The sequence below is a fragment of the Rhizobium sp. P1_E1 genome (assembly GCF_056406015.1).
The window spans coordinates 110319-166640 of record NZ_JBFUAY010000002.1; the positions used below are offsets into that span (position 1 = coordinate 110319).

At 62.1% G+C, this 56322-nt stretch carries 53 protein-coding genes (2 of these 53 running past the window's edge); 31 read left to right on the forward strand and 22 right to left on the reverse strand.

Features of this window, described 5'->3' with window-relative positions:
- Together AC1D1Z_RS01990 and AC1D1Z_RS01995 are read left to right on the forward strand one after the other, a co-directional pair.
- On the forward strand, positions 1-243 hold the 3' portion of the coding sequence (locus AC1D1Z_RS01990; protein ID WP_446967579.1) for a hypothetical protein. The gene continues 150 nt to the left of window position 1, outside the view; only the last 243 of its 393 coding nucleotides appear in the window; its start codon lies off the left edge, out of view; its stop codon occupies positions 241-243.
- A gap of 66 nt (positions 244-309) precedes the next feature.
- A complete protein-coding gene (locus AC1D1Z_RS01995) occupies positions 310-480 on the forward strand; it encodes a hypothetical protein (protein WP_165403082.1) in 171 nt (56 codons plus the stop codon).
- A gap of 105 nt (positions 481-585) precedes the next feature.
- Here AC1D1Z_RS01995 and AC1D1Z_RS02000 read toward each other — a convergent pair whose 3' ends face one another.
- The 3 genes from AC1D1Z_RS02000 to AC1D1Z_RS02010 form a co-directional block, all read right to left on the reverse strand.
- Positions 586-1749 carry a Gfo/Idh/MocA family protein gene (locus tag AC1D1Z_RS02000; RefSeq protein WP_477849328.1) on the reverse strand — a complete coding sequence of 388 codons (1164 nt, stop codon included), beginning with the start codon at positions 1747-1749 and terminating at the stop codon, positions 586-588.
- Positions 1750-1856: 107 nt separating this feature from the next.
- On the reverse strand, positions 1857-2780 hold the full coding sequence (locus AC1D1Z_RS02005; RefSeq protein WP_247265948.1) for a TIM barrel protein: 924 nt from the start codon (positions 2778-2780) through the stop codon (positions 1857-1859).
- Positions 2781-2822: 42 nt separating this feature from the next.
- The gene (locus tag AC1D1Z_RS02010) at positions 2823-3737 is read right to left on the reverse strand and encodes a sugar phosphate isomerase/epimerase family protein (RefSeq protein WP_047619719.1); all 915 of its coding nucleotides are present in this window, start codon (positions 3735-3737) and stop codon (positions 2823-2825) included.
- Between the two features lie 204 nt (positions 3738-3941).
- Between AC1D1Z_RS02010 and AC1D1Z_RS02015 the strand changes: the two genes are divergently transcribed.
- Complete coding sequence (locus AC1D1Z_RS02015; protein WP_446983257.1) at positions 3942-4943, forward strand: LacI family DNA-binding transcriptional regulator; 1002 nt, start codon at positions 3942-3944, stop codon at positions 4941-4943.
- A 72-nt stretch (positions 4944-5015) separates the two neighbouring features.
- Here the strand turns inward: AC1D1Z_RS02015 and AC1D1Z_RS02020 are convergent, their stop codons facing one another.
- Entirely contained in the window at positions 5016-5921 is a 906-nt protein-coding gene (locus AC1D1Z_RS02020; protein WP_018241295.1) for a S1C family serine protease, read from the reverse strand.
- Between the two features lie 387 nt (positions 5922-6308).
- On the opposite strand from AC1D1Z_RS02020, the gene AC1D1Z_RS02025 reads away from it, so the two are divergent.
- Complete coding sequence (locus tag AC1D1Z_RS02025; RefSeq protein ID WP_112906757.1) at positions 6309-7712, forward strand: aminotransferase-like domain-containing protein; 1404 nt, start codon at positions 6309-6311, stop codon at positions 7710-7712.
- A gap of 322 nt (positions 7713-8034) precedes the next feature.
- Positions 8035-8403 (forward strand): DUF983 domain-containing protein, encoded by a 369-nt coding sequence (locus AC1D1Z_RS02030; protein WP_017990843.1) that lies wholly within the window; start codon positions 8035-8037, stop codon positions 8401-8403.
- 164 nt (positions 8404-8567) lie between these two features.
- On the opposite strand, the gene AC1D1Z_RS02035 is transcribed toward AC1D1Z_RS02030, so the two are convergent.
- Positions 8568-9467: a LysR family transcriptional regulator gene (locus tag AC1D1Z_RS02035; protein WP_446983258.1), complete on the reverse strand. Its 900-nt coding sequence runs from the start codon at positions 9465-9467 to the stop codon at positions 8568-8570.
- Between the two features lie 143 nt (positions 9468-9610).
- Here AC1D1Z_RS02035 and AC1D1Z_RS02040 point away from each other — a divergent pair, with 143 nt between their 5' ends.
- The 4 genes from AC1D1Z_RS02040 to AC1D1Z_RS02055 all read left to right on the forward strand — a co-directional run bounded on the left by AC1D1Z_RS02040 (position 9611) and on the right by AC1D1Z_RS02055 (position 12388).
- Positions 9611-10222: a glutathione S-transferase family protein gene (locus AC1D1Z_RS02040; RefSeq protein ID WP_446983259.1), complete on the forward strand. Its 612-nt coding sequence runs from the start codon at positions 9611-9613 to the stop codon at positions 10220-10222.
- Positions 10223-10282: 60 nt separating this feature from the next.
- Complete coding sequence (locus AC1D1Z_RS02045; protein WP_477849333.1) at positions 10283-11236, forward strand: flavin-nucleotide-binding protein; 954 nt, start codon at positions 10283-10285, stop codon at positions 11234-11236.
- A 107-nt stretch (positions 11237-11343) separates the two neighbouring features.
- Positions 11344-11805 carry a nuclear transport factor 2 family protein gene (locus AC1D1Z_RS02050; protein ID WP_018446209.1) on the forward strand — a complete coding sequence of 154 codons (462 nt, stop codon included), beginning with the start codon at positions 11344-11346 and terminating at the stop codon, positions 11803-11805.
- 22 nt (positions 11806-11827) lie between these two features.
- A complete protein-coding gene (locus AC1D1Z_RS02055) occupies positions 11828-12388 on the forward strand; it encodes a TetR/AcrR family transcriptional regulator (protein WP_018446208.1) in 561 nt (186 codons plus the stop codon).
- A 124-nt stretch (positions 12389-12512) separates the two neighbouring features.
- Here the strand turns inward: AC1D1Z_RS02055 and AC1D1Z_RS02060 are convergent, their stop codons facing one another.
- The gene (locus AC1D1Z_RS02060) at positions 12513-12644 is read right to left on the reverse strand and encodes a hypothetical protein (RefSeq protein WP_018241303.1); all 132 of its coding nucleotides are present in this window, start codon (positions 12642-12644) and stop codon (positions 12513-12515) included.
- A gap of 156 nt (positions 12645-12800) precedes the next feature.
- Here AC1D1Z_RS02060 and AC1D1Z_RS02065 point away from each other — a divergent pair, with 156 nt between their 5' ends.
- Together AC1D1Z_RS02065 and AC1D1Z_RS02070 are read left to right on the forward strand one after the other, a co-directional pair.
- A complete protein-coding gene (locus tag AC1D1Z_RS02065) occupies positions 12801-13487 on the forward strand; it encodes a hypothetical protein (protein ID WP_018241304.1) in 687 nt (228 codons plus the stop codon).
- A 20-nt stretch (positions 13488-13507) separates the two neighbouring features.
- The gene (locus AC1D1Z_RS02070; protein WP_003546748.1) at positions 13508-13813 is read left to right on the forward strand and encodes a Dabb family protein; all 306 of its coding nucleotides are present in this window, start codon (positions 13508-13510) and stop codon (positions 13811-13813) included.
- A gap of 282 nt (positions 13814-14095) precedes the next feature.
- On the opposite strand, the gene AC1D1Z_RS02075 is transcribed toward AC1D1Z_RS02070, so the two are convergent.
- Positions 14096-15319: an MFS transporter gene (locus AC1D1Z_RS02075; RefSeq protein ID WP_334542883.1), complete on the reverse strand. Its 1224-nt coding sequence runs from the start codon at positions 15317-15319 to the stop codon at positions 14096-14098.
- Between the two features lie 374 nt (positions 15320-15693).
- Here AC1D1Z_RS02075 and AC1D1Z_RS02080 point away from each other — a divergent pair, with 374 nt between their 5' ends.
- The 8 genes from AC1D1Z_RS02080 to AC1D1Z_RS02115 all read left to right on the forward strand — a co-directional run bounded on the left by AC1D1Z_RS02080 (position 15694) and on the right by AC1D1Z_RS02115 (position 22884).
- Complete coding sequence (locus tag AC1D1Z_RS02080) at positions 15694-15942, forward strand: hypothetical protein (protein WP_018241305.1); 249 nt, start codon at positions 15694-15696, stop codon at positions 15940-15942.
- Positions 15943-15997: 55 nt separating this feature from the next.
- On the forward strand, positions 15998-16669 hold the full coding sequence (locus tag AC1D1Z_RS02085; protein WP_018241306.1) for a response regulator transcription factor: 672 nt from the start codon (positions 15998-16000) through the stop codon (positions 16667-16669).
- Positions 16659-18062 (forward strand): sensor histidine kinase, encoded by a 1404-nt coding sequence (locus tag AC1D1Z_RS02090; RefSeq protein WP_003546769.1) that lies wholly within the window; start codon positions 16659-16661, stop codon positions 18060-18062. The genes AC1D1Z_RS02085 and AC1D1Z_RS02090 overlap by 11 nt, the downstream gene beginning before the upstream one ends.
- Positions 18063-18180: 118 nt before the next feature.
- Positions 18181-18603: a hypothetical protein gene (locus AC1D1Z_RS02095; RefSeq protein WP_477849340.1), complete on the forward strand. Its 423-nt coding sequence runs from the start codon at positions 18181-18183 to the stop codon at positions 18601-18603.
- Positions 18604-18786: 183 nt separating this feature from the next.
- The gene (ccmI, locus tag AC1D1Z_RS02100) at positions 18787-19944 is read left to right on the forward strand and encodes a c-type cytochrome biogenesis protein CcmI (RefSeq protein WP_446976824.1); all 1158 of its coding nucleotides are present in this window, start codon (positions 18787-18789) and stop codon (positions 19942-19944) included.
- Positions 19941-20438: a cytochrome c maturation protein CcmE gene (gene ccmE / locus AC1D1Z_RS02105; protein WP_477849342.1), complete on the forward strand. Its 498-nt coding sequence runs from the start codon at positions 19941-19943 to the stop codon at positions 20436-20438. The genes ccmI and ccmE overlap by 4 nt, the downstream gene beginning before the upstream one ends.
- Entirely contained in the window at positions 20435-22432 is a 1998-nt protein-coding gene (locus AC1D1Z_RS02110) for a heme lyase CcmF/NrfE family subunit (protein WP_446983260.1), read from the forward strand. Before ccmE ends, AC1D1Z_RS02110 begins: the two co-directional genes overlap by 4 nt.
- Positions 22429-22884: a cytochrome c-type biogenesis protein gene (locus AC1D1Z_RS02115; RefSeq protein ID WP_018241311.1), complete on the forward strand. Its 456-nt coding sequence runs from the start codon at positions 22429-22431 to the stop codon at positions 22882-22884. The genes AC1D1Z_RS02110 and AC1D1Z_RS02115 overlap by 4 nt, the downstream gene beginning before the upstream one ends.
- 90 nt (positions 22885-22974) lie before the next feature.
- On the opposite strand, the gene AC1D1Z_RS02120 is transcribed toward AC1D1Z_RS02115, so the two are convergent.
- Positions 22975-23394, reverse strand: a complete 420-nt coding sequence (locus AC1D1Z_RS02120; RefSeq protein WP_018241312.1) for a cupin domain-containing protein — start codon at positions 23392-23394, stop codon at positions 22975-22977.
- A gap of 58 nt (positions 23395-23452) precedes the next feature.
- On the opposite strand from AC1D1Z_RS02120, the gene AC1D1Z_RS02125 reads away from it, so the two are divergent.
- The 6 genes from AC1D1Z_RS02125 to AC1D1Z_RS02150 all read left to right on the forward strand — a co-directional run bounded on the left by AC1D1Z_RS02125 (position 23453) and on the right by AC1D1Z_RS02150 (position 31628).
- On the forward strand, positions 23453-23929 hold the full coding sequence (locus tag AC1D1Z_RS02125; RefSeq protein ID WP_205928166.1) for a MarR family winged helix-turn-helix transcriptional regulator: 477 nt from the start codon (positions 23453-23455) through the stop codon (positions 23927-23929).
- A gap of 338 nt (positions 23930-24267) precedes the next feature.
- Entirely contained in the window at positions 24268-25863 is a 1596-nt protein-coding gene (locus tag AC1D1Z_RS02130; protein ID WP_018241314.1) for a Do family serine endopeptidase, read from the forward strand.
- A gap of 66 nt (positions 25864-25929) precedes the next feature.
- The gene (locus AC1D1Z_RS02135) at positions 25930-26685 is read left to right on the forward strand and encodes a response regulator transcription factor (protein ID WP_018241315.1); all 756 of its coding nucleotides are present in this window, start codon (positions 25930-25932) and stop codon (positions 26683-26685) included.
- Positions 26682-28091, forward strand: a complete 1410-nt coding sequence (locus tag AC1D1Z_RS02140; RefSeq protein ID WP_028733903.1) for a sensor histidine kinase — start codon at positions 26682-26684, stop codon at positions 28089-28091. The genes AC1D1Z_RS02135 and AC1D1Z_RS02140 overlap by 4 nt, the downstream gene beginning before the upstream one ends.
- A gap of 133 nt (positions 28092-28224) precedes the next feature.
- Positions 28225-31182 carry a bifunctional [glutamine synthetase] adenylyltransferase/[glutamine synthetase]-adenylyl-L-tyrosine phosphorylase gene (locus tag AC1D1Z_RS02145; protein WP_018241317.1) on the forward strand — a complete coding sequence of 986 codons (2958 nt, stop codon included), beginning with the start codon at positions 28225-28227 and terminating at the stop codon, positions 31180-31182.
- Between the two features lie 98 nt (positions 31183-31280).
- The gene (locus AC1D1Z_RS02150; RefSeq protein ID WP_018241318.1) at positions 31281-31628 is read left to right on the forward strand and encodes a hypothetical protein; all 348 of its coding nucleotides are present in this window, start codon (positions 31281-31283) and stop codon (positions 31626-31628) included.
- Positions 31629-31648: 20 nt separating this feature from the next.
- On the opposite strand, the gene AC1D1Z_RS02155 is transcribed toward AC1D1Z_RS02150, so the two are convergent.
- From AC1D1Z_RS02155 to AC1D1Z_RS02170, 4 genes are all read right to left on the reverse strand, one after another.
- Entirely contained in the window at positions 31649-33958 is a 2310-nt protein-coding gene (locus AC1D1Z_RS02155; RefSeq protein ID WP_477849348.1) for a PAS domain-containing sensor histidine kinase, read from the reverse strand.
- Between the two features lie 192 nt (positions 33959-34150).
- The gene (pepN, locus tag AC1D1Z_RS02160) at positions 34151-36799 is read right to left on the reverse strand and encodes an aminopeptidase N (RefSeq protein WP_446983261.1); all 2649 of its coding nucleotides are present in this window, start codon (positions 36797-36799) and stop codon (positions 34151-34153) included.
- Positions 36800-36987: 188 nt separating this feature from the next.
- Positions 36988-38094 (reverse strand): methyl-accepting chemotaxis protein, encoded by a 1107-nt coding sequence (locus AC1D1Z_RS02165; protein ID WP_446983262.1) that lies wholly within the window; start codon positions 38092-38094, stop codon positions 36988-36990.
- 89 nt (positions 38095-38183) lie between these two features.
- Positions 38184-38441: a hypothetical protein gene (locus AC1D1Z_RS02170; protein WP_446983263.1), complete on the reverse strand. Its 258-nt coding sequence runs from the start codon at positions 38439-38441 to the stop codon at positions 38184-38186.
- Between AC1D1Z_RS02170 and AC1D1Z_RS02175 the strand changes: the two genes are divergently transcribed.
- The gene (locus AC1D1Z_RS02175; RefSeq protein ID WP_446967588.1) at positions 38440-39378 is read left to right on the forward strand and encodes a DMT family transporter; all 939 of its coding nucleotides are present in this window, start codon (positions 38440-38442) and stop codon (positions 39376-39378) included. The two genes, AC1D1Z_RS02170 and AC1D1Z_RS02175, sit on opposite strands and share 2 nt — an antisense overlap.
- Before the next feature lie 244 nt (positions 39379-39622).
- Positions 39623-40495, forward strand: a complete 873-nt coding sequence (locus AC1D1Z_RS02180) for a hypothetical protein (protein ID WP_446967589.1) — start codon at positions 39623-39625, stop codon at positions 40493-40495.
- 99 nt (positions 40496-40594) lie between these two features.
- On the opposite strand, the gene AC1D1Z_RS02185 is transcribed toward AC1D1Z_RS02180, so the two are convergent.
- From AC1D1Z_RS02185 to AC1D1Z_RS02210, 6 genes are all read right to left on the reverse strand, one after another.
- Positions 40595-40753, reverse strand: a complete 159-nt coding sequence (locus AC1D1Z_RS02185) for a hypothetical protein (protein WP_017990856.1) — start codon at positions 40751-40753, stop codon at positions 40595-40597.
- 98 nt (positions 40754-40851) lie between these two features.
- Positions 40852-41043 carry a hypothetical protein gene (locus AC1D1Z_RS02190; protein ID WP_446951593.1) on the reverse strand — a complete coding sequence of 64 codons (192 nt, stop codon included), beginning with the start codon at positions 41041-41043 and terminating at the stop codon, positions 40852-40854.
- A 131-nt stretch (positions 41044-41174) separates the two neighbouring features.
- A complete protein-coding gene (locus AC1D1Z_RS02195; RefSeq protein WP_446983264.1) occupies positions 41175-42077 on the reverse strand; it encodes a uracil-DNA glycosylase in 903 nt (300 codons plus the stop codon).
- A gap of 69 nt (positions 42078-42146) precedes the next feature.
- Complete coding sequence (locus AC1D1Z_RS02200; RefSeq protein WP_446951595.1) at positions 42147-43439, reverse strand: Hsp70 family protein; 1293 nt, start codon at positions 43437-43439, stop codon at positions 42147-42149.
- A gap of 220 nt (positions 43440-43659) precedes the next feature.
- A complete protein-coding gene (locus tag AC1D1Z_RS02205; RefSeq protein WP_477849354.1) occupies positions 43660-46776 on the reverse strand; it encodes an efflux RND transporter permease subunit in 3117 nt (1038 codons plus the stop codon).
- A complete protein-coding gene (locus tag AC1D1Z_RS02210) occupies positions 46773-48083 on the reverse strand; it encodes an efflux RND transporter periplasmic adaptor subunit (RefSeq protein ID WP_130716048.1) in 1311 nt (436 codons plus the stop codon). Before AC1D1Z_RS02210 ends, AC1D1Z_RS02205 begins: the two co-directional genes overlap by 4 nt.
- Before the next feature lie 306 nt (positions 48084-48389).
- Here AC1D1Z_RS02210 and AC1D1Z_RS02215 point away from each other — a divergent pair, with 306 nt between their 5' ends.
- The gene (locus tag AC1D1Z_RS02215) at positions 48390-49268 is read left to right on the forward strand and encodes a phosphotransferase family protein (protein WP_446945500.1); all 879 of its coding nucleotides are present in this window, start codon (positions 48390-48392) and stop codon (positions 49266-49268) included.
- 10 nt (positions 49269-49278) lie between these two features.
- Here the strand turns inward: AC1D1Z_RS02215 and AC1D1Z_RS02220 are convergent, their stop codons facing one another.
- On the reverse strand, positions 49279-50067 hold the full coding sequence (locus AC1D1Z_RS02220; RefSeq protein ID WP_446983266.1) for an SDR family oxidoreductase: 789 nt from the start codon (positions 50065-50067) through the stop codon (positions 49279-49281).
- 251 nt (positions 50068-50318) lie between these two features.
- Here AC1D1Z_RS02220 and AC1D1Z_RS02225 point away from each other — a divergent pair, with 251 nt between their 5' ends.
- Positions 50319-51983 (forward strand): electron transfer flavoprotein-ubiquinone oxidoreductase, encoded by a 1665-nt coding sequence (locus AC1D1Z_RS02225; RefSeq protein ID WP_446975609.1) that lies wholly within the window; start codon positions 50319-50321, stop codon positions 51981-51983.
- Positions 51984-52118: 135 nt separating this feature from the next.
- Entirely contained in the window at positions 52119-52733 is a 615-nt protein-coding gene (locus tag AC1D1Z_RS02230) for a L,D-transpeptidase (RefSeq protein WP_017990864.1), read from the forward strand.
- Between the two features lie 97 nt (positions 52734-52830).
- On the opposite strand, the gene AC1D1Z_RS02235 is transcribed toward AC1D1Z_RS02230, so the two are convergent.
- Positions 52831-53736 carry a DMT family transporter gene (locus AC1D1Z_RS02235; RefSeq protein ID WP_018516526.1) on the reverse strand — a complete coding sequence of 302 codons (906 nt, stop codon included), beginning with the start codon at positions 53734-53736 and terminating at the stop codon, positions 52831-52833.
- Positions 53737-53832: 96 nt separating this feature from the next.
- Between AC1D1Z_RS02235 and AC1D1Z_RS02240 the strand changes: the two genes are divergently transcribed.
- Entirely contained in the window at positions 53833-54354 is a 522-nt protein-coding gene (locus tag AC1D1Z_RS02240; RefSeq protein ID WP_026230818.1) for an Lrp/AsnC family transcriptional regulator, read from the forward strand.
- Positions 54355-54377: 23 nt separating this feature from the next.
- On the opposite strand, the gene mgtE is transcribed toward AC1D1Z_RS02240, so the two are convergent.
- Positions 54378-55751, reverse strand: a complete 1374-nt coding sequence (gene mgtE, locus AC1D1Z_RS02245; protein WP_446983267.1) for a magnesium transporter — start codon at positions 55749-55751, stop codon at positions 54378-54380.
- Positions 55752-56056: 305 nt separating this feature from the next.
- Positions 56057-56322, reverse strand: the 3' portion of a protein-coding gene (locus AC1D1Z_RS02250; protein ID WP_446981168.1) for a zinc-binding alcohol dehydrogenase family protein. Its footprint extends 748 nt past the window's final position; only the last 266 of its 1014 coding nucleotides appear in the window; the start codon falls outside the window, past its right edge — the gene reads right to left on this strand; the stop codon is at positions 56057-56059.

Consider the following 56322-nt stretch of genomic DNA (forward strand, 5'->3'; position numbering starts at 1 on the left):
ACGTCAAGCAAAGCGGCAGCCGCCGCCGGCGACGTTGCACGCGGAGAACTGGCGTCCGCCATTTGCGTCGAACGGTTCAATGCGGCGCCGGATGCGGGCGCTAAACTGATCGAGTTCAAAGCGATTACCGAAGGCTACAAGCAGCGTCAGTTCGTCGAGGCCGGCGGTTGGGCGACCATGCCTGGGCAGAGCTCACCCGACAGCCGAAGTGTTCAGGCCTGCGCCACCGCGCTTGCCATCTGACACCATTTTTCAGAGCGCTCCGATATGTGTGCGGAGCGCTTCCACTCTCAAAGCAGGAAATGACCAATGATCCGTTTTGTGAAAAAGAGCGACCCGCAGCCACCCGCAGACGACGCCGGCGACAACCGCTTCCAGAAAATCCGCGAGGCAGCTGCCGACGAGCATAAGAAAGCCGCCAACGACAGCACACGACGCCGCCCGCCGCAGGCAACGGAAGATGACGATCCGCTTATCTGAGAGGGTATGGAAAAGCGTCCTTGAACAGGTCTCCAGCGCAGCCGTGTAAGCCGGCATATGGCGCGATCTGAGGGCAGGGACGTACCCAGGGCGCTCCTTGAAGACCTAGCGATAATCCAGCCAGGTCCCGCCAGCGTCGGCAGAACGCACGCAGTTTTCCACCCAGCGTACCCCTTCCAGTCCGGCATCGACATCGGGAAAGACGAGGTCTTCGATCCCCGCAGGGGCGAGGCCGCGCTCTCTGTTGATGGCAAAGCCGAAGCGGCGATAAAGGTTCGCCCAGGCTTCGAAGAGACCTTCCGGGTGACCGCCGCCGATCCGGTCGTCGATCCTGGCCTCGGGATAGAGATAGTCCATGCCGCGCTCGAGAACGCGGGCCGGTTCGCCCTGGATCTCGTAGGAGAGCTGGTTCGGCCGCTCGTCCCACCATTCGATACTGGCCTTCGAGCCGACGATTCGGATCTTCTGGCCGTGCATGGAGCCGGCATTGACGGCGCTCGACCAGATGGTGGCGATCGCGCCATTATCATATTCCATCAGGGTCACCGCATTGTCTTCCAGCGGCGCGCGGCTTTTGACGAAGCTCTGGCGGGTGCAGAGCAGACGCCTGATCTTCAGGTGCGGCAGGATGACCTTGGCGATATAAAGCGGGTGGGTCCCGACATCGCCGAGGACATAGCTGGGACCTGCGAATTTCGGGTCGACGCGCCAGCGCGTCGAGGGGTTCTGCTCCTCCACCGCAGCGCTATGGAAGCCATGGGCGAATTGCAGGTTGACGATGCGGATCTCGCCGAGATCACCATTCCTGACCATGGCGCGTGCCTGCTCGATCATCTGGTGGCCGGCATAGCCGTAGGTCACGCCGACGATCCGGCCGCGCGCCCGGGAAAGCRTCTTAAGTTCTTCGGCCTCGGCGATTGTGAAGCAGAGCGGCTTTTCGCAGATCACATGCAGATCATGTTCGAGTGCCGCTTTGCAAATCGCGAAATGGGTGTTGTTGGGTGTCGCGATCGACACGGCCTCGATGCCGTCGGCGCGCCCGGCTTCGGCCGCAAACATAGTCGCATAGTCCCGGTAGCTCCTGGCTTCGTCGAGCCCCAGATCGAGGCCGAAGGCGCGGCCGCGTTCGGGATCGATATCGAAGGCACCCGCCATAAGGGTAAAGACGTCGTCGCGATGCGCTGCCGAGCGATGAATGTAGCCGATCTGGCTGCCTTTGCCGCCGCCGACCATACCCCAGCGGATCGGTTTTTGCCTGTTATTCGTCATAGTTTTTTCCCTAGCAATTCCAGCAAAAGTGCGCAGCGGTTTTGCGTCCGGAATTGCGCAAAACAGAGATGGAGCGTTTCCGTGTTTCGAAGAAAAACGGAAATGCTCTAGAACCCGACCGACCTGAGGTAATCGCGGCTTTGCTTCACATCTTCGAGGCTGCCGGCGACATTGAGCGGATCGCGCTCCTGCTCGACGGTGATGAAGCCGTGATAGCCGATCTCCTCGAGCGTCCGCTTGACGGCGGGATAATCGATGACCCCGCGGCCGATCGGGCACATGACGCCCTGTCCGCAGGCCTCGAAGAAGCGGATCCTTTCACCCAGCACACGGTCGAAGACGCCCTGGTCGATATCCTTGAAGTGGACGTAGTCCAGCCTGTCGGCATAGCGGCGAAGCATCTCGACCGGATCCATGCCGGCATAATAGCTATGGCCGGTGTCGAGGCAGAAGCCGGCGATCTCCTGCGGAATGTCACCTGCCACCCGCTCGATTTCATCGGCAAATTCGATATAGCCGCCCGCATGCGGGTGGATGACCGCGCGCACGCCGTATTTCCGCCGAGCGAGTTCGGCGATCGCCGTGATGTTGGCGACCATCCCGGCCCAGGCCTTGTCATCGAGACGCGGCGCACGATCGGAATGGCCGGCAGCATAGTCCCGTTCGTCGTGCCCCCAGTCCATGACCGTGAGATAGGGCGTCTTGAACCGCTGGCCCGCCACCTGTTCCGGCTGCGGCAGCCTGGTGATAACGGCGCAGATTTCGTCCGTCTGCCGCAGCAATGTCTCCCGATTTTCAGGAGAGACCAGATCGTCGAAGATCGTGCCGGCGACGATGAAGAGATTGCGCTCGGTGAGCGCCTTTGCGACGAGCGCATCATCGAGCGGCACGTAACCATAGGGCCCGAGTTCAAGGCCGCCATAGCCGGCTGCCGCCGCCTCGTCGAAGACGCGTTCCCAGGAGGGAAGGTTTGGATTGTTGACGTCATCAACGCCCCAGCAGCAGGGGGCTGTCGTAATCGTGATGGTCACGGTTTTATTCCTGATAGTGGGTGCCGGGGCGGATGTTGGCGATCAGCCAAGTTTCCCGGGCCAGTATTTGTCGACATATTTTTGAATTTCGGAGCGCATGAAGCGCCCGGAATCGTCGGCGCGCTCCTCCCAGCCGAAGACGCAGGCGGTGATGATGCCGTCGAACCCGACTGCGGCGAGCGAGGAGAAGAAGACATCCCAATTGATCTCGCCCTGGTACATATCCATGTGCTGATGGATGGTGACCTTCGCGCCCGGCGGATTGATGATGTAGCGCAGCCCGGATGACGCCTTGTGATTATAGGTATCGGCCACATGCACATGGGCGATCAGCGGGCCGGCATCGCGGATCATTCGCGCCATATCGTCACCGAAATAGAAGGTATGCGGCGCGCAGTAGAGGAATTTGACGTTCTTCGAGCCGATGGTCTTCAGCATGTCGATCGCCGGATGCAGCGTTTCGCACCAGTCTTCCGGATGCGGTTCCATGTTAAGCGTGACGCCCTCGCGCTCGAACACCGGAACGAGCTCTTCTATCGAGCGCCACCAGGCAGCCTCGCTGTGCTCGTGGGTATGCATGCCGCCGCAGCAGCTGGCGCGGTGGCTGCGATCCGGCGACGGGCCGCGGCCGAATTCCGAGTTCATCGTATCGCAGCCCATTTCGGCGGCGATCGCGATCGCTTCCTTCCAGTAGCGCACTGCGGCCTGCCGCTCGTCCTCATGCGGGCTCGCCCAGCGATACATCGGCAGGATCGAGGCGAGCTGGACGCCGTGATCCTTCAGGGCCGCCTTGAATTCCGCAATGCGTTCCTTGTGTGCCCGCGGGCGCACCCACCAGGGCAGAAAATCGTCGCGCGGTGAAAGCTCGATATGCTCATAGCCGAGCTCCGCTGCCTTGCGGCAGAGGTCGCGCAGGTTGAGGTGACGGTGCATATGCGGGTCGAGTGCGATCTTCATCTGGCTCCTCCGTCATCCCCGGCCGCTTCGCGCCGGCGGATGATCCTTGATCTCGTTTTGGACCGACCGGTGCTCCTCCCGGATTGCTGGCACGATACTGCTGCGGCGCCCCGATACTCCAATGCTTCCTTGATCAAATTTGATCATTGACCCCAGAGCATGCCGATGCTCTGCTGTGTCAGCTTTGGGAGTGAGTGAGACCTGATGAAGGTGACTTTGAAGGATGTCGCACGGCAAGCCGGCGTTGGTACCGCGACCGTCGAGCGCGTTCTCAACGACCGCGGCGGCGTGCGGCCGGAGACGGTGGAGAAGGTCTTCCTGGCGGCAAGGCGGCTTGAATACCGGCAAAGCCTGCCGGTCGCCCATCGCGGCCTGATCCGGATAGAGGTGATCCTGGTTCGCCCGGAGACCAGCTTCTATTCGCGTTTGAACCGGGCGTTCGAGCGCATCGCCGCCTCGCTCGACGACAGCATCACCGTTCACCGCACCTTCGTCCGCGAGAACGAACCGGCGCAATTCGCCCGCTACATCGCCAACCCGATGGCGCGCCGATCGGCACTGATCGTGGTTGCGCCTGACCATGCCGATGTCGTCACCAGCGTGCGGAAGGCGGCCGGTCTCGGCATCCCCGTCGTTCAGATCATGACCCGTCCGGCCCCCGAACTGCCCTATGTCGGCATCGACAATTATGCTGCCGGACGCACCGCGGCTCACTACATGTCGGGCATGCTGGCGCAGCGCCCCGGTTCGTTCGTCGCTCTCTGCCACAGCGGCGCCTATGAGAACCATAAGGAGCGGATCCGCGGCTTCTCTAGCTATCTCTCGGAGAAGGGTTCAAGCGAACATCGTTTCATCGAGGTCATGTTCGATCTCGATGATGAGCACAATGCCATGGAACTGCTGCAAGCGGCCCTCCGGCGGGAGCCCGGCATCATCGGCGTCTATAGTGCCGGCGGCGACAACAAGGGTGTTGCCAGGGTGCTCCAGGCAAACAAGGCTAGGCGGCCGTTCTGGGTCGGCCACGAATTGACGGAGCAGACGCAGCACTACCTGCGCCACGGCATCATGTCGATCGTGCTCGACCAGGCGCCGGAGGTCCAGGCGAGGCGTTCAATAGACCTTGCCCTGAACAGGCTCGGCCTCATCGAGGTGGAGGTCAGCTCCGACCCTGTGCGCTTCCTGACGATCACGTCGGAAAACCTCTGAGGCGGGATAAGGATGCCCGGACAATCCGCTCGACTGAGCGCTAGCGGCTTTCTCACGACGCTGGACGCAGCCTTACTGCAACTGCGGCTTTCTGAGAAAGCTGTTGCGGTCGGCGGATTTGATGCGCAGCCAGGCTTCCCGGCCGTTCCTGAGAATCCGCATGGGGATTTCGGCGCCGGCCGGGCCGCTGCTCCAGAGCTTGCGGTAGAAATCGGCCAAGCCATCGACCTCTTCGTCGCGGATCTCCGATATGATATCGCCCTGACGCAGGCCCGCCTGGGCGGCCGGACCGCCTTCGGCCACGCTCATGACCACCACGCCGCCATTGCTCTCGGCAGAGAAGGCGCCGAGCCAAGGCCGCGGCGGCTTGTTGACCTGGCCGCGGTTCAAGAGATCGTCAAGGATCGGCGGCAAAAGGTCTATCGGCACGACCATGTTGATATCGGCAACCTCGTCGCCATCGCTCATCTGCAGGCGAAGCGAACCGATGCCGAGAAGCTTGCCGTCCGAACCGATCAGCGCCGCACCGCCCCATGAGGGATGGGCCGGTGCCGTGAAAATCGCCTCGTCCAGCAGATATTCCCAATAGCCGGCGAATTCCTGCCGGGCGACGATATTTGCCTCGACGAATTCTCCGATGCCATCGGCAAGCACGACGGGATCGCCGGGCTTGGCTGTCGCCGCGTCGCCGAGATCCACCGCCGGGGCATTCAGGGCCCCGAGCGCCTGGACCAGGCCGAAGCCGCTTTCCTGATCATAGGCAAGCGCATGCGCGGGAACCACGCGCCCGTCATGGGTCGTCAGCCAGACCTCTTCGGCCTCGGTGATGAGATAACCGATGGTCAGCACCAGCCCGTTGTCGCGAATAACCACGCCGCTGCCTTCCCGGACAGTGCCCAGCGTCTCCGCCGTGAAGGCATCTTCCGGAATGGAGGAACGTACGGCCACGACTGACCGCAAAATCGGATCGATATTCATACTTTCATCCCGATGGGCGCCGGCGCGAAAGGCCGAAATCCGGCGCATTCCACCCTGAATAAGTAAGAAGATGGATGGGCGGAGGCAAGGCTGTGGCGGAGGGAATTTCCGCCACCGCATTTGATGATGCGCTGGAAACGTGGAAAGATCCAAGCGGCTATCGGTGCGGAGACCCGCCGATTCCGTAAGGGAATGCGCAACGCATTCAATCCGCGATCAAATCGGTTGGAATCTGCGATTTCCGTAAAATCTCACACAGCGCAACGCTGCGTCATTCCGTCGACCATCCTCTTCAAACTTGTGGGTATGATATTTTTTGATGACAGTGGCACTGTGCAACAATATACGGTCAATCCTATCAGGAATCAGACTGACACGGATCACGACATGAAAGACTGGCATCCCGATCTCAGCCGCAGCAGCAGCCCCCGTTATATGGCGATCGCCGATGTGATCGAAATGGATCTGCGCAGCGGGCACCTGGTGGTTGGGGACCGGCTGCCGCCGCAACGTGAACTCGCCAAGCGGCTGAATGTCGATTTCACGACGGTGGCGAGAGGTTATGTCGAGGCGCAGAAGCGCGGGCTTGTGGATTCGCATGTCGGCCGCGGCACCTTCGTCACCGGTGGTGCGGACAAGGAGCGCCAGGGCTTCGCACCCGACGCCGCGCCCGATCCCCGCCGCGCCTCCGTCGTCGATTTCTCGATGAACATGCCGCCGGAACCGGATGATCCGGAACTGATCGCCCGCATGCGCGAGGGCATGTCGGCAGTGGTGGCGAGCCTCATTCCGCTGCTGCGCTACCAGGGTTTCGGCGGCTCCAGCATGGACAAGGAGGCTGCAGCCTCCTGGCTCAGCCGTCGCGGGCTGGTGCCCTCGCAGGAGCGGATCTTCGTCACACCAGGCGCCCATCCGGCCCTGCTGGCGATCTTCGGCCTGCTGGCAAAACCGGGCGAGACCGTGCTTTCGGAAGTCATCACCTATCCCGGTATGCGCTCGATCGCCGCCCAGCTGCGGCTCAATCTGGCCGGCCTGCCGATGGACGAGGACGGTATCCTGCCGGACGCCTTTGCAGACGCCTGTGAAAGATTGAAACCGAAAGCGCTCTATCTCAATCCGACGCTGCAGAACCCGACGACGCTGACCATCCCGGCCCGGCGCCGCGAGGAGATCTGCGCCGTTGCCCGCAAATATCACGTGCCGATCGTCGAAGATGATGCCTACGGCTTTATTCCACAGCAAGGCCCGGCGCCGCTCGCCGCCATGGCGCCCGATCTGACCTGGCATATCGGCGGGCTGGCGAAATGCATCGGCGCGGGTCTGCGCCTTGCCTATGTCGTGGCGCCGGACAGCAAGGCTGTGTGGCCTTTCGTCAGCGCCATGCGCGCCAACAATGTCATGGCCTCGCCGCTGACCGTGGCGCTCGCCACCCGCTGGATCGAGGACGGCACCGCCGATACGATCCTGCGTTTCATCCGTGCTGAGGCGGCCGCCCGCCAGCAAATGGTTGCTGCCATCCTGCCGGCCGGCAGCTACCGCGCCGATCCGATCAGCTTCAACATCTGGCTGCCGCTTTCCAACGGCTGGACCCGCTCCACCTTCGGCAGCCATACTCGTTCTTCCGGCATCGGCGTCGTCGCAAGCGATGCCTTCACGGTCGAGGGCGTCGCACCCGAGGCCGTACGCGTCTGCCTTGGCGGACCGATCACCCGGGAGAAACTGCAGGGCGCACTGGAATTCATGGCCCATGCGCTGGAAGGCCCACCGGAAATGGCGGCGTCGTTCTTCTGACGCAGAATTCCGCCGCGGGCTGATTAGGCACTGACGAAATCCGGAAGCAGTCGGGAATCAGATCGGCCGCACCCAAGCTGTCCGGGGATGGCGAAGCATATCCGTCACGTTCACGTTTGATCCGTCCAGGCTGCCAAGCCTGGCTGCAGCCCCAAATGCTGCTTCAGAAATCTGCAGTCAGCTTTGCTGCCGGCCTGCGCTGGGAGTTCTGCGGCATTCTGGCGAATTGACTGGTAATTTCTTTCCAATGTACTTATATTGAAAGCATTCATTTTAGACATTGAGTGCATCAATGTCCGCGGCACAGGAAAGCGAGATCGTCATGGATACGGAATATCCCCCACTTCCTCCGATACAGACCGGCATCAGGGGGCGCTGCCCGCGCTGCGGCCAGGGTCATATGTTCAAGGGCTTCCTGACACTGCAGCCGGAATGCGAGGTCTGCGGCCTCGATTATTCCTTCGCCGATCCGGCCGACGGTCCGGCCTTCTTCGTCATCTGCTTCGCCTGCATACCAAGCGTGCTGCTCGGCGTCTGGCTGGAGGTGGCCTTTTCGGCGCCGATCTGGGTGCAGCTTCTGGTCACCGGCCCCTTCATGCTCGCCACCTGCATTCCGCCGCTGCGGCCGCTGAAGGGCTGGCTGGTCGCCAGCCAGTATTTCTACAAGGCGGAAGAGGGCAAGCTCGCCTAAAGCATGTCGCGCAAACCTGTGCAGCGGTCTTGCGATAACGACATGCGTAAAAACAAAGACCTAAAGCATGTCGCGCAAAAGTGTGCAGCGGTGTTGCGAAAACGACATGCGTCAAAACAAAGACCGAAAGCCTGAGGGGCGAATCTGAAAGATCGGGACGCGCTTTAGGGCCTGTTGAGCGTCGCGCGCAGGCGCGGCGTTGCGAAATCGAGCAGCGCCCGCAGCTTCAGCGGCACCAGTCCCTGCGCGGGATAGACGAGATGCACCGGCGCCGGCGGTGGTTCGAAATCGGCAAGCAGCGGCACCAGCAGGCCGGCGCTCTCTGCGCGTGCGGCCTGGTAGGAGAGCACGCGGGTGATGCCGAGGCCGGCAACAGCTGCGTCTACCGCCGCCTCGGCGGTGTTGACGGCAAGCCGCGAGCGGATCGGTACTGTGAGATCGCGTTTGCCCTCGGTGAATGTCCAGCTGAGCATCGAGGCCATGCCCTCGAAGGTGACGCAGTCATGCGCGGCGAGATCGCATGGATGCCGAGGGAGGGCGTGCCGCTTGAGATAATCGGGGCTGGCATAGACCGTGCGGCGGATGGCGCCGAGCCTTGAGGCGATCAGGTTGCTGTCCGGCAGGTTGCCGATCCTAAGCGCCACGTCGATATGATCCTCGACGAGGTTCGACAGTCGGTCGCCAAGCATCAGCCGCAGATTGATATCGGGATAGGCTTTCAAGAAATCCACCACGACAGGCAAGACATGCAGCCGACCAAAGACGATCGGCGCGGTCATCGTCAGTTCGCCCTTTGGGGCGCTATATTCGCCGGCCGCCGTCCGTTCTGCCTCTTCCACCCGATCGAGAATTTCCCGCGCGGCCTCGACATAGGAGCGGCCGGCCTCCGTCAGCGTGATCTTCCGGTTGCTCCGTTGCAGCAGCTGGGCGTTGAGGTGTGCTTCCAGTTCCGAAACCTTGCGGCTGACGGTTGCGAGCGGGGATCGCAGATGTCGTGAGGCGGCCGAGAGGCTGCCCTGTTCGACAACGGCAAGGAGCACGGTCATGGCGTCGAGGCGGTCCATTCTATCCTTCCATGAATTGGTAACATGCCTTCCAGATTAGCATTCTACTGCAGTCAGGTGGAAGGCAGTAAATTACGCCGCAGATGGTTCGAAGCGGCCATCGCCAACCGCGTCCCGTCGATCGAAAGACCAGAGGAACCATCATGAAACTCTACCATCACCCGCTCTCCGGTCATGCACACCGGGCTCATCTGTTCCTGTCGCTGCTTGGCGTGCCCTATGAACTGGTCGAGGTCGACCTGGCAGCCGGCGCTCACAAGGCGCCGGACTTTCTGAAGCTCAATCCCTTTGGCCAGGTGCCGGTCCTCGACGACAATGGGGTCGTCATCGCCGATTCCTCCGCCATCCTCGTCTATCTCGCGCGCAAATACGGCCGCACCGACTGGCTGCCGGAAGAAGCGGTGGCAGCGGCCCGGATACAGAAGTGGCTCTCGGTTGCTGCGGGCGAGATCGCCTACGGACCCTGTGCTGCGCGCCTGGTTACCGTCTTCGGCGCCGATTTTCGCAACGACGAGGTGATCGCCCGGGCGCACCGCATTCTCGCACTGGTCGAGGCGGAACTGGACGCTCGCCGCTTTCTGCTCGGCGACAATGCGACGATCGCCGATATTGCACTCTACAGCTACATCGCCAATGCGCCGGAGGGCAATGTCGACACCTCGGCCTATCAGGCGGTGCGCGCCTGGCTTGCGCGTATCGAGGCGCTGCCGGGCTTCGTCGGTTTTCGCAGGACGAAGATCGGCCTTGCCGCATGAGAAGCCGCCGGGACGGACTACCGTCCCGCTTTCCCCAACGATACCTGCAAGGAGATCGAGATGCTGGAGCAGAGAGAACAGGACGCGCCGTCACCCTGGCATGAGGGCGAACTCGCCATCCAGCGCAGCGTCGGTGTCGTCGAACGCATGGACGGGYCGGGACGGAATTTCGTCCGCAAGGCCATGCCGGAACAGCACCGCGCCTTTTTTCCGATGCTGCCTTTCGTCGTGCTCGGCGCCGTCGATGCCAAGGGTGATGTCTGGGCAACGATAAGGGCTGAGCGACCGGGCTTCATGGCCTCGCCTGAGCCGGAGATCCTTGAGGTCGGCCTGCCGCGCGACCCGGCCGATCCTGCCGATGCCGGCATGGAGGATGGCGACGCGATCGCCATGCTTGGCATCCAGCTCGAGACCCGGCGGCGTAACCGCCTGAACGGCGTGATCCGCAGGACGGACGCTAAAGGTTTTGACGTTCGCGTCGGCCAGAGCTTCGGCAATTGCCCGCAATATATCCAGCCTCGCTCTGCCGCCTTTGTCCGCGATCCCGATATGCCGACGGCGACGCAGCCGCTTCATTCCGGTCAACTCGACGATCGGGCGCTGGGGATGGTCGAGGGCGCCGATACGTTTTTCGTCGCTTCCTATGTCGACCGCGCCAATGGCGAGCGGCAGGTGGACGTGTCCCATCGCGGCGGCAATGCCGGCTTCGTGCGTGTCGGCGCCGACGGCGTGCTGACCATTCCCGATTTTGCCGGCAATCGGTTCTTCAACACGCTTGGCAATATCCTCGTCAATTCGAAGGCAGGGTTGGTCTTCGTCGATTTCGAAACCGGCGATATGCTGCAGATGACGGGAAATGCCGAAGTGCTGCTGGATTCCCCCGATATCGCCACCTTTCAGGGAGCAGAACGGCTATGGCGTTTCACGCCGGAAAAGATCGTGCTTCGCCCGGATGCTCTGCCGCTGCGGTGGCGGAAGGAGAGCGTGGATCTGCTGCGCCGTTCCCGCGGGTGAGGGTGCCCCTTGGCTGCCTCTCGATCCCGGGCGAACATCGCTTCGAAGCGGCTTGCCAATAATTGTACCAATCAGTACAGTGATAACTGTTCAGTACAGGAGTGATCATGTCCAGCCTTGTCCCGCCCTTCACCCTTGAAACCGCCACCCAGAAAGTCCGCCTTGCCGAGGATGGCTGGAACAGCCGCGATCCCGAGCGCGTCTCGCTCGTCTATACGCCGGACAGCCGCTGGCGGAATCGCGCCGAATTCATCACCGGCCGCGCCGAAATCGTCGTTTTCCTCACCCGCAAATGGGCCAAGGAGCTGGATTACCGGTTGATCAAGGAGATCTGGGCCTTCACCGACAATCGCATCGCCGTGCGCTTCGCCTATGAATGGCATGATGACAGCGGCAACTGGTTCCGCTCCTATGGCAACGAGAACTGGGAGTTCGACGCCGCCGGCTTGATGCAGCGCCGCTTCGCCTGCATCAACGACCTGCCGATCCGGGAATCGGAGCGCAAGTACCACTGGCCGCTCGGCCGGCGGCCGGACGACCATCCCGGTCTGACCGAACTCGGTCTCTGATCAAGCCAAGGGAAGTTCGCGGGTGAAAACCGTCTACGAACGCGCCGACATCGTCCCGCTGCTCGCCGAAATCTTCCGCGAGCTCGGCTATGAAGGCACGTCGCTCAGCCGCATCACCGAACGCACCGGCATCGGCAAGGGCAGCCTCTACCACTTCTTTCCCGGCGGTAAGGAGGAGATGGCAAGATCGGTGCTCGCCGATGTCGATGCATGGTTCGAACATGCGATCTATCAGCCGTTGAGAAATGGAGATGCCCGTGAGGCGATCGCGGCGATGTGGACGAATATAAACGACTACTTCCGCTCCGGTCGCCGCATCTGCCTGGTCGGTGCCTTTGCGCTTGACGAGACCCGCGAGCGGTTTTCGGCAGCGATCGGCGACTATTTCAGCCGCTGGATCGAAGCCTTGCGTTCGGCGCTGATGCGGGCAGGCTGTACTGAGGAGCAGGCGCAAATGCTCGCCGAGGAGAGCGTCTCCGGTATTCAGGGAGCGCTGGTGCTGTCGCGTGCGCTGGACGATAAGATGGTTTTCACCCGATCGTTGGACACGCTGGCAAAACGGCTCGATGCTGTGATGCGATGAGGGGGCAAACCGCTGGGACGTCTACTGCCCTGTGAAAATTCACCCGGCCACGATCGACTGGCCGGGGCATTGATCGGGCGCTGGGCGGCGCTCGAGCTTACATTGGTACCGCTTTGCGTATATTTCAGCGTTGTTGTTGAGGCTGCTGGGCCGGGCGCGTATTTTCCCGTTCAGGGCGAATCTGGCGCCATTCGTTTTCCATCTGGTCGACGACATGCTGGGGAATGGTGGTTTGGGTATTGGCCGGCGTCTGCATCGGAAGTCTCCTCTGTTCGTAGTAAGGCTTCGGGGCAGTGAGATGCATTGCACAAGACAAAAGGCGTGTAAATCAGTGGTTTAAACACTTTAAACGATTAAATCGAATTTAATCGATTAAGACGGTTTTAACCATGATATTCGAGGGAAGCGCGGAATGGTTGTCCACATGGACCGGACATTCTTTTTCGATACGGTACGGCACCAGCTCTTCAAAGGAAACCTGACTCAGCCTCAGGTAGTGGGCATCACGGCGATTCTCGACGCCTGGGAAGAGCGGTTTGCTGGGGCCGACCGGCGGTGGCTCGCCTATATCCTCGCAACCGCTTACCATGAGACCGCCTACACGATGCAGCCGGTGCGGGAGACGCTGGCGGAAAGCGATGCGCGCGCGGTCGAGATCCTGGAGACGGCCTTCGCGGCAGGCAGGCTCTCCTGGGTGAAGACACCCTACTGGCGGCCGGACGAGGATGGCTGCAGCTGGCTCGGCCGCGGCCTGGTGCAGCTCACCCATAAGCGGAACTATGAGGCGATGAGCGTGCTGACCGGGATCGACCTCGTTGCTGATCCCGACCGCGCGATGGAGATGGATGCGGCGGTGACGATCCTGATCGAAGGTATGCTGCAGGGCAGTTTTACCGGCCACAAGCTCGCCGATCATCTGAACGCGACGACCGCGGACTGGGTGAATGCCCGCCGCATCGTCAATGGCACCGACCGGGCGGAAAAGCTGGCAAGCTATGCCATGGCCTTCGATGCGGCGATACGTCCCGATGCTGCGCATCGCATGCGCGCGCGGTTGAAGGCCTGGGGCTCGCGTGTTATCGCCCGGCTGAGACTCTGAAATCTGACAGGAGCTTCCGCGTGATCCGCCATATCGTCTTTTTCACCGTGCAGGAGGAACATCTGCAGGAGGTGAGGGCCGGGCTTTCTATACTGACCGGCATTCCGCATGCGCGGCTGCTGGAAATCGGCACCAATGTGAAGACCGATCAGCTGGGCACCGAGATCGATCTCGTGGTCTATGGCGAATTCGACGATGAAGCGGCCCTTGCCGCCTATAAGGCGCATCCCGATTATCAGCTCTCGATCGACCGCGTGCGGCCGCTCCGCGAAAAGCGCATCGCCGCCGACTACGACAGTCGCACGGCGGTGACGCGGCCGCTCTGACGCCTGCAGGCATCCGGCTGCCGAGCCGCATTCCGTTTAAATTTCAAATGGATGAATGATTGTCCGGATTCGGTTCGTCGCGAAGCTGACTCAACTTCTGAGCCACCGGATTCAACTTTCGAAAAAGCGGCGGCAAACGATTCAAAAGACTCGGGAAAAGCGGGCGTCCGTTCGTCATCAGGTCGCCCCAATGGCCGCGATGTGTGGACGGAAAGTGTTCTCGTCTCTGCGCGGATGATAATCAAGACAGATTAAGAATGGCTGACTTTAGGGTGCAGGCCGTCACGGAGCGACCGGGCTCGGCTGCGATGCATGGGCGCCGCGCACCAGCGCCATCAGCATCAGCACGAAGGCCAGCGACAAGGCCGCGAGAGCGGCGCAGGCGGCGAGCGCCGGGCCGGTGCCGGCGCGGTCGAGGATGGCGGTGAAGATGACCGGGGCGATGGCGTTGGCGAGATTTTGCGGCAGCGACAGCCTGGCCGATTGCAGTCCGAATTCGCGCGGTGAGAACAGCGCCAGCGGCAGCAGCGCGCGGGCGACAGTCATGACGCCGGCGCCAAAGCCGTAGAGCAGGATGAAGGTGACGAGCAGCGGTGTCGACGGGCTGGCGACCAGCATTATCAGGAAACTGATCATCATCAGGCTGATGCCCATGGCCGCGCTGAGCATGGGATTGCCGCGCCGGCCGAGCAGCATGTCGAGGAAACGTGCCGAGATGCCAAGGACGCCGCGTGCCGAGCCGAGCTGCAGCGCTAGGGCTGGCGAGGCGCCGGACTGGCGGAGGATTTCGAGCAGCGATGGGGAGATGCCGAAGGTGATGAATGTCGAGATCGTCGTCGCCGCGGCAATCAGCAGGAAGGCTTTGCGTTGCTCGGCCTTCGACAGCGGCACCGGGGCGATTTCGGCCGCGCTGCCTTCGATATGCGTTGCGAGCGGCTTCGGCAGGGCGAAAAGATGCAGCGGCAGGCAGACGAGGAATTGCAGCGCCGCGCAGACCAGGAAGGTGAGGCGCCAGCCGACCGCCTCGTTGAGCAGGCTGAGGATCGGCCAGAAGATGGCGCTCGAAAGTCCGGTGAACAGCATCAGGATGGCGATGACGCGTTTGCCGTTCGCCCCTTCGCGCTCGACGACGGCGGTGTAGGCCGGTGCCGAAAGGCCAAATGCGCCGCCGATGCCGATGATGACCCAGGCGCTGGCATAGAGCACGATGCCGTTTGCGGCGGCAAGCACAAGCAGGCCAAGCGCAAAGGTCAGCGAGGCGGCCGAAAGTACCCGGGCAGCACCATAGCGGCCGAGCCAGCGGCCGGTCGCCGGACCGACAATGGCGCTGACCACCATCATGATCGTCAGGCCGGCAAATACCACCTCGTTCGGCAGGCCGAGATCCGGCGCTACGACGCGGCCCATGACCCCGAGCATGTCGAAAGTCGTGCCCCAGCCGATCAGCTGGGTAACGGCAAGGACGGTGACCGTCTGCGCCGAGCGGAAGCGGGAGGATTTTGGCATTGGTGCTGAAACGGTCTGAAATGCGGGGGCAGCAAGGACATAACAGTTTCAACCGGCCCGTGAAAGCTGCGGTCGGCAGGAATCGGAACGGCGCGGCCGATTCGCAAATGACGGCTGTGGAGTCGGTCCCGTCAACTCACCGCCTTTACGGGGCTGACGAAAAATGCGTGGATCCCAAGGCTGGAGGCTATCGTTCTTGGACGCAACGGCGCCGCCGGACCTTGCCGCGGCGGCGATTTCCAGGCGCTGAAACAGGCTGTCCCGAAGAGTCGAGAACAGTTCTAAACACCCTGCATTACAGCGCATTCATTTGCCATTCAGGTCGCGTGAGTACATATTCGAGGCAAGTTGGCATTACCTTGAAAGCATAACACATGGCCTTTCCTCTGAGCGTCGCAGCATTGGCCGCCGGACTGGTGGTATCGGCGCCCTCACCGGACGCCACGGGCAGTTTTGTCCTGCGTGTGGGAGGCGATTGCAGCGCCGCCGCAGCCCAGGTCGTCGAGCAGACGGGCGGCCAGCTGCTGTCCGTGCAACCGGTGGGCGATACCTGCATCATCACCGTTCTTGTGCAGGGCAACGGCCAGCGCCCACGCAAAGTGACGGTAAAGGTTCCGATGTAAGCGGAATCGGCTTATTCAGGACATTGATCAATTTGAAGCGGACGAAGGCGGACCGATGCGCATCCTGGTAGTCGAAGACGACGTTAATCTGAACCGGCAGCTGGCCGACACGCTGAAGGAGGCGGGATATGTCGTCGACCAGGCGTTCGACGGCGAGGAAGGCCATTTCCTCGGCGACACCGAACCCTATGACGCCATCATCCTCGATATCGGCCTGCCGGAGATGGACGGGGTCACCGTTCTTGAAAAATGGCGCGGCGCCGGCCGCGGCGTGCCGGTGCTGATTCTGACGGCGCGCGACCGATGGAGCGACAAGGTCGCCGGCATCGATGCCGGTGCCGACGACTACGTCACCAAGCCCTTCCATGTCGAGGAAGTGCTGGCGCGCATTCGGGCGCTGATCCGGCGTGCGGCCGGGCATTCCTCATCCGAGATCATCTGCGGGCCGGTGCGGCTCGATACCAAGTCCTCGAAGGCGACGGTCAACGGCACGACGCTGAAGCTGACCTCGCACGAATATCGCCTGCTCGCCTATCTCATGCATCACATGGGCGAGGTCGTCTCGCGCACGGAACTGGTCGAGCATATGTACGACCAGGATTTCGACCGTGATTCCAATACGATCGAAGTCTTCGTCGGCCGCCTGCGCAAGAAAATGGGCGTCGACTTGATCGAAACGGTGCGCGGTCTCGGTTACCGCATCCAAGCGCCGAAACATGCGAATTAAGTCGCTCACCGCACGTGTTTTGTTGCTGACCACGGTCTGGTCGACAGTGGCGCTGGTGGTGATCGGTCTGTTGATCTCCACCCTCTACCGCAAGAGCGCCGAACGCGGTTTCCAAGATCTGTTGCGGGCGCAGCTCTATAACGTCATCAATTCGGTGACGATCGGCGATCAGGGCGCACTCAGCGGCAGCCCGCAGCTCGGCGACCTGCGTTTTGCCCAGCCAAAGACCGGCTGGTACTGGGTGGTGGAGCCGCTCGGCACCTATACGACCGCTCCGCTGGTCTCGCCTTCGCTCGGCTCGGCGCTCATTCCGGTTCCCTCGGTCGTCGAGGCGCCCTTCGACAAGAATTACGAGCGCTACTATCAGGTGACGGACGCCTCCGGGAACCGCGTGCAGGTGGCGGAGACCGAAGTGGTGCTCGATACTGACGGGCGTGCAGCGCGCGTCCGCGTCACCGGTAATGTCGATGTCGTCGAGGACGACGTGCGCACCTTTTCCCACAGCCTCTATCTGGCGCTTGCCGGTTTCGGTGTCGGCAGCCTGATCGTCAACGCGCTGGCGATTCTCTACGGCCTGAAGCCGCTCGACAAGGCGCGTGCCGCGCTGGAGCGCATCCGCGCCGGCGAGAGCGAGCAGCTGAAGGGCGACTTCCCGCGCGAAATCCTGCCGCTTGCCAACGAGGTGAATGCGCTGATCGACAGCAACCGCCGCATCGTCGAGCGCGCCCGCATGCAGGTCGGCAATCTCGCGCATTCGCTGAAGACGCCGATTGCCGTGCTTCTCAACGAGGCGCGGGTCCTGGAGAAATCCCATGGTGAGCTGGTCCGCAGCCAGGCGGAAGCGATGCAGGGGCAGGTGCAGTCCTATCTCAATCGGGCGCGCATCGCCGCGCAGCGCGAATCCGTGCTCGCCCGCACCGATGCAGAGCCGGCGCTGGAGCGGCTGGTGCGCGTCATGCGCCGTCTGAACGTCGATACCGAATTCGATCTCGTCGTCTCGCCGCCGCATCTGGCCGTTGCCATGGAGCAGCAGGATCTCGAGGAGACCGTCGGCAATCTCCTGGAAAATGCGGCGCGTTTTGCCAAGAGCAGGGTGCGGCTTTCGGCCGTCGAGGCCGGCGAGGACGTGAAGGGGGTGGAGGCGAGCGCGCGCCGCCATTGGGTGGAGCTCGCCGTCGAGGATGATGGGCCTGGCCTGGAGCCGGACCAGATCCGCGAGGCGCTGAAGCGCGGCCGCAGGCTCGACGAAAGCAAGCCCGGAACCGGGCTCGGCCTTTCGATTGTCACCGAGATTTCCAACGAATACCAGGGACGGCTCGAGCTTTCCCGCGGTGAATGGGGCGGGCTGAAGGCGAAGCTTATCCTGCCTGGCGTCACAAAGGATGTTGCATGAGCAACTGCTTGATGTCACAAAGATACTGGCAAATGTATAGCATGCTTTGCCTTAATGCTGACACGGGGACGCTGCACTTCGATCGGCTGAAATTGACCCCTGATCGTGGTTCGACGCAATGATTTTACGCTCGCAAGGCATGATCGTTTCCGCTCTTCTCGTCGCCGTCGCGCTATCCGGCTGCACGACGACGAAGAGTGCCGCTTCGCGCGGGATTTTTTCGAGCAAACCCTCGGCATCGGCCGCCTTCATCACCGCGCTGCAGGGCGGCATTGTCGGCCGCAGCGGCGTGAGCTTGACCGATAGCGACAAGCAGCGGGCGCTCGAGGCGGAATATCGGGCGCTGGAAGGGGCCGCCGTCGGCCAGCCGGTGCTCTGGACCGGCAAGGACATCACCGGCAAGGTCGTCGCGGCGGCACCCTATCAGGTCGGCTCGCAGAACTGCYGGCAATATACCCATACGCTGACCGTCGACGGCAAGGACACGGTGGCGCGCGGCGCTGCCTGCCGCAACGACGACGGCAGCTGGTCGCCGCTCTGAATTGCGGCCAATAGAGCGCCGCGCGTCCCGGCAGGACGCGCTAAGGACGCTCTATCACTTTAAATGGCGCATAATCTTTTCCGAAAATCGATTCCGATTCTCGGGGTTATGCGCTAGCCTCAAATCTTCGTCATTCCGGCTTTGGCAGTTGGAATGAAGGCGCGCTTCACGTATTTGGGCGACATGCTGTTCTGGATTCTCGTTGCCGCTTTGACGGCAGCCCTCGCCGTCATCCTGCTCTACCCCCTTCTGCGCGGAGCGAAGGCGGCGGATAATATCCGTGCGGGCGAGGCGGCGGTCTATCGCGACCAGTTGCGCGAACTCGACCGCGATCTCGACGGCGGACTGATCACCCCGGAGGAGGCTGATTACGCCAGGGCGGAAATCGGCCGGCGGCTGATCGCCGTCTCTGCCGACGAGCCGGCTGAGACGCCGAAACCAGCACGGCATCACCGTTTCACCGAGGCCTTCGTCCTCCTGGTCCTGCCGGTTCTCGGGCTCTGTCTTTATTTGACGACGGGCAGGCCGGACCTGCCCTCGCAGCCGCTGGAAGCGCGGCTGGAAAACCCCGGCAACGACGTGGCGGTGCTGATCACCAAGGCGGAACGGCACCTGGCTGAGAAACCTGATGACGGCAAGGGCTGGGACGTGCTGGCGCCAATCTATTTCCGCACGATGCGCGTCAGCGATGCGCAGGTGGCCTACCGCAATGCCATCCGGCTTCTCGGCCCGAGCCCCGTCCGGCTCGATGGTCTTGCCGAGACGCTGATGGCGGTCTCCGACGGCGTGGTGACCGAGGAGGCACGGCAAGTGCTGGAACAATCGCTGACGCTGCAGCCTGACAATCCGCGCGCCCGCTTCTACATCGCCCTCAGCATGGAGCAGGCGGGACGGCCCGATGAGGCGCGCCAGGCCTTCGAGGCGCTGGCAAAACAATCGCCATCAGATGCGCCGTGGCTGCCGCTGGTCAACCAGCATATCGCCATGAACGGCGGCGCGCCGGCAGGCGCCAATCCGGTTGCCCCGGGCGCCAATCCGGCGACCCCCGGCAATCCCACGCAGCAAGATGTGGCGGCGGCCGAGAACATGAGCGCCGGCGACCGTCAGCAGATGATCCGCGGCATGGTCGAGAGCCTTGATGCCAAGCTCAGCGAGGATCCGAACAATTTCGAGGGATGGGTGCGGCTCGTCCGCTCTTACGCCGTATTGAACGACAAGGATCGTGCCGCCGGCGCCCTGAAGCGTGGACTTGCCGCCTTTCCGCCGGCTGGCGAAGAGGGCAGGCAATTGCTGGCGCTTGCCAGGGAACTCGGCATAGCCACGGAGGGAGCGACGCAATGACACGCAAGCAGAAGCGCCTGGCGGTGATTGCGGGCGGCATGGGCTTCATCCTCGCCGCGGTGCTGTTGGTGATGTTCGCCTTCAGCCAGTCGGTCGCCTATTTCTACATGCCGGCCGATCTCGCCAAGACGCCGGTRGCCCCGGAAACCCGCATCCGGCTCGGCGGCCTGGTCGGCGAGGGCAGTGTCGTGCGCGGCACCGGCTCGACGGTGGAATTTGCCGTCACCGACGGCAGCACCAATGCCGTGAAGGTCAAATATACCGGCATCCTTCCCGATCTCTTCCGCGAGGGCCAGGGCGTCGTCACCGAAGGCATGTTTGCCACTGGCACGAACGTCTTCGTCGCCGACACCGTGCTTGCCAAGCATGACGAGACCTATATGCCGAAGGAMGTCGCCGACAGGCTCAAATCCCAGGGGTTGTGGAAGGAAGGTCAAGGCCAGGAAGCTCAGGGGAAGCAAGCTCAGGGACAGGAAGTGAAGGCGACGCCATGATCATCGAGATCGGCCATTACGCGCTGGTGCTGGCGCTGGCAACGGCGCTCATCCTCTCCATCGTGCCGGTGATCGGAGCCCGTCGTCACGACCGGGCGATGATGGATGTGGCGACGATCGGCTCGCTGGCGATGTTCTCGCTGGTGGCCTTCTCCTTCGGCGTGCTGACCTATGCCCATGTCGTCTCGGATTTTTCGGTCGAGAACGTCTGGGAGAATTCGCATTCTCTGGTGCCGCTGCTCTACAAATATTCCGGCGTCTGGGGCAATCACGAAGGGTCGATGATGCTCTGGCTGTTGATCCTGACGCTGTTCAGCGCTCTGGTCGCCGTCTTCGGCCGCAATCTGCCGGAGACGCTGAAGGCCAATGTACTTGCCGTGCAGGCCTGGATTTCTGTTGCCTTCACGCTGTTCATTCTTTTGACCTCCAATCCCTTCCTCCGTCTCGATCCGGCGCCGGCCGAGGGCCGCGATCTCAACCCGGTCCTTCAGGATGTCGGTCTGGCGATCCACCCGCCGCTGCTCTATCTCGGCTATGTCGGCTTCTCCGTCTGTTTCTCCTTTGCGGTCGCTGCCCTGCTGGAAGGGCGGATCGACGCCGCCTGGGCCCGCTGGGTGCGGCCCTGGACGCTTGCCGCCTGGACCTTTCTGACGCTTGGCATCGCCATGGGCTCTTACTGGGCCTATTACGAGCTCGGCTGGGGCGGCTGGTGGTTCTGGGACCCGGTGGAAAACGCCTCCTTCATGCCATGGCTCGCCGGTACCGCACTGTTGCATTCTGCCCTCGTCATGGAAAAGCGCGAGGCGCTGAAGATCTGGACGGTGCTGCTGGCCATCCTCACCTTTTCGCTGTCGCTGATGGGCACCTTCCTGGTGCGCTCCGGCGTGTTGACCTCGGTGCATGCCTTTGCCAGCGACCCATCCCGCGGCGTTTTCATTCTCTGCATCCTGCTGATCTTCATCGGCGGGGCGCTGTCGCTATTTGCCTTCCGCGCGCCGCGGCTCGCTGCCGGAGGGCTGTTTGCTCCGATCTCGCGCGAGGGCGCGCTCGTCGTCAACAATCTGATCCTGACGGTCGCCTGCGGCACCGTGCTCACCGGCACGCTCTATCCGCTGCTCTTGGAAACGCTGACCGGCGACAAGATTTCCGTCGGGCCGCCCTTCTTCAATCTGACCTTCGGCCTGCTGATGGCGCCGCTGATCGTCATCGTCCCCTTCGGGCCGATGCTGGCCTGGAAGCGCGGCGATCTGCTCGGTGCCCTGCAGCGGCTCTATGTCGTGGCAGGTCTTGCCTTCCTTGCCGCAGTGATCTTCTTCTACATCGAACATGGCGGGCCGGTGCTGTCAGTGCTCGGCCTCGCTGCCGGGCTGTTCCTGATCCTCGGCGCCGTCGCCGATCTCTGGTATCGCGCCGGCATCGGCAAGGTCGCCGGCCGTCTTGCCTGGCGCCGGCTTTCCGGCTTGCCGCGTTCGGCCTTCGGCACGGCGCTCGCCCACGCCGGGCTCGGCGTCACCGTGCTTGGCATCGTCGCGGTGACGACGTTCCAGAGCGAGCATGTCATCGAGATGAAGCCGGGTGAGGTGACCGAGGCCGGCGGTTATAGCCTGCATTTCGACGGCATGCAGCCGGGGACCGGACCGAACTATACCGAGGAGCGTGGCCACTTCACCATCCGACGTGCCGGCGTCGCGGTTGCCGATACCTGGTCGGCCAAGCGCCTTTATACCGCCCGGCAGATGCCGACGACGGAGGCCGGCATCCTGACCTTCGGGCTGAGCCAGCTCTATGTCTCTTTGGGTGATGCCACCAAGGACGGCGGCATCGTCGTACGCATCTGGTGGAAGCCGTTCATTCTCTGCATCTGGGGCGGCGCGGTGTTCATGGCCTTCGGCGGCCTCGTCTCGCTCAGCGACCGGCGCCTGCGTGTCGGCGCCCCGCGCCGCAAGGCGAAGCCGGCAAAGCCGGCAGCTCCCGCAATGGAGCCGGCGGAATGATGCGGCGTCTCCTCCTGGCTTTTGCTTTGCTGCTGATGGCCGCCCCCGCCTTTGCCGTCAATCCGGACGAGGTGCTGGCCGATCCGGCGCTCGAGGCGCGGGCCCGCGCCCTTTCAGCGGAACTGCGCTGCATGGTCTGCCAGAACCAGTCGATCGACGATTCCAACGCCGATCTGGCCAAGGATCTGCGCCTGCTGGTGCGCGAGCGCATCACCGATGGCGACAGCGACGAGGCGGTGCTGAACTATATCGTCTCGCGCTATGGCGAGTTCGTGCTGCTGAAGCCGCGTGTCGGCATGAAGACGGTGCTGCTCTGGGGCGCACCGGTGCTGCTGGTGCTGGCCGGCGGGCTGTCACTGCTGGTCTTTGCGCGCAAGAGGGCGGGCAAGCCGACCGGCAGCAAGCTAACGGCGGACGAGCAGGCGCGGCTGAGCGAGCTTCTGAAAAAATAACCGGCCAGCCTGCAACTCCCCAGCGCGACTTGTGCGCCGCGGCGGGTGATGCGCAATCAACTGGAAAATTGCGAGGCTTGGGTGAGCTGATCAGACCGGGACCAGTCCGTGGCGGAGCATGATCTCATTGGCCTTAGCGAGGTCCGGTTTGCCGGGCACGTTCACCACCTCGGCAATTTCCTCGAAATAACGCCGTCCAATTGTACCCGGCGTGATGGTCGCCAAGACCTTGGCTGCGCCATCATGCAGGTTCTCGTGATGGTGCACCGCCCCTCGCGGAATGAATATGGCGTCGCCGGCGCGAATCTCGTGCGTTTGCCCGTCGACGATGACAGTGAGCGCGCCTTCAAGGCCGTAGAGGAATTCGTCAGCATCCCGATGACTGTGCGGAGCGGGGACGCGCGCCCGAGATGGCACTGTGAATTCAAACACCGTCGCGCCGACTTCACAGATGAGAAAACGCAGTTCGAGTTGCCCGATCCGCACAATATCGTTTCGTACCGCTTCCATCCAAGGTCCCCACAATGTAAAGTAATTTTACATCAGAACGTAAAGTGACTTTACATATATGTCAATCCCATTGTCCCCGGATTCAATTCCCGACGCATTGCCCGGTCCGCCGTTCTTTGGCGCGCTGCTGCGCGTCGTCTGGCAGCATGTGCGCGACCGTATGCTGCAAGCCATTCACGAGGCGGGGTTTGTTGACTTCCAGGAGGCGCATTTTGCCGTGTTCTCGTTTCCGCTGCCGGATGGGATGAGACCGTCCGAGCTCGCGCGTCAGAAGCGGATGTCGCGACAAGCTGTGAACTATCTGCTCAGCCAGCTTGAAGACCTGGGCTATGTCGAGCGTCGTGCAGCCGACGGCAGCGATCGCCGACTGGTCTATCTGACGCCACGGGGACATGAAGTAGTCGCAGCCATTTTCGGATGTCTTCGGCAGTTGCATGAGCAATGGTCCAAAGAGGTTGGAAAGGAGCGCTTCGATGACTTCGTGGATGTGCTGAAGCAGCTGTCGACCAAAGCACAAGAACCGACAAACCGCTGAAAACTCAACTTTGCGACGGTGGTAAGGACTGTCTCAGAATGGTTCGAGAACCGTACCTCTGAAGGTGAGCCGGCCTGAAAGCATAAATATTAGCCGACCGAAGTCCACGGGAATTGAAGGCCGCTTCCGCAAAGGAGCGCGTGTAGCGCAGTCTACCTGAGCCGGAGCCGCCGCGGGTGAAGGCCCATATACGTTCGGCCGTTTGCCAAACATTGCAAACATTACCAACTTTTCATTGGCCGGACAGTTCGCAGTAAGGTGCGGCGTCCTATATCTTTACTCATCGACTGATCCGGCATCGCCGGCTCTGAGAACTAAGAACAAGAGAAGGTGCTCCAATGCTCAAGAATTTCAACGGACGTCCGTCCCTCGCCACTGTGCTCAAGGCTTCTACCGTCGCCGGTATCGCAGCCGCTGTGCTCGCAACCGGCGTTCCGCTCGAAATCACCCGGTCTTATGCTGAAGCTGTCAAGGTTCAGGCGCCCGCCGTTCCGAGCTTCGCCAATGTCGTCGACGCCGTTTCACCGGCTGTCGTTTCCGTCCGGGTCGAAAATCGCGTCAATCCCGTCTCCGACAACAACAATGACGGCTTTTCCTTCGATTTCAACGGCCGCGGCTTCGACGACCTTCCCGACGATCATCCGCTGAAGCGGTTCTTCAAGCAGTTCGGTCAGGATCCGAATGATCAGCAGGGCCATCCCAGGCGCTTCGGCCAGAACGGACCGAATGGTGGTCCGAATGGTCCGGGCGGTAAGGGCCGCCTCCGCCCCGTGGCCCAAGGCTCCGGCTTCTTCATCTCCGAGGACGGCTACATCGTCACCAACAATCACGTCGTTTCCGATGGTCAGGCCTTCGTCGCGGTCATGAATGACGGCACCGAACTCGATGCCAAGCTGATCGGCAAGGATCCGCGCACCGATCTCGCCGTGCTGAAGGTTGACGGCAAGGGCAAGAAGTTCACCTACGTCAACTGGGCCGACGACAACAATGTCCGCGTCGGCGACTGGGTCGTTGCCGTCGGCAATCCCTTCGGCCTCGGCGGCACGGTCACAGCCGGCATCGTCTCGGCTCGCGGCCGCGATATCGGCTCCGGTCCTTATGACGATTACCTGCAGGTGGATGCCGCCGTGAACCGCGGCAACTCCGGCGGTCCGACCTTCAACCTCAGCGGTGAGGTCGTCGGCATCAACACTGCGATCTTCTCGCCGTCGGGCGGCAGCGTCGGCATCGCCTTCGCCATTCCCGCCTCGACCGCCAAGGATGTCGTCGCCGATCTGATGAAGGACGGCCAGGTCTCGCGCGGCTGGCTGGGTGTCCAGATCCAGCCGGTGACCAAGGACATCGCCGAATCCATCGGCCTTTCCGAGCCGAGCGGCGCCCTGGTCGTTGCCCCGCAGGCCGGTTCGCCGGGTGACAAGGCCGGCATGAAGGCTGGCGACGTCGTCACCGCGCTGAATGGTGAGACGATCAAGGATGCCCGTGATCTCAGCCGCCGCATCGGCGCGATGCAGCCGGGCAGCAAGGTCGAGCTTTCGGTCTGGCGCGCCGGCAAGGCCCAGCCTCTCACCGTCGAACTCGGCACGCTGCCGGTCGACCAGAAGGATGCGTCCGCCGATGACAACAGCCAGCCGCAGCAGCCTGAGGCGCCGGCTTCCGAGAAGGCGCTTGCCGATCTCGGCCTGACGGTCGGTCCGTCCGATGACGGCAAGGGCCTGGCGATCACCGCCATCGACCCGGACTCCGACGCCGCCGACAAGGGCATCAAGGAAGGCGAAAAGATCACTTCGGTCAACAACCAGGAGGTCTCCAGCCCCGACGAGGTCGTCAAGGTGTTGAACCAGGCCAAGAAGGACGGTCGCACCCGCGCGCTCTTCCAGATCCAGTCCAACGAAGGAAGCCGTTTCGTCGCGCTTCCGATCAACGGCCAGGGCTGATCCTCAAGACAACGGGAGCCGTGCGGACGAAAGTCCGCGCGGCTCGATTCTTCTGACCTTTGAAGGATGATCGCCATGAGCGCCGCCCCGCAGGAAGATGCTTTGAGCCTTGCCGAAACGCAGCCGGTGGGTAATGTCGGCCGCATGAAGATTCTCATCATCGAAGATGATCTCGAAGCCGCGGTCTACCTCACGAAAGCCTTTCGCGAGGCGGGCATCGTCGCCGATCACGCCAGCGACGGCGAGAGCGGTCTGTTCATGGGGTCGGAAAATACCTATGACGTCATCGTCATCGACCGCATGCTGCCGCGCCGCGACGGGCTCTCCGTCATCAGTGAGTTGCGCCGCAAGGCCATCCACACGCCGGTCCTCATCCTCTCCGCGCTGGGCCAGGTTGATGACCGCGTGACCGGCCTTCGTGCCGGCGGTGACGATTATCTGCCGAAGCCTTATGCCTTCAGCGAGTTGCTGGCGCGCGTCGAGGTGCTCGGCCGTCGCAAGGGCACGCCGGATCAGGACGTCGTCTATCGCGTCGGCGATCTCGAACTCGATCGGCTCTCCCACGAGGTGCGCCGCAGCGGCAAGGAGATCCCGCTGCAGCCGCGCGAATTCCGCCTGCTCGAATATCTGATGAAGAATGCCGGCCAGGTGGTGACCCGCACCATGCTGCTCGAAAACGTCTGGGACTACCACTTCGACCCGCAGACCAACGTCATCGACGTCCATGTCTCGCGCTTGCGCTCGAAGATCGAGAAGGACTACAGCCAGCCGCTGCTGAAGACCATTCGCGGCGCGGGGTACATGATCAAGGATGAGGGATGAGCCGTTTCAAGGTTCTCTTCAAGTCCACCGCAGTCCGCCTTTCGGCACTCTACATCCTGCTTTTTGCCATCTGCGCCGCGACGCTCGTCTTCTATGTGACGGCGATGTCGGAACGGCTGCTGACGGGGCAGATCCGCGACGCCGTCAGGCAGGAGGTGGAACAGGTGCAGCGCGCCTTTGACACCGGCGGCATGAACCTTCTGCTGCGCACGATGGAGCGGCGTGCCCGCCAGCCGGGCGCCAATCTCTACATCATCGCCGGTCCCTCGGGCGATATTCTCGCCGGCAACGTCGCCTCGGTGCAGCCGGGTGTCTTCGAGGAGATCGGCTGGACCTCCGCGCCCTTCATCTATCAGCGTTATACTGACAGTGGCGTCGAGCGCCGCCACAGGGCGATCGCCAATATCTTCGTGCTCGACAACGGCCTGCGAATATTAATCGGCCGCGACCTCGGCGACCCCGAGCGTTTCCGTCTGCTGGTGCGCCAGGCGCTGATGGTAGCCTTGGCGATCATGGGGCTTGGCGCCATCATCATCTGGTTCGCCATCGGCCGCAACGCGCTGAAACGCATCGACCGCATGTCGGATGCCAGCAAGAAGATCATGGCCGGCGACCTGTCGCAGCGCCTGCCGGTGGGCGGATCGGGGGATGAATTCGACCGGTTGTCGATGTCTCTGAATACCATGCTGGAGCGCATCGAGAAGCTGAACGAGGGCCTGCGGCAAGTCTCCGACAACATCGCCCACGATCTCAAGACGCCGCTGACGCGGCTGCGCAACAAGGCGGCCGATGCGCTCGATATCGCCGATGGCGAGACGCGGCGCACCGCGCTCGAAGGCATCATCTCCGAATCGGACCAACTGATCCGCACCTTCAACGCGCTGTTGATGATCTCCCGCGTCGAGGCCGGATCGGTCGCGGCCGAGATGTCGCCGGTGGAGCTTTCGACCATCGTCTCCGATAGCGCCGAGCTTTACGAACCGGCGGCGGAGGAGGCCGGGCTCGGCCTCAGCTTTAGCATCGAGCCTGATGTCGAGGTGCAGGGCAATCGCGAGCTGATTGGCCAGGCAATCTTCAACCTGCTCGACAATGCCATCAAATATTCCTCTAACACGGAAGGAGCGGGCAAGGTGTCACTGAAGCTTGCCCGCCGCCCGGATGGCATCTGCCTCTCGGTCGCCGACCATGGGCCGGGCGTTCCGGCCGACAGGCGCGACGACGTGGTGAAGCGCTTCGTCCGCCTCGATGAAAGCCGGTCGAAGCCCGGCACAGGGCTCGGGCTTTCGCTGGTGGAGGCGGTGATGGAGCTGCACAACGGCCGGTTGGAGCTCTCCGATACCGATCCTGACAAGCCCGAACAGCGCGGATTGACCGTCAGCATGATCTTCCCGGCCAAGGCTGCCTGATGACTCGAAGTCGATGATCGGCTGAATCGCGTATTGGCGGTTTTCCGCCAAGACCCTAGTTTAATGCCGGTCAGGGAGGCGTTCCCGCGATTCTGCGTGGTCGTTTCCCTAGGCGCTAAAGCAGGGAGAGTGCATGCTGACGAAATCGACGCATGGCCTGAAGGATGTCGCCGAAGGGCTGCTGCGTCCGCTGAACCAGACGGAGTTGAAGCTGGCACTGGCCGACCTTCAGGAGGCCGGCAAGAGCGAGCCGTCGGTGGCTGCGATGCTGAAGACGGAGAGCCCGCTTCGCGATTTCATCGCGGCCGTTCTGACGCTGTCGCCTTATTTGCGCGAAATCGTCAATCTCGATCCCGCCATCCTCGCTGGCGCCGTCACTGAACCGCTGGAGCCGCAGATCGAGGCGCTGGTTGCCGAGGCGCGGCGCTGCTGGCAAAGGGACGGCGAGGGGGCGGCGCCTTCGGAATCCGTGGTGATGAGCAGGCTGCGCATCATCAAGCGCAAGGTGGCCTTCCTCGTCGCACTCGCAGATCTCGCACGCATCTTCGACGGGCGGGCGACGACGGCCTGGCTGAGCGAGCTTGCCGAAGCTTCGGTTGCCGCCGCGATCGACCATCTGCTGCTGGCGGCGCATGAGGGTGGAAAGCTGCGGCTGCGGGATCTGGCAGCACCGAGCGACGGCTCCGGGCTGATCGTGCTCGGCATGGGCAAACTCGGCGCGTCGGAACTCAACTATTCCTCCGATATCGACCTCGTCGTCTTCTTTGACGAACAGGCGGGCATCGTGCCTGACCCGGATGACGCGATCGAGGTCTTCCCGAGGATGATGCGCCGGCTGGTGCGCATCCTGCAGGAGCGGACAGCGGACGGCTACGTCTTCCGCACCGATCTCAGATTGCGCCCCGATCCCGGTTCTACGCCGCTGGCGATCCCGGTCGATGCGGCGATGATCTATTACGAGGGCAGGGGGCAGAACTGGGAGCGGGCGGCCTTCATCAAGGCGCGCGCCGTTGCCGGCGACCTTGCGGCGGGCGGCGATTTCCTGCGCGGGCTCGCCCCTTTCGTCTTCCGCAAATATCTCGATTACGCGGCGATTGCCGATATCCATTCGATCAAGCGGCAGATCCACGCGCATAAGGGCCACGGTGCGATCGCGGTCAAGGGCCATAACGTCAAGCTCGGCCGCGGCGGCATTCGGGAGATCGAATTCTTCGTCCAGACCCAGCAGCTGATCGCCGGCGGTCGCATGCCGGCATTGCGCGGTCGGGCGACGGAGGAGACGCTCGGTGAACTCACCAAGGCGAAATGGATCGACGCGGAAACCCGTGACGAACTGACGGAGGCCTACTGGTTCCTGCGCGATGTCGAGCATCGCATCCAGATGGTCCGCGACGAGCAGACCCACCTGCTGCCGGAAACCGATGCCGACCTGAAGCGCATCGCCTTCATGATGGGCTTCTCCGACACGCCGAGCTTCTCAGAACGGCTGGTCGGCGTGCTGAAGACGGTCGAGCGGCGTTATGCCCACCTCTTCGAACAGGAGAGCAGGCTTTCCACCGATACCGGAAACCTCGTCTTCACCGGCCAGGGTGACGATCCGGACACGCTGGAGACCTTGAAGAAACTCGGCTTCAACAGGCCGTCCGACATTTCCCGCATCATCCGCACCTGGCACTATGGCCGCTACCGCGCCACGCAATCGGTCGAGGCGCGTGAAAGGTTGACGGAGCTGGCGCCGGAGCTCCTGCGGGTCTTCGGCGAAAGCAAGCGCGCCGACGAGGCGCTGCTGCGCTTCGACAGCTTCATCTCCGGTCTTCCCTCCGGCATCCAGCTCTTCTCGCTGCTCGGCAGCAACCCGGCGCTGCTATCGCTGATCGTCAACATCATGTCCTCGGCACCCCGGCTTGCCGAGGTGATCGCCGCCAAGCCGCACGTCTTCGATGGCATGCTCGATCCCGGCCTGATGGCAGAGCTGCCGACCCGTGATTATCTCGGCGAACGGCTGAAGGGCTCGCTTGCCCAGGCCCGCCATTATGAAGAGGTGCTCGACCGGCTGCGCATCTTCGCCGCCGAGCAGCGCTTCCTGATCGGCATCCGCCTGCTCACCGGCGCGATCAACGGCCAGATGGCGGCGCGCGCCTTCACCCATCTCGCCGACCTCGTCATCGCAGCGGCACTCGATGCCGTGATCGGCGAGATGCGGGCCGCGCACGGCGACTATCCCGGCGGGCGCATCGCAGTCGCCGGCATGGGCAAGCTCGGCAGCTTCGAGCTGACGGCCGGTTCCGACATCGATCTGATCCTGCTCTATGACTATGATGACACGGCCTCCGAATCCGATGGGCCGAAGCCGCTCGACGCGACCCGTTACTTCACCCGCATCACCCAGAGGCTGATGGCCGCCTTGTCGGCGCCGACCGCCGAAGGTGTGCTCTATGAGGTCGACATGCGGCTGCGCCCGTCCGGCAACAAGGGGCCGGTCGCCACCCGTATCAATGCCTTCGGCAAGTATCAGCGCGAAGAGGCGTGGACCTGGGAGCATATGGCGCTCAGCCGCGCCCGGCTGATCTGCGGCAATGAGAGCCTGATCGCCGAAGCGGAACTGATCGTCCGGGAGGTGCTGTCGGCCGATCGTGACATTGCCAAGGTGGCGCATGACGTCGCCGAGATGCGCGAACTGATCGACAAGGAAAAGCCGCCGGGCGGTCCATGGGACCTGAAGCAGATCCCCGGCGGCGTCATCGATCTCGAATTCATCGCCCAGTACCTGGCGCTGATCGCTCCGTCCAAAGGTGTCGGCACGCCCGTGAACGGGCTTAGTACTGGCGAGGCCTTGAAGGCCCTTGGCGACCGGCTGATGGCGCCGGCAGATCTCGATACCTGCCTTGAGGCCTTTGCGCTCTATACCGGTCTTTCGCAGTTGATCCGCCTCTGCATTGACGGCCTATTCGATCCCAAGGACGCGCCATCAGGCCTCGTTGAACTCGTCTACCGCGCCGGCGATTGCCCTGATATCAAGACGCTGGAGGGGGAGGTGAAGCGGCTGGCAAAAGCGGTCAGGAAGATATTCCTGAGCATCGTGAAGGCCTGACGGATGTCGCCGCGGAAATATGCAGAGATTGTCCGCGCCGCAATCGCCTGACTGACCGACTTCTCCTATGTTGCTGTTTCAATCGCGGGGAATGGAAAATGAAAACCTTCAATTTAGCACTGGCGCCTGAAAGACTCTGGCAGGCCATCAATCCGTGGACATTTTATCAGCAGGGATCACAGATCGGCTTCGTCAACATTGATCTTGGATCGACGCCGGCGCCCGAAACGGAACAAACGATTCTGGACGAGGTGGGGAGCTATGGTCGGCAGATCGGCCGCATTGGCGATGCGCTTGAGGTGCTGCTGAAACATGTTCCGTTGGAGAACCTTTCACAAGAGGAACAAGACGCCTTGGTCGTACTCAAAGGCCAGCTTGCCGAGATTCGCCAGATAAAGGAAAGGCAGGGGCGAAAGCAGTCCCAGGATCGCTCGGAAAATCGATGAACGATTTGAAAAGCCAATTGCTAGACGTCGTCCGGAATCCGCAGCGAGATCACCGTACCCACGGCCTCGCGTGAGCGGATCTTCATGCGACCGCCATGCAGTGAGGTCAGCGAGCGAGAAATGGCGAGGCCGAGGCCGGAGCCGCCTTTGCTCTTGGCATACTGGTTCTGCACCTGTTCGAAGGGCTGGCCGATCTTTGCAAGCGCCGAGCGTGGAATGCCGATGCCGGTATCGGCGATGGTGACGACGACGAAGCCGTCGACGCGGCGCGTACGCACCGCGATGCGGCCGCCGCTATTGGTGAACTTCACCGCATTGGAGAGCAGGTTGAGCAGCACCTGTTTCATCGCCCGGCGGTCGGCCGTCAGCGTCAAGCCGGAGCAGATGCGCTGTTCGATGACGATGTTCTTTTCAGCCGCCGGAATGGCGGTGAAACGCAGGCTTTCCTCGATCAGAGGCACAAGATCGATGCGCTCGCAATGCAGTCTGACGTGGCCGGCCTCGATCTTCGACATGTCGAGAATATCGTTGATGACGTTGAGGAGATGTTTGCCGCTGTCATGGATATCGCGGGCATATTCGTCGTATTTCAGCGAGCCGAGCGGCCCGAACATCTGGTTCTGCAGGATTTCCGAGAAGCCGAGGATAGCGTTGAGCGGCGTGCGCAGTTCATGCGACATGTTGGCGAGGAATTCCGATTTCGCCTTGTTGGCGGCTTCGGCGCGTTCCTTCTCCGCCTGATAGTTGGCGTTGGCCGTCGAGAGCTCGGCTTTCTGGCTCTCCAGCGTCTGGCGCGAAGCGGAAAGGTCGCCGATCGTTGCCATCAGCCGGCGTTCGGATTCGCGCAGCCGTTCCTGATGGCGTTTCATCAGCGTGATGTCGGTTCCGACGGACACCCTGCCACCGTCGCGGGTGCGCCGCTCGTTGATCTGCAGCCAGCGCTCGTCGGCAAGCTGTACCTCCGTCGTCCGCGAATAGCCGGAGCCGTCGGCATCGGAAATCCGCCGCTCGATGACCGGACGGGCGGCGGCGGCATTGACGGTCGAGCGCTCGGTGCCGGGCACAAGCACGCTGTCCGGCAGGCCATAGGCCTGCTGGAAATGCGTGTTGCACATGACGAGGCGATCGTTCTTGTCCCAGAGCACGAAGGCTTCCGAGGTGCATTCGATGGCGTCGGCCAGGCGCTGGTCGGCTTCTGCGTAGCGCTGGGCGAGCCGATGCTGTTCAGTCACGTCCATGGCGATGCCGATCAGGTGCATGCGGCCGGAATTGCTGCGGATCACCTGGGCGCGGGCCCGCATCCAGACATAGTGGCCGCCGGCATGGCGCATGCGGAAGATCTGATCGACCTGGCCGGAAGCGCCCTTGCCGATGGCGCGCGCGATCTCGTAGAGCCCGCCGTCATCGGGATGCATCAGCCGGGCGGCTTCGCCGAAGCCCATCGTCTTGTCGGAGCCCGGCAGGCCGAGCATGTCGTACATCGAGCGCGACCAGAAGAATTCGCGGTTCTCGAAATCGAAATCCCAGAGGCCACAGCGGCCGCGCGACAGCGCCGTCTCGACGCGCAGGTTCGATTCCAGGAAGATGTCGTCGGCATCGCGGGYGCGCTTCACCTGCGTGTAATAGGCATAGAGGATGACGAGCAGGATCGAGGAGATGCCGGCAAACAGCGTGACGTTGAGCGCCAGCTCCTCGCGCCAGAGCCGGCCGATCTCGTCGAGCGAGGTGGCGGCGACGACATAACCGCCGGCATTGCCCACCAGCGTGATCTCGGCATAATGCGGCACGCCGCCGATCGTCGTTTCGATGACGCCGGCGCGATCGCCGAAGCGCCGGATCGCCGAGACTTCGGGGAAGAAATCACCGACATTGCTGCCCACATGCGAAAGCCCGGCGGTGGTCGCGGCAAAAACCTTGCCGCTTGCCTGCACGAGCAGCACGAAGGCGCCGCTGTCGAGCCGGTCCTGTGGGAGGAATTTGGCGAGGCGGGCCTGCGCCTCGGTCATATCGCCGTTGTCGAAAATGTCGGCCGCATCGGCAAACACGGCAGAGGCGGTCGCCGCCGAAAGGGCGGTGGCATGGCGCGCCGAGGCCTCCAGGCGCCCGTACTCGCTCATCATGCCGAAGAAATGCGAGGCGGCGACGACGAAGAGGAAGGCGACGATCAGCGCCGGAATGGCTCGCTTCAAGACCAGCTCGGCCTTAGGCAGATAACGGAGAAGTGGTTCCGATCTCGCATGACCGGAAAGGCTGTCGCGCCAGGCTTTCAGCCCGTCAAAATCGACACGCAGCCGTCCTTCGGCCACGGTTGCCCGCCGCACGTCCATCATCTCTTCGCCTTGTCCCTCGTGTGATTCGCGCGCCGCTCGCTCGAACCTGACCTAGAGAATCATGGGTGATTCGCCTTGTCCAGAGGCAAAGGTAAAAATCCGTTAACTATTTATAATTTCGGGTTTTTCCAGGTGATTCGACGTGCTGGGCGACCGGCCGCCGAATTTTTCGGGACGGCCGGTCGAAGCAAATCACCCTTTAAGCGTGCGCTCGACGATATCGCGCACGTCGGTCGAAAGAGCGGCGGCCCGCTCGATCTCGATGAGGGCCGAGCGGGCGTGATCGGCACGCGTCGGTTCCAGCGAGCGCCAGGAGCGCATCGAGGTGAGGATGCGGGCGGCAAGCTGCGGGTTGCGCTGGTCGATATCGAGAATCTGCTCGGCGAGGAAACGATAGCCTTCGCCGTCGGCGCGGCCGAATCCGGTCGGATTGGCAAAGGCGAAGGTGCCGACCAGTGCCCGCATCCGGTTGGGATTGGTCCGCTTGAAGAGCGGATCGTCCATCAGGCCGCGCACACGGCCCAGGGTTTTTGCACCCGGAATGCCGGCCTGGATCGCTAACCATTTGTCGATGACGAGCGCATTTTCCGCGAAGCGGTCACGGAAGGTGGCGAGCGCCTCGCGCGTCTCGGCGCTATCGGGGAAACGATGGGCGAGGATCGTCAGCGCATGGCTGAGATCGGTCATGTTGTTGGCCGCATCGAAGGCGGACTTGGTGCGCGCCGGCGTCTGTTCGGCATGTGAGAGATAGGTGAGGGCGGTATTGCGCAGCGCGCGCAGGCCGGCGCTCTTCGCATCCGGGCTGAAATCGCCTGATGTCGTCATCGCCGCGTAGAGGCCGGTAAAGACGTCCTTTCCAGTATCGGCGATCTGCTTCAGGATCGCCTGCCGGCCGGCATGGATGGCATCGGGATCGTTGTTGCCGCCGAGTTCGCGGGCGATATCGGATTCGCTCGGCAGAGCCAGTGCCTGGGCACGGAAGGCAGGCTCGAGGCTCTCGTCGGCGGCGGCCGCGATCAGCGCCTCGACGAAGGTCGCCTCGCTGACAACAGGCTTGCCCTCGCGGGCGTCACGAGCCGCTTTCAGGAGGTTCGGCAGCGCCAGATCGGTCAGCGCCTGCCAGCGGGCGAAATGATCGGTCTCATGGCGCGCGAGGCGGGCGAGATCGGCTGGGCTCTGATCGAAATGCAGGTTGATCGGCGCCGAGAAGCTGCGGTTGATCGAAACGACCGGCCGCGTGCCAATGCCATGGAACACGGCCGTCTGTGTGCGGCCAGTGAGATGCAGCACCTCGCCGGTATATTCCGCCCCGTCGACCGAAGTCGGTTCGATCTTGCCGCCGTTTTCGCCAAACAGCGCGAGGCTGAGCGGAATATGCATCGGCTCCTTGCTCGGCTGGCCGGGCGTTGCCGGGATCATCTGTTCGAGCGACAGGGTGAAGCTGCTGGCTGCCGCATCATAGCTGCCCGATGCGGTGACGAGCGGTGTGCCGGCCTGATGGTACCAGAGCGAGAATTGGCTGAGGTCGCGCCCGTTTGCATCTTCGAAGCATTTGACGAAATCCTCGATCGTCACGGCCTGGCCGTCGTGGCGGTCGAAATAGAGGTCCATGCCTTTCTTGAAGCCGTCCTTGCCGAGCAGCGTCGCGATCATGCGCGTAACTTCGCTGCCCTTTTCGTAGACGGTCGTCGTGTAGAAATTATTGATCTCGCGATATTTCGTCGGCCGCACCGGGTGAGCGAGCGGGCCGCCATCTTCCGGGAACTGCTCCGATTTCAGGTGGCGCACTTCGGCGATGCGCTTGACGGCGCGCGAGCGCTGGTCGGACGAGAATTCGTGGTCGCGATAGACCGTCAGGCCTTCCTTGAGGCACAGCTGGAACCAGTCGCGGCAGGTGATGCGGTTGCCGGTCCAGTTGTGGAAATATTCATGCGCGATGATCGCCTCAATATTGGCATAGTCGGCATCGGTCGCGATCTCGGGATCGGCAAGGACGTATTTGTCGTTGAAGACGTTGAGGCCCTTGTTCTCCATCGCGCCCATGTTGAAGTCCGAGACGGCGACGATCATGAAGATATCGAGGTCGTATTCGCGGCCGAACCTCTCTTCATCCCACTTCATCGAGCGTTTCAGCGCGTCCATCGCATAGGCTGCGCGCGGCTCCTTGCCGTGCTCGACATAGATCTTCAGCACCACCTCGCGGCCGGACATCGTCGTGAACGTGTCTTCGACGACGCCGAGATCGCCGGCGACGAGCGCGAAGAGATAGCTCGGCTTCGGGTGCGGATCGAACCAGGCGGCGAAATGTTTGCCGGGGCCGTAGCCGGCGCCGCCGAGGAAGTTGCCGTTCGACAAAAGCAGCGGGTTGGCGTCCTTGTCGGCAATGATGTTGACAGTGAACGGCGCAAGCACGTCGGGCCGGTCGGGGAAATAGGTGATGCGGCGGAACCCCTCCGCCTCGCACTGCGTGCAGTAGATGCCGCCGGTGCGGTAAAGGCCCATCAGCTTGGTATTGGCCTCAGGATTGATGATGGTGGTAATCGTCAGTTCGAAGGGCGCGCTCTCCGGCAGGTCGCGCACCGTCAGGCCTTCCGGTGTTGCGTCGTAACGCGAAGGGTCCAGCTCCACCTGGTCAAACAGCAGCCCCGACAACGTCAGTTCGTCGCCGTCGAGAACGATCGGCGCTGTCGGATCGGCGCCCGGGCGACGATGAAAGATCAGACGCGCCTCGACCTTTGTCTCCGTCGGGTCGAGTTCGAAAGTGAGGTCCACGCGTTCCAGCACGAAGTCGGTGGGACGGTAATCTGCCAGATGAATGACCTGGCCGGTATCTGTTCGCATGGTGTTTCCTGAAGACCGTTATTGGACAACCGCGGAATACAGAGGCGGGCGCACTCTGCCATAAATTTTGCCGGGCATGATTACATTAAAGTCTGAACTAAACTTAAAGCAAATTGCCCGCGAACGCCAAGTTCGCGGGCAAAATATCTTATTGGCAACGGATGAACACGGCCACAAGGAGATGGGCACTACTTCAGATTGAGTGCCGCCTTGATCGTCGCGTCGTTTTCCGTCTTTTGCACGACGACGCCGTACCAGCCGAGCCCGTCGTAATCCTCGTAGCCGAGGGTGCGCGCGAAGGCGACGATAGAGCCGCTATTGTCGTAGTAGCTGCCTTTCGCCTGGCCGGACGGGTTGGCGAGTGCGAAATGGGAAAAGAGCAAGGTGGGATTGGTGGTGGCGATGACCCGGCTCTTGCCGTCGAGCAGCATGACAGTCGTTCTTTCCGCCAACTGCGGCGGCAGGTTGGCCTCCTTCTCGACGATCGCCTGGCCCTGGTTCTGCCAGTCGAAATAGACGCCGAGCGTGCCGATCAGCCGCCCATCGAGCTTGCCCTCTTCGCGGATGCCTGTGGCATAAACGAGCGCATGCCTGTTGCCGTGCAGCGGGCTCGCTTTGACGTCGTCGACGATATACGCGTCGCCGGAGGAGCAGGCCGACGCCGCCCGGAACCACGGATCGCCGGCAAGGCTCGTGCCTACGATCTTGCGCTGGAACTTGGGATTGGCGGATGCGATCACCTTGCCCGAGAGATCGGTCATGACGAGATCGAGATAGACGGTGTAGAAGCGGTTGATGGCGCCGAGACGCTCCGCCGCAAAGGCGACGGTTTCCCGGCCGGGTTCCTGCAGTGCCTGCCAGAGTGCCGGGTCCGTCGCCCACCAGCGCACATCGGCCGTGCGTTCGAAAAGGTTGCGGACGATGAGCTGCACCAGTGTCTGCGCCAGATCGGTCAGGCGAACGCCCTCCATCTCCTCGACCAGCGAATCCGCCATGGCGCGGCTGAGGCCGATGCGGCCAAGCACGTTGCTCTCGAACCTGCCGGTAATGTCGGTTGCGATCTGCGCCAGCCGCTGCACCTCGTTGGCAACGACAGCGAAGCCCTTTCCGGTCTCGCCGGCTCTGGCTGCCTCGATCAGCGCATTGATCGCTAGCAGCTTAATCTGCTTGACGATATTGGTGTTGTCGGCGCTGAAGCGCTCGAGATCGGTGCTGATGCCGTCCGTGACGACGCGCATGGACCGCGGTGTCGCATTCTGCGACTGGGCAATGGTTTCGGCGCTAAGCGGCTTCATCAAAAGGATCCTGGAAGGAGCGGGCAATTGTTTGTGTGGTGAAGAAAATTTCGAGATCAGCGATAAAAAACGATGCTTGCCTATGGTTTTCAATTGGTTAACGGCTGGCCCCGCGAGATGAACATTTTCGGGGTGAATGGCTCAAAACGAGAAATTTCAGAGCGGTGGCGCATAAGCAGCACGATTGAGCCTGCCGCTGACGGCGTTTCTGTGATTCTCTGATGTTGCTTGCGGTTTTTTCGCCAATCGGGTTTTTCTTTCGCTACGATGGAAGACGTCACCCGCTGCGTTCCCGAGTCGAACGCGTTCCCCCGTTCCGCTTGAGCAGTATTAAGAGCCAGGATCATGCACTCGGTTCTCAGAAACCCGATGAGAGGCATTGCGCTGAAAGTCTCGTCGGTCGTGGTCTTCCTGGCCATGCAGACCTTCATCAAGCTGGCCGGCTCAGACATCCCGCCCGGTCAAGTCACCTTCTGCAGGTCGTTCTTCGCGCTCTTCCCGATCATGGCCTATCTCGCCTATAACAGGCAACTGCGCGCCGCCTTCTACACGGCCAACCCAATCGGTCACCTGAAGCGCGGCACGATCGGCATCTTGTCGATGGCTTTCGGTTTCTATGGCCTGCTGCATCTGCCGCTGCCGGAGGCGATCGCGCTCGGCTACGCGTTGCCGCTCGTCGCCGTCATCTTCGCTGCCGTTTTTCTCGGCGAGACCGTGCGCATCTATCGCTGGAGCGCCGTCCTGGTCGGTATCGTCGGCGTCGCCATCGTTTCCTGGCCGAAACTCACGCTGTTTCGCGACGGCGGCATGGAAGCGGAGCAGGCCGCCGGCGCACTCTGCGTGCTGCTCTCGGCCGTTCTCGGCGGCGTGGCGATGATCCAGGTGCGCCGCCTCGTCGAGGAAGAGAAGACGGCGACGATCGTGCTGTATTTCTCGATCACCGCCTCGGTCTTCTCGCTGGCTTCTGTTCCCTTCGGCTGGCTGATCCTGCCATGGCCGACAGCGCTCTATCTGATCGCCGCCGGTTTTTGCGGCGGCGTCGCGCAGATCCTGCTGACGGAAAGTTACCGCCATGCCGACGTCTCCACCATTGCGCCGTTCGAATATACGTCGATCCTGCTCGGCGGTATCGTCGCCTATTTTGTCTTCGGCGACGTGCCGAGCGTTACCATGCTGATTGGCACCGTCATCGTCATCGCCGCCGGCATCTTCATCATCTTTCGCGAGCATCAGTTGGGCATCGAGCAGAGAGAGGCGCGCAAGGCCACGACGCCGCAAGCCTGACGCGGCAAGCGTATGATATGGAAGGTTTTAACGCGGCGATTGCGGTGGCTTGAAACTTGCGCTCACAGGGTGAAAAGAATGGTGAATTCTTGGGATACCGCCGGCCTGTGGAATATGATTGTTGAACATGAGAGAGTATCATTTATTCCAAGCTGTGCATGTCTGAATGGCCGCTGATGCCGGAGGAGCTCTGGGTGTCGTTGCTCCGAACGCTGGCCGGCGAGCGGAGGTGGAGAAAAGCATAATGGCATTCACAGCGGAGCAATTGGTGGGGAACTCTTCCTTTCTGATGAGCATTCGCTTTTTAGCTGGGCAGATGCGCGGTATGTTCGATGCCGGTCCGCGGCTGGCGCGACTGCTCGCCTCGCATCAGCGCTGGCTTCTGACCCAGACTGCCTATGCCCTCCACCTGGAATATGATCCGCGCGACCCGACGTCGGGTTTCACCGCCGTGCGGTTGACCGGGCGCATCACCGCGCACAAGGTGGCGAGCCGCAACACCGTGCTCGCCTTCATCGAGGAACTCTATACCTACCGCTTCATAACCCACACGCCCGGCGACGAGCGGCGGCGGCCACGTCATTTCGAACCGGCCGACGTCAGCCATCAGGGGATGTTTGCCTGGATTTTCTCCAATCTCGGCGCGCTCGACCTGCTCGACGGCGGTCAAAGGGCAGTGTTTTTTCAGGCAAATCCATCACTGATGCGGCTCATTCAGCCGCGCATTGCCCGCCATTGCCTCGAAGATGCCGCCTGGCGCGAACCGCCGGAGCAGGTGGCGCTGTTCCTCTGGACGGAAGCCGGCGGCCTCGTCGTCGACAACTTCATCGCCCGGATGGATTTGAAAAGCAGCGAGCCGGGGAGGCTGTCTGTCGGCCGTGTCGAAACCCGTGCGCTCGCTGCCGATTTCATGATGTCGCGCACCCATCTGCAGCGGCTGCTGGCAAAAGCGGCGCAACGTGGCTGCGTCGGCTGGTATGACGAGCCGCGCAAGACGCACCTATGGATATCGCGGGATTTCGTCGAGGAATATTGCGCTTGGCAGGCGGTCAAGTTCGCCTATGTCGACGAAGCCTTCGAATGGGCGAAGGCCCAGATCGACGAAATGGCCATCTGATTAGAGCAATTCCAGCAAAAGTGCGCAGCGGTTTTGCGTCTGGAATGCGCGAAAACAAGGAGATAGAGCATTTCCGTGACTCGGAAAAACGGAATTGCTCTAGAGAACGATCGCCGCTGTACCTGCGCCATTGCGCGTTCCGGCATCGGCCGGCTTGACCGAAAGCTCGCGCTCATATTCCCGCGCGGCGCAGACGGCAACGCGGATATGCTCGAATGTTTCGATGTTGCGCAGAAGCGATATCAGGATCGTCGACATGTTGGGGTACTCTTGATACGAAGGGCAGGCGAAGCGCCTACAGCGCTGCGCTTCCTTTTAAGACGCGCAAAGGACGCTGCGACGCGTTGAATTCCTGCTCAATATTGCTGGAAGTCCGAAAAAATGGCGTTCGGGCGCGCCGTGCGACTGTTGATGCCGGTGCCGCGGGCAATCATCTGTTCGTTCGTGGCAAAGCCGAAACGGCTGTAGCCTTGAGTGCAACGAACCTGGTCGCCGGCGAGGCGAAGGGTTTCAAACCCGCTATGGATAGGACGAAAACGCTTGTTCATGGCCTTGGTTCCTGTGATTCCTCCCAAGACACAGCTGATATTGCGATGCAACATAGATTCCGCAATGCATCACGGCGGGATGCAGCCATGCGAAAATCGCATAGATTGATTCACAAATTATTCAACTTTGGCTAATTTCTAAGCAAAGAGAGGGACTTAAGCTTCGCTTGAAAGGCGAGCAGGTCATTCCAGGCCAGCCGCTTGTTTACAGGTGCGGTTAACAGATCCTGCGGATGCAGGCTGGCTATGGCAGGAATGACACAGTCCGCAACGCCAATCTCTTTCCAATGGCCGCGCAGGCCGTGAATCGTGTCGCTTTCGCCGAAGAAGAAGCGCGCCGAAAAATTGCCCAGCAGCAGGATCGCCTTGGGTTCGGCAAGCGCGATCTGCCGCTCGATGAAGGGTCGGCAGATGTCCATTTCCGCCGCTGAGGGCGCACGATTGCCAGGTGGTCGCCAGGGGATGACCTGCGTCAACAGAATGGCTGAGCGCGTCAGCCCGATCGCCGTCAGCATCTTGTCGAACAACTGGCCGGATTTTCCCGAGAAGGGCATGCCCTCGCGATCGTCTTCGGCGCTCGGCGCCGAGCCGATCACCATGATCCCGCTTTCGGCATTGCCGCTGGCAAAGATGGTCGAGCGGGCACTGTGCTTGAGGTTGCAGCCGTTGAAAGATTCGATCGCGGTCTTGAGCTCACTGAGCGATCGCGCGGTTTCGGCGACGAAGCGCGCCTGCTGCACCGCCTCGCCATCCGGGATCGCCGGTTGCGGGCTGGAAAATGCACGTTCGGCAGGCGCCGGGCGCGCCGCTGTATTCGGACGCGGCGATGCCTGACCTGGGGCAGGGCGTTCCCCAGCGGCAGGACGTTGCGGCTGCGCCTGTGCCGCCGCCGGGCGGCGGGCGGCCTTCATCGCCTCAAACTCGGCGAAACGGTCGATAGCCTCTTCCTCCAGCAGCCATTCCACGCCGGCATCCGCATGGAAATGCAGAAGCGCTGCAAGCTCGGCGGGGGAGAGGTCGTTGGCGGAGATCATGGGGGCAAGCTTAGCGGAGTGACAGGGGCATTGAAAGGGTCGGCGGTTGATTGCCCGCCCTTGCCGGTGCTATTGCACAGTCCATTGCGCGATGTCCTCGCGTTCGCCGATCAGCGCCAGGCCGTGGGCGATCGACAACAGCTCGCCGCCGCTTTCGATCCGGTCGCGCTCGAAGCGTTCGGTGAAGATGCGGCGCACCGCCGGCACGAAGGAGGTGCCGCCGGTGAGGAACACCTTGTCGATCTCCGACGGTTTCGTCTCGGTCTTGTCGAGCACGTCGTCGAGCGCGCCTTCGATGCGGGCGAGATCATCGGCGATCCAGCCTTCGAAATCGCTGCGCTTGATGCTGCGATGTCCACCGCGACCAAGCGGCGCGAAATCGAAAGGCGCCTCCTCCGCGGCCGAGAGCGCCATCTTCGTCGCCGACACAGCCTGATAGAGCGGGTAGCCCTCGTCATGGTCGATGAGGTCGATGAAGATTTCGAGCTTTTCCGGTTCCAGGCTGGTGCGTACCAGCTTCTTCAGATCCTCAAATTCGCGCGTGGTCTTGAAGATCGACAGCTGGTTCCAGCGGCCGAAACTGGAATAGTAGTTGGACGGCACTTCGAGAATCTTGTCGAAGCTCTTGAAATGGCTGCCTTTGCCGATCAGCGGTGCGACGATGTTGTCGATCATCCTGTAGTCGAAGTGATCGCCGGCGACGCCGACGCCGGAATGGCCGATCGGTGTTGCCGTCAGCTTGCCGGCAACGGTCTCGAAGCGGATCAGCGAATAGTCGGTCGTGCCGCCACCGAAATCGGCAACCAGTACGGTGGCATCCTGCTTCAGGTTCTGCGCGAAGTAGAAGGCAGCGGCGACCGGTTCATAGACATAGTGGATCTCGGGAAAACCGAAGCGCGACAGCGCCTCATTGTATCGTTCGGTCGCCAACGCCGGATCGGGGCTGGCGCCGGCAAAATGCACCGGCCGGCCGGTGACGATACGGCTGACATCAGAAGGCCAGTGGTCGCCGGCATAGTTGCGCAGGCGCCGCACGAAGACCTCCATCAGATCCTCGAAATTATGCCGTTTGGCGAAGATCAGCGTGCCCTGGAACAGCGCGCTCGCCGCAAAGGTCTTGATCGACTGCAGGAAGCGACATTCGCCGGGATTGTCGATGAACTGGCGGATCGCTGCATGGCCGGCTTCCACCTTCAGCGCCGAAGCGCCGAGCTGGGCATCCTTCATGAAGGAAAGCGCCGTGCGCATGCTGTCGGCCGTACCCTCCGTGCTCGTGAACGCCATCGAGCGCGTCGCCCCGCCATCCGCCATGGCGAGAACCGTATTCGTCGTGCCGAAGTCGAAACCCAGCGCCTGAGCCATGCCCGCACCTCTTCATGCCGATTGTTATTGGAGACGGAGCATCGCTCCGCGAAAGGGCGTAAGCACGCCCCGGATTCAGGAGGGCGGGTGATGCCACAGGGGCGCGACACATTCAAGAGGAGCGGAAGTTGATGTGATCGCGGGCGCACTTCTTCTCCCGGTTGGAAGAAGAAGTGYGCCGCAAGGGTCAATCGGCAATGCCGAACTCAGAGGTCCGTAATCACTCGGCGGCCATTGCCCTTGCCTCCTGCAGCTCCGGCTCCTCGACCTTCTTGTGGCCGATCAGTCGGCCGAGGAAGCTTCCGAAGCGGTCCATCTCGACGAAGATGACCGGGGTGATGAAGAGCGTCAGCATCTGCGAGACGATCAGGCCGCCGACGACGGCGATGCCGAGCGGCTGGCGCAGTTCGGAACTTGCGCCGGTGCCGAGCGCGATCGGCAAGGCGCCGAGCAGGGCGCAGAAGGTCGTCATCATGATCGGTCGGAAGCGTCGCACGCAGGCTTCGTGGATCGCCACCGTCGCCTTTTCGCCGGTCGTGCGCATGGTCTCCACCGCCACGTCGATCATCATGATCGCGTTCTTCTTGACGATGCCGATCAGCATCAGCAGGCCGATAAGGGCGATGATCGACAGGTCGAAACCCATGATATCAAGCGCCAGCAGCGCACCGAATGCCGCGGCCGGCAGGCCGGAGAGGATGGTGAGCGGGTGGATGAAGCTCTCGTAGAGTACGCCGAGCACGACATAGATGGTCAGCACCGCCGCAAGGATCAGGTATGGCGTATTGCCCTGCGACTGCTCGAAAATCTCAGCTGTACCGCCATAGGAGGTGAAGACGTCGGCCGGCATGCTCATTTCCGTCTTGATCTGGTCGATTGCCGCCGTCGCGTCGCTGAGCGAGACGCCTTCCGGCAGGTTGAAGGAAACGGTGGTCGAGACGAGCTGGCCCGTCTGGTTGATTGTTACAGGGCCGACCGTGCGCTCGACATGCGCGAAGTTTGAAAGCGGCACCAGGCTGCCATTGGCCGAGGCGACACGGATTTCCGAGAGCTTCTGGTCGTCCCAGGRCTTGCTCGTGTCGTATTCGACGATGACGTCGTAGCTGTCGCCGGTAGACTGGATTTCCGCCGCTGCATATCCGCTGAAGGATTCCTGCAGCGTCGTGCGCAGCGTGTCGTTATCGATCCCGTAGGCGGCTGCCCGCTCGGTATCGATGACGATGTTGGCCTGCAGGGCGTTGTTCTGGGCGTCCGAGGTCACGTCGGTGAACAGCCGGTCCTTACGCATCGCCGCCTGGATCTTGCCGGCCCACAGGTTGGTCTGATCAGCACTCAGCGCCTGCACCACCAGCTGATATTGGCTGGCCGTCTGGCGACCGCCGAAGCGCAGGCTCTGGTTCGGTGTCACGAAGGCCTGCAGGCCGGGGATCTTGTTGATCGCCGTGCGCAGCTCGCGCAGCGTCTGGTCAAGCGGCGCACGCTGGTCCTTGTCCTTGAGTTCGACGAACATCGAGCCGTTGTTCTGTGGCTTGTTGGGGTTGCCGCCGATCGTCGACATCACATGGTTGACCGCCGAGTTCGCCTTGACGACGGCTGCCGCCTGCTGCTGCAGCGCCGCCATTGCGGAATAGGAAATGTCCTGCCGGGCCTGCGTGCTGATCGTCAGGCGGCCGATATCCTCCTGTGGGAAGAAGCTTGTCGGCAGCGTCATGAAGAAATAGATCGTCAGTGCCACCGAGGCGAGGAAAACGCCGAGGATCGTGGGGCGGTGGCGAAGGCACCAGCCGACAGCCCTGTCATAGCCGCGCAGCGTCCGTTCGAAGCCGGCATCGAAGATGCGGATCATGAGCGGCGGGCGGCTCTGGTGGTTGGACAGACGCGAGGCGAGCATCGGCGTCACGGTCAGCGAGACGATTGCCGAAGAGATGATCGCAATCGCAACCACCATGCCGAATTCGTTGAACACGCGGCCGACAACGCCGCCCATCAGCAGGATCGGGATGAAGACCGCGATCAACGAAACCGACATGGAAATGATGGTGTAGCTGACTTCGCCCGCACCCTTGATCGCCGCTTCCCGCACCGGCATGCCATCCTCGACATGGCGCAGAATGTTCTCGAGCATGACGATGGCGTCATCGACCACGAGCCCCACCGCGAGCGTTAGCCCGAGCAGCGAGATGTTGTCGATACTGTAGCCGAGCACATACATCATGCCGAAGGTCGAGATCAGCGACAGCGGAACGGCAAGCCCGGGAATGATCGTTGCTGTCGCATGGCCGGTAAAGAGGTAGATGACGAGGACGACGAGGCCGATCGTTAGGAGCAGCGTGAACTTCACGTCGGAGATGGCATCGCGAATCGGCTTTGCGGCGTCATTCATGACGACCGTGTTGACGGAAGGCGGGATTTCGGCGTGAAGCTGCGGCAGCTTGGCGTTGATCGCATCGACGACATCGACCGTGTTGGCATCCGGCTGGCGCTGGATGGCGAGGATGATGCCGCGTTGGCCGTCATACCAGCTGCCGGTATATTGGTTCTCAACACTGTCTTGCACATCGGCAATATCGCCGAGGTGGATCGGCGCGCCGTTCGGATTGGCAATGACGAGCGAACGGAATTGTTCGGCGCTGGTGCGCTGCGTGTTCGCCGTGATGGTCATGCTCTGCGAATTGTTCTGCAGCGTTCCCACAGGCTGCTGGCTGTTGGCGGCAGCAAGCGCCTTGTTCACGGTGTCGATGCCGATGCCGCGGGTCAAAAGCTTATTGGGATCGACCTCGACGCGCACGGCATAGGTCTGCGCACCGTAGACGCTGACCTGGGCAACGCCGGGAAGCGTCGAAAGCGACGGCGAGATGATGTTCTCGGCGATGTCGTCAAGCTTGCTGCGCGGCATGGTGTTGCTCTGCACCGAGAGCAGCATGACAGGCGCATCGGCCGGGTTCGTCTTGCGATAACTCGGCGGCGTCGTCAGATTGTCGGGCAGTTGCCGGGTGGCATGTGAAATCGCGGCCTGCACGTCGGCTGCGGCCGCATCGATATTACGACTGAGGTCGAACTGCAGCACGATGCTGGTGCTGCCGAGCGAACTGGAGGCGCTGATTTCGGTGATCCCGGGAATAGTCTCGAACTGCTTGATCAGCGGCGTCGAAACCGAGGTCGCCATCGTCTGCGGCGAGGCGCCGCTCAACTGTGCCGAAACGTTGATGGTGGGAAAGTCGACCTGCGGTAGCGCTGCGACGGGTACGAGCTGATAACCGGCAAGACCGGCCAGAATGACGCCGATCGCAAGTAGCGTCGTCGCGACGGGGCGCTGGATACAGAAATTCGGGATCATTGCTGAGCTCCCACCGCGATCGTCTCGGATGGCTGCTGTTGCCGAGGCTCTTCGGCGGAGGCGACATCAAGCGTCTTTTCATCGAACTGCTCGTTGATCGCCTGCTGGTCGCTGAGCTGGCCCTGGCCCTCGACGACGACGTGATCGCCTGCCTGAAGGCCCGATTCTATGGCGGTGAAGCCGCCGTTCGCGCGGGCAACGGTGACGGCCGTCAGATGCGATTTGCCGTCCTTGGCGACGAAGGCGAAGAAACCCTCCGGACCAGGGCTGACGGCAACCGTCGGCACCACCACCTGCTGTTGGTCATTGTTGAAATGCACGACGATGTTGACCGACTGGCCTGGCCAGAGCGCGCCGGAGGCATTCTCGAATTTCGCCTTGGCGAGGATCGTGCCCGAGGCCGTATCGACCGTGTTGTCGTAGAAGCTGATTTCGCCCTTTCGCACTTGCCCCTTGGTGGAATTGGGGGCGGTGCTGACCTCGACCGGACCGGCTGCCAAGGCGCTCTTCAGCTCCCTGAGATAGCGTTCCTGCAGGTGGAATTTCACGTAGATCGGATCGTATTTCGCAATAGTGACGATTGCCGCGCCGGCACTGAGGAAAGCGCCCTTGCTGACAGCGATATCGCCGAGCCGGCCGTCGAAGGGAGCGCGGATGTCGGTGTGCTCGAGCAAGATCTGATCGGAGGCCAGCGACGCCTTGTCGGCGTCGACCGTGGCTGCAGCGGTATCACGGGCGGCGACCGCCTGGTCGAGGCTCTGCTGGGTGCCGGCCTTCTGATCGAAGAGGTCCTGCGCGCGCGTCAATGCGGTTTCGGCTTCCGAAAGGGTTGCCGTGTCGCGCACGATCATCGCATTGTCCTTGTCGACGGTCGCCTTGGCCGTCCGATCGTCCAGCTTGGCGATCAGGTCCCCGGCTTTGACGGTCGCCCCATCCTGCGCATTGATGCTGACGATCAGGCCCTGTTCCTGTGCGGCAATGGTCGTATTGTCATCGGCATCGGCCCAGCCGGACGCCGTCACATCCATCGGCAGCGTCGTCTTCACGGCCGCGACTGTTTTGACGACGGTCGGGCCGCCACCACCGCGTCTGCGCCCGCCGCCCTGATGTTGCCCGCCATCCTGCCCCTGATTGGCCTGCCCCTGATCTGCCTGTGCCTGCTGCCCGCCGCCATTGCCGGTTTCCGGCTGCTTGATGAACTGCGAGAGGTAGGGAATGCGAGAGGCATAAGGGACCCGATTCCCGAATTGCCAGACGCCGACGGCGGCAACGGCGATAACGCTGATGGTGATCCAAAATTTCTTCATGGGCRATACCGGTCTTTGGGCAAGGTTGCGGGGGCAAGGTTGCGAATTTTATGCCCCGATTGAGCCACTTATATTGCGGCGCAAAAAAGACATAATTCCCGGGTCGCGATCACTAAGTGGTTATAACGGCTTAAATTTTTGTAATGAATATTCCGTAATATTCAAACTATACTAATATAGTCCCAGTGTAACCCGACGCCGTTTGACGGCGGAGGGCAGGCGGCTCGCGACAAGACGATGTCGATCCGTGCGCCGTCATTTGCCCGCCGCGAAGAACACGGAAAAAACTAGAGAAGGCAGGTCGTCATGACCGAGTTGGACGCCAGCGAATTTCGTTCTCTCATCATAAGTGTGTTTCCTGAACTCACGGCATCCGTCTTCAAGCTGGCGGCGAAGGGCTGGGATTCGATGGCGGTCGACGTTGACGACACGCTGATCTTCAAGTTTCCTCGCAATCTCGGCGCGGAAAGAGCGCTTCAGAAGGAAGCCGCCTTGCTCGACATCGTTCGGCCGTCGTTGTCGATGGCGGTTCCAGATATGCGCATTCATGACGGGCCGCCGATCTTCTCCAGCCATGCCAAGCTCGACGGCGAACATCTCATCGCCGAAGATTACGATGCGCTTGGCGAAGGCGATCGTCAGCATCTCGCCGAAGATCTCGCCCGCTTTTACGCCGAGTTGCACGTGCTCGATGCCGATCGCCTGCGCTCGGCCGGTGCCGGCGCGATCCAGCCATGGCAATCGCCGGAAGCGGTGCGAACGAGGGCTTTGCCGCTGCTGCCGCCTGACATCAAGAGCTTTGCCCAGGCCATCATTTTCGATTTCGAAGCCTTGCCGCCCGATCCTTACGGCAGCATCTACGGCTTTTTCGATGGTCATGGCTGGAACATGGCCTTCGACCATGCGCAAAAGCGGCTGAATGGCATTTATGATTTTGGCGATTCAGGCTTTGGCCCGTTGCACCAGGAATTCATCTATTCGAACTTCATCTCGCCCGATCTGACCGCCCGCATCGTATCGGCCTATGAAATGCTGACTGGACGCAGGCTCGACCGGCGGCGCATTGCGATCCTGACGGGTTTCCATCGTCTTTCCGAACTCGCCGAATTTGCGGACGATCCGGCTTACGTCGAACAGATGATCCGAAGTGCGGCGACATGGGCGGCGGCGGCCCGCGTCGGCTGAGAGGGAATGGTCAGACGGACCGCGCCGCGCCGCCATCGCAGCGGATGAGCGAGCCTGTGATGTAGCTTGCCGGCTGGCTGCACAGGAAGGCAGCGGTTGCGGCAAATTCCTCGACCCTGCCGTAGCGGCCGACCGGAATGCGCGCTTCCTTGGCGGTACGGATCTCCTCGAGGCTCTTGCCAGTCCGCTTTGCCGCAGCCCCATCGAGATCGTCGAGCCGCGCCGTCAGGATACTACCCGGCAGGAGCAGGTTGGTGGTGACGCCGAAGCTCGCCACTTCGGAGGCAAGCGTCTTGCTCCACCCGGCAAGGGCCGGGCGCAGCGTATTCGACAGCGCCAGATTGGCAATTGGTTCGATCACGCCGGATGAGGCAACCGTGAGGATGCGGCCCCAGCCCTGCGCCTTCATGCCGGGCAGCAGCGCATTGGTGAGCGTGATCACCCGAGCGACCATGGAGAGGAAATAGCTTTCGAGCTTTTCGCCCGTCATGTCCTCCGTCGTGCCGGGCGTCGGTCCGCCGGTATTGTTGACGAGGATATCGAGCCCGCCGAACTTCTCCTTCACCGCCGTCGTCGTCATTTCGACGAAGCGTTCGTCCCCGAGATCGGCCCAGATCCAGTCGGCCCGGCCTTTGCCTTCGCTATTGATCGCCTTGCAATTGGCGTCCAGCTGTTCGCCGCTGCGCCCGCAGAGCAGCACGTTTGCGCCTTCCCGCGCCAGCGCCACGGCGATGCCGAGGCCGAGGCCGCGCGAAGAGGCGAGGACGAGTGCCCGTTTGCCCTTGATGCCGAGATCCATGATTGTCCTCCGAACTGTCTGAGCGATGTATAAGGCGCAAGCAGCGGAAAAGGAAAGGGAATGTGACCGGTTCGACAGCGTTGACAATTGACGTTAACGTAAGCGTTATGTAATTCTGCCTCACGAGACGTCATCATTGTGCGAATTGGAAGATTGGCTGTCGTATCCCGGCTCGACAATGCTTTCTCGTTTTGACAAGAAAGTGCCATGACGGGGATGACGGCCGCGTGCCGCCAAGCGGAGACGAGTGAATGACCGAGACGACTGAGCTGCCCGAACGCGAGAGCATGGAATTCGACGTGGTGATCGTCGGCGCCGGTCCTGCCGGTCTTGCGGCGGCGATCCGGTTGAAGCAGGTCAATCCGGAGCTGTCGGTCGTCGTGCTGGAGAAGGGCGCGGAAGTCGGCGCGCATATCCTCTCGGGCGCCGTGGTCGACCCGATCGGCATCGACCGGCTGTTGCCCGGCTGGCGCGACGAGGCCGATCATCCGTTCAAGACCAAGGTCACATCAGATCACTTCCTGCTGCTYGGTCCGGCCGGCTCTGTTCGCCTGCCGAATGTGCTGATGCCGCCCCTGATGAACAATCACGGCAACTACATCGTCTCGCTTGGCCTCGTCTGTCGCTGGCTGGCGACCAAGGCCGAAGAACTCGGCGTCGAGATCTATCCGGGTTTTGCYGCAGTRGAAGTGCTCTACAATGACGARGGTGCSGTCATCGGGGTCGCCACCGGCGACATGGGCATCGAGAAGAACGGCGAGCCCGGSCCGAACTATACCCGCGGCATGGAACTGCTCGGCAAATATGTGCTGATCGGCGAGGGYGTGCGCGGCTCGCTCGCCAAGCAGCTGATYGCCAAGTTCGATCTGCAGAAAGACCGTGAACCRCAAAARTTCGGCATCGGCATCAAGGAGCTCTGGCAGGTSAAGTCCGAGAACCATCGGCCGGGCCTGGTGCAGCACTCCTTCGGCTGGCCGCTCGGCATGAAGACCGGCGGCGGCTCCTTCCTCTATCACCTGGAAGACAATCTGGTGGCGGTCGGCTTCGTCGTCCACCTCAATTACAAGAACCCCTATCTCTATCCCTTCGAGGAATTCCAGCGCTTCAAGACCCATCCGGCGATCCGCACCACCTTCGAGGGCGGCAAGCGGCTCTCCTATGGGGCGCGTGCCATCACCGAGGGCGGCTACCAGTCGGTGCCGAAGCTTTCCTTCCCCGGCGGCGCGCTGATCGGCTGTTCGGCCGGTCTCGTCAACGTGCCGCGCATCAAGGGCAGCCACAATGCGGTGCTGTCGGGCATGCTGGCGGCCGAGAAGATCGCCGCCGCGATTATATCAGGCCGCAGTCATGACGAAGTGACCGAGATCGAGACTGAATGGCGCAAGGGCGACATCGGCAAGGATTTGAAGCGGGTGCGCAACGTCAAGCCGCTGTGGTCGAAGTTCGGCACCGCACTTGGCGTAGCGCTCGGCGGCTTCGACATGTGGACCAACACGCTGTTCGGCCTTTCCGTCTTCGGCACGTTGAAACATGGCAAGACCGATGCTGAGAGCCTGGAGCCGGCTTCACAGCACAAGCCGATCGCCTATCCGAAACCCGATGGCGTCTTGACCTTCGACCGGCTGTCCTCGGTGTTCCTGTCGAACACCAATCACGAGGAGGACCAGCCGGTGCATCTGCAGGTCAAGGACATGGCGCTGCAGAAGACTTCGGAACACGACATCTATGCCGGCCCATCGACGCGCTACTGTCCGGCCGGCGTTTATGAATGGGTGGAAAAGGATGGCAAGGACGTCTTCGTCATCAACGCCCAGAACTGCGTGCACTGCAAGACCTGCGACATCAAGGACCCCAACCAGAACATCAACTGGGTGCCGCCGCAGGGCGGCGAGGGGCCGGTCTATCCGAACATGTGAGGCGGCTTGTCCTCGCGGCCGACAATTTCACGTGCTGACGCCTTCGTGATCGCCTCCTACCGGAGGCTGTTAGCCGTTCGTTAACCATAATTTCCTTAGCTTGCGACATCGTGTTGACGCACTAAGGACACATTCATGACGATCTCCCGCCGGGGCTTCCTGATCGCCCTGCCGCTTTTCGTGGCCGGCTGCTCTTCGACCGGTCTGAACAGCCAGACCAATTATGCTGCACTTCCGGACGAAAAATTCCCGTTGAAGCAGGTGCCGATCGACAAGATCAAGCCGGAGCTCCGCCGCCAGGAAGTGGCCTACGAAACCACCCATGCTGCCGGCACCGTGATCGTCGATACACCCGCGCGCCGCGCCTATTACGTCCTCGGCGGGGGCAGGGCGATGCGTTATGGTGTCGGTGTCGGTCGCGAGGGGCTGGCCTTTGCAGGTAACGCCTATATCGGCCGCAAGGCCGAGTGGCCGAGCTGGACGCCCACCGAAAACATGCAGCGCCGTGAAGAGCGCTATCGCAAGCTTGCCGGCGGCATGCCGGGCGGCCCGAACAACCCGCTCGGTGCGCGGGCCATGTATCTCTTTCGCGGCGGCAACGATACCCATTTTCGCATTCATGGCACCAACCAGCCGCAATCGATTGGTCTCGCCATGTCGAGCGGCTGTGTCCGCATGATGAACCACGACGTGATCGACCTCTATAGCCGCGTCGAGGTCGGCGCCAGGGTCGTCGTCATCCAGGCCTGACTTGGCCGTTCGAAGCTCGGTAAGGACGCCGTCTCCATTGAAAAAGCCGCCGCAGCGATGGCTGCAGGCGGCTTTCATCTGCCGTTGGTGTTGGATTTCAGCGGCGCGGTGCCGCAATACCAGTCGAAAGCGCCACGCCGATGCCGGTGATCACGGCGGCGCTGATTTCCGTCATGCCGATGGCTTCGCCAAGCAGCAAGCCGCCGCCAAGCGTTGCGAGCACCGGCGTCAGCGCCGTGAAGGCGGCGGCCTGTGTTCCCCCGAGTGTTCTGACGGCGGTGCCGTAGGCGACCATGGCGACGAGGCCGGAAAGAACGCCCTGGCTCAGCACCTGCAGGCTGATCTCCTGAAGAGGAACCTGTGGCAGCGAGATGCCGAAGATGAGGGCGAGCGCGCCCATGATCAGGAAGGACCAGACGGCGATCAAGGCGCTCGCCTGCACGGCGGTCAGGCCCGAGCGGCGGAAGGCATGCGTATAGCTTGCCCATAAAACGGCGCCGGCCGGCAACAGCACGAAGCTCGTCCATGGCAGCGAGGCGTCCGCAAGGCTGCGCGTGAGCAGGATCAGCACGCCGGCGACGATCGCAACGAGCCCAGCGATGCGGGTGCTGTCGGGTCTTTCGCGAAACAGCATAATGCCGATCAGCGCCGCGGCAAGCGGCATGGAGCCGCCGAGCAGGATCCCTGAGGAGGCGGCCGGCGTCGAGTGGATTGCCAGCGTCGTCAGCAGGAAGAAGACGGCGCCGGAGCCTGACACCATGATTGCCAGCAGGTGAAGTGGCAGGGCCTTCGGCAGCAGCCCCGTCTTCAGCCAGACGGGTGAAAGCACCAGCGCCGGAATTCCGAAGCGGATCAGCCCGATGTCGATCGAGCCGAGCGGCGTTGCTGCGCTGTGGCGGGTGACAAGAAACCATGTCGCCCAGATCAGCACGGTAATAGTGCCGCCGGCATAACCCAGTACCTGCGACGGCGACTTGTCGTTCGTGAAAGCAATGGTGGTCATCGTCCTGTCCTTTCTTTCATCCGGAGCCTGTCCGGTTGAAGAGAAGACTAGCGCCAGAGGTCAGGGCATGTCCTTGCTATCTCTAGCTCAAAAATCATGTTATGCGCAATCTTCTGCCAATTGATGCCAGCAGGGATCACGAAAATGCCAAATCTCGATAAATTCGATATCGCCATCCTGAAGTGCCTGCAGGAGGATGCGCGGGCCACCAATGTCGAGATAGCCGAGAAGGTGAACCTTTCGCCGTCGCCCTGCCTGCGCCGCATCCGCAATCTCGAACGGTCCGGGATCATCCGCGGTTACACGGCGGATATCGATCGCAAGGAGGTCGGTCTCGGCCTCACCGTCTTCGTCGAATTCAAGGTCGTCCAGCACAGCCGCGAAAATTCCGAGGCGCAGCAGAAGGCGCTACTCGCCATCCCCGAGATCGTCTCCTGCTTCCTGATTTCAGGCACGGCCGATTTCCTTGCCGAAGTGGTGGTGGAGGATCTCGCCGCCTACGAACGGCTTCTGACCGAAACGCTGTTGACCTTGCCGAATGTCAGCGACATCCGCTCGAATTTCGCCATCCGCAGCATCAAGACGCACGGGCCGCTGAAACTGCCCGAGGGAAAATAATTCCCCTCGGGCATGCTTGCAGGTTAGAGCAGCGTCCCGCTGAGGATGAGCAGCGCCACGGAGAAGTAGATGACGAGCCCGGTGACATCGACCAGCGTGGCGACGAAGGGGGCCGAGGCGCTGGCCGGATCGAGCCGGAGCTTCTGCAGCAAGAAGGGCAGCATCGAGCCGCAGATCGAGCCGAAGGTGACGATCCCGATCAGGGCGGCAAACACCGTGACGGCGACCATCTGCCAATGCGGGCCGTAATCGTAGAGCCCGGCCGACTGCCAGAAGACGATGCGGACGAAGCCGACGAGGCCAAGGATCGCGCCGAGCACGACGCCGGTCGGCAGTTCGCGCAAAAGCACCTTCCACCAGTCCGAAAGCTTCAGCTCGCCGAGCGCCAGCGCCCGGATGATCAGCGAGGTTGCCTGTGAACCGGAATTGCCGCCCGAGCTCATGATCAGCGGGATGAACAACGTCAGCACCACGGCCTTTTCCAGCTCGCCTTCGAAATGCTGCATGGCGCTTGCCGTCAGCATCTCGCCGAGGAACAGGGCCGCGAGCCAGCCGGCGCGCTTGCGGATCATGCCAGCGAAGCTGATCTTCATGTAGGGCTGGCCGAGCGCCTCCATGCCGCCGAACCTCTGGGCCGCTTCCGTCGTGTCCGATATCATCGTGTCGATCACGTCGTCGACGGTGACGATGCCGAGCATCTGCCCATGTTCGTCGGTCACCGGCAGCGCGAGCAGGTCGTGCTTGCGGATCAGCCGGGCGACATCCTCCTGCTTCATCAGCGGATCCGCCGATACCGGCGCGCCCTTCTGTGCCACCGAGAGGATTGAAGCGTCCGGCTCGCCGGTGATGAGGCGACGCAGCGTCACCACATGCAGCAGCGCATGGCTGACCTCGTCCAGCACATAGATGGCGTAGACGGTCTCGCGCGAACGTTCGACCTGGCGCACATGGTCGAGTGTGCGGGCGACGGTCCAGCTATCAGGCACGCTGACGAACTCCGTCGTCATGATGCCGCCGGCCGTGCGCGGCGGATAGCCCATCAAGTGCTGGATCGCGATGCGCACCGGTTCGTCGAGGCTGGAGAACAGCCGGGCGCGAGTCTCGCCGTCGAGTTCAAGCAGCACGTCGGCGACGCGGTCGTTGGACATGCCGTGCAACAGCCGTGCGGCGTCCTCGGCGCTGATCAGCGCAAGAATCTGTGCGGCGTTGCGAAGCTCCGGCCGGTCGAGAATGTTGACCGCATAGTCGAGCGGCATGCCGCATAGAACACGCCCGGCGTCCTGGATGCTCAGCGCGTTCAACGCTTCGACGCGTTCGGCGATCGTTGCGCCGCGGCTGTTGTTGATGAAGGCACGGGCGGCATGGCCTGCCCGAAGAGGGAAGCGACTGATATTCATTTGAGGCTCGCCTTTCCGTCGATCCGCCGTAGCGTCCGATCGGGCGAGCCGACAGGAGTCGGTCAGCGCACGAGGGTCGCGTACGGCAAGGGCAATCGACTGCTACTGTCGCTTGGCATCGTTATGATGGCTCCGTTGAAATCCGTGGCTGACGAGTGTCGTCCACGTGAGTGCTAGGTGGTCCCGAACGCGGAAAAAGTCAAGCGGGGTAAATGCTTAACGCCAGAATGTCGCACCCTGCGATGCGGCATTCCAGGCGGGTTTATACGACCTTGCGGGAAATGCCGGGCCTGCTGGCTAGAATCTCAGAATCCTGCAAGCACAGCCTTGCCCTTCATCCTGCCGCTTTCGACCATGGCATGCGCCGTCTTGAGGTTTGCCGCATTGATTGGCCCGACGATCTCTGAAAGCGTCGTGCGGATCTTTCCGCCGTCGACGAGCTCGGAAACCCTGTTCAACAGCTTGTGCTGCTCGATCATGTCAGGCGTGCCGTAGAGCGGGCGGGTGAACATCAACTCCCAATGAACTGAGACGGCCTTTCGTTTGAAGGGCACGATGTCGAGCGTCTTCG

Bases quoted from the DNA above. Each gene is read 5' to 3' on its own strand.
- AC1D1Z_RS02150 (WP_018241318.1), top strand. From the start codon at position 31,281: ATGAAAACCTTCAATTTAGCACTGGCGCCTGAAAGACTCTGGCAGGCC.
- AC1D1Z_RS02145 (WP_018241317.1), top strand. From the start codon at position 28,225: ATGCTGACGAAATCGACGCATGGCCTGAAGGATGTCGCCGAAGGGCTG.
- AC1D1Z_RS02195 (WP_446983264.1), bottom strand. From the start codon at position 42,077: ATGATCTCCGCCAACGACCTCTCCCCCGCCGAGCTTGCAGCGCTTCTG.
- AC1D1Z_RS01995 (WP_165403082.1), top strand. From the start codon at position 310: ATGATCCGTTTTGTGAAAAAGAGCGACCCGCAGCCACCCGCAGACGAC.
- AC1D1Z_RS02080 (WP_018241305.1), top strand. From the start codon at position 15,694: ATGGCCTTTCCTCTGAGCGTCGCAGCATTGGCCGCCGGACTGGTGGTA.
- AC1D1Z_RS02180 (WP_446967589.1), top strand. From the start codon at position 39,623: ATGGCATTCACAGCGGAGCAATTGGTGGGGAACTCTTCCTTTCTGATG.
- mgtE (WP_446983267.1), bottom strand. From the start codon at position 55,751: ATGAATATCAGTCGCTTCCCTCTTCGGGCAGGCCATGCCGCCCGTGCC.
- AC1D1Z_RS02140 (WP_028733903.1), top strand. From the start codon at position 26,682: ATGAGCCGTTTCAAGGTTCTCTTCAAGTCCACCGCAGTCCGCCTTTCG.
- AC1D1Z_RS02200 (WP_446951595.1), bottom strand. From the start codon at position 43,439: ATGGCTCAGGCGCTGGGTTTCGACTTCGGCACGACGAATACGGTTCTC.
- AC1D1Z_RS02120 (WP_018241312.1), bottom strand. From the start codon at position 23,394: ATGGAAGCGGTACGAAACGATATTGTGCGGATCGGGCAACTCGAACTG.
- AC1D1Z_RS02175 (WP_446967588.1), top strand. From the start codon at position 38,440: ATGCACTCGGTTCTCAGAAACCCGATGAGAGGCATTGCGCTGAAAGTC.
- AC1D1Z_RS02110 (WP_446983260.1), top strand. From the start codon at position 20,435: ATGATCATCGAGATCGGCCATTACGCGCTGGTGCTGGCGCTGGCAACG.
- AC1D1Z_RS02075 (WP_334542883.1), bottom strand. From the start codon at position 15,319: ATGCCAAAATCCTCCCGCTTCCGCTCGGCGCAGACGGTCACCGTCCTT.
- AC1D1Z_RS02020 (WP_018241295.1), bottom strand. From the start codon at position 5,921: ATGAATATCGATCCGATTTTGCGGTCAGTCGTGGCCGTACGTTCCTCC.
- AC1D1Z_RS02010 (WP_047619719.1), bottom strand. From the start codon at position 3,737: ATGAAGATCGCACTCGACCCGCATATGCACCGTCACCTCAACCTGCGC.
- AC1D1Z_RS02065 (WP_018241304.1), top strand. From the start codon at position 12,801: ATGGTTGTCCACATGGACCGGACATTCTTTTTCGATACGGTACGGCAC.
- AC1D1Z_RS02215 (WP_446945500.1), top strand. From the start codon at position 48,390: ATGACCGAGTTGGACGCCAGCGAATTTCGTTCTCTCATCATAAGTGTG.
- AC1D1Z_RS02170 (WP_446983263.1), bottom strand. From the start codon at position 38,441: ATGATCCTGGCTCTTAATACTGCTCAAGCGGAACGGGGGAACGCGTTC.
- AC1D1Z_RS02015 (WP_446983257.1), top strand. From the start codon at position 3,942: ATGAAGGTGACTTTGAAGGATGTCGCACGGCAAGCCGGCGTTGGTACC.
- AC1D1Z_RS02220 (WP_446983266.1), bottom strand. From the start codon at position 50,067: ATGGATCTCGGCATCAAGGGCAAACGGGCACTCGTCCTCGCCTCTTCG.
- AC1D1Z_RS02025 (WP_112906757.1), top strand. From the start codon at position 6,309: ATGAAAGACTGGCATCCCGATCTCAGCCGCAGCAGCAGCCCCCGTTAT.
- AC1D1Z_RS02190 (WP_446951593.1), bottom strand. From the start codon at position 41,043: ATGAACAAGCGTTTTCGTCCTATCCATAGCGGGTTTGAAACCCTTCGC.
- AC1D1Z_RS02240 (WP_026230818.1), top strand. From the start codon at position 53,833: ATGTTATGCGCAATCTTCTGCCAATTGATGCCAGCAGGGATCACGAAA.
- AC1D1Z_RS02090 (WP_003546769.1), top strand. From the start codon at position 16,659: ATGCGAATTAAGTCGCTCACCGCACGTGTTTTGTTGCTGACCACGGTC.
- AC1D1Z_RS02230 (WP_017990864.1), top strand. From the start codon at position 52,119: ATGACGATCTCCCGCCGGGGCTTCCTGATCGCCCTGCCGCTTTTCGTG.
- AC1D1Z_RS02035 (WP_446983258.1), bottom strand. From the start codon at position 9,467: ATGGACCGCCTCGACGCCATGACCGTGCTCCTTGCCGTTGTCGAACAG.
- AC1D1Z_RS02085 (WP_018241306.1), top strand. From the start codon at position 15,998: ATGCGCATCCTGGTAGTCGAAGACGACGTTAATCTGAACCGGCAGCTG.
- AC1D1Z_RS02165 (WP_446983262.1), bottom strand. From the start codon at position 38,094: ATGAAGCCGCTTAGCGCCGAAACCATTGCCCAGTCGCAGAATGCGACA.
- AC1D1Z_RS02030 (WP_017990843.1), top strand. From the start codon at position 8,035: ATGGATACGGAATATCCCCCACTTCCTCCGATACAGACCGGCATCAGG.
- AC1D1Z_RS02235 (WP_018516526.1), bottom strand. From the start codon at position 53,736: ATGACCACCATTGCTTTCACGAACGACAAGTCGCCGTCGCAGGTACTG.
- AC1D1Z_RS02130 (WP_018241314.1), top strand. From the start codon at position 24,268: ATGCTCAAGAATTTCAACGGACGTCCGTCCCTCGCCACTGTGCTCAAG.
- AC1D1Z_RS02060 (WP_018241303.1), bottom strand. From the start codon at position 12,644: ATGCAGACGCCGGCCAATACCCAAACCACCATTCCCCAGCATGTCGTC.
- ccmI (WP_446976824.1), top strand. From the start codon at position 18,787: ATGCTGTTCTGGATTCTCGTTGCCGCTTTGACGGCAGCCCTCGCCGTC.
- AC1D1Z_RS02050 (WP_018446209.1), top strand. From the start codon at position 11,344: ATGTCCAGCCTTGTCCCGCCCTTCACCCTTGAAACCGCCACCCAGAAA.
- AC1D1Z_RS02185 (WP_017990856.1), bottom strand. From the start codon at position 40,753: ATGTCGACGATCCTGATATCGCTTCTGCGCAACATCGAAACATTCGAG.
- pepN (WP_446983261.1), bottom strand. From the start codon at position 36,799: ATGCGAACAGATACCGGCCAGGTCATTCATCTGGCAGATTACCGTCCC.
- AC1D1Z_RS02210 (WP_130716048.1), bottom strand. From the start codon at position 48,083: ATGAAGAAATTTTGGATCACCATCAGCGTTATCGCCGTTGCCGCCGTC.
- AC1D1Z_RS02125 (WP_205928166.1), top strand. From the start codon at position 23,453: ATGTCAATCCCATTGTCCCCGGATTCAATTCCCGACGCATTGCCCGGT.
- AC1D1Z_RS02040 (WP_446983259.1), top strand. From the start codon at position 9,611: ATGAAACTCTACCATCACCCGCTCTCCGGTCATGCACACCGGGCTCAT.
- AC1D1Z_RS02135 (WP_018241315.1), top strand. From the start codon at position 25,930: ATGATCGCCATGAGCGCCGCCCCGCAGGAAGATGCTTTGAGCCTTGCC.
- AC1D1Z_RS02115 (WP_018241311.1), top strand. From the start codon at position 22,429: ATGATGCGGCGTCTCCTCCTGGCTTTTGCTTTGCTGCTGATGGCCGCC.